Annotated in this window: 53 protein-coding genes and 1 pseudogene (1 of these 54 running past the window's edge); 20 read left to right on the top strand and 34 right to left on the bottom strand. The window is 66.9% G+C overall.

The window, feature by feature from the left end; genetic code table 11:
* Positions 1–317 carry the start of an EamA family transporter gene (locus ACZY0Y_RS03420; protein ID WP_463886010.1) on the bottom strand. 703 nt of this gene lie to the left of the window's left edge, so 317 of the gene's 1020 nt are visible here — the first part of the coding sequence; the start codon lies at positions 315–317; its stop codon lies beyond the left edge, outside the window.
* Positions 318–440: 123 nt separating this feature from the next.
* Between ACZY0Y_RS03420 and ACZY0Y_RS03415 the strand changes: the two genes are divergently transcribed.
* Complete coding sequence (locus ACZY0Y_RS03415) at positions 441–983, top strand: CGNR zinc finger domain-containing protein (RefSeq protein ID WP_463886008.1); 543 nt, start codon at positions 441–443, stop codon at positions 981–983.
* 148 nt (positions 984–1131) lie between these two features.
* On the opposite strand, the gene ACZY0Y_RS03410 is transcribed toward ACZY0Y_RS03415, so the two are convergent.
* Complete coding sequence (locus ACZY0Y_RS03410; RefSeq protein WP_463886006.1) at positions 1132–1332, bottom strand: hypothetical protein; 201 nt, start codon at positions 1330–1332, stop codon at positions 1132–1134.
* Positions 1333–1377: 45 nt separating this feature from the next.
* Between ACZY0Y_RS03410 and ACZY0Y_RS03405 the strand changes: the two genes are divergently transcribed.
* Positions 1378–1689, top strand: a complete 312-nt coding sequence (locus ACZY0Y_RS03405; RefSeq protein ID WP_463956816.1) for a hypothetical protein — start codon at positions 1378–1380, stop codon at positions 1687–1689.
* A 58-nt stretch (positions 1690–1747) separates the two neighbouring features.
* Here the strand turns inward: ACZY0Y_RS03405 and ACZY0Y_RS03400 are convergent, their stop codons facing one another.
* The 3 genes from ACZY0Y_RS03400 to ACZY0Y_RS03390 all read right to left on the bottom strand — a co-directional run bounded on the left by ACZY0Y_RS03400 (position 1748) and on the right by ACZY0Y_RS03390 (position 4217).
* Positions 1748–2092 carry a hypothetical protein gene (locus ACZY0Y_RS03400; RefSeq protein WP_160668689.1) on the bottom strand — a complete coding sequence of 115 codons (345 nt, stop codon included), beginning with the start codon at positions 2090–2092 and terminating at the stop codon, positions 1748–1750.
* A gap of 83 nt (positions 2093–2175) precedes the next feature.
* Positions 2176–2769 carry a hypothetical protein gene (locus tag ACZY0Y_RS03395; protein ID WP_463886002.1) on the bottom strand — a complete coding sequence of 198 codons (594 nt, stop codon included), beginning with the start codon at positions 2767–2769 and terminating at the stop codon, positions 2176–2178.
* Positions 2770–2861: 92 nt separating this feature from the next.
* Positions 2862–4217 (bottom strand): MATE family efflux transporter, encoded by a 1356-nt coding sequence (locus ACZY0Y_RS03390; RefSeq protein ID WP_463886000.1) that lies wholly within the window; start codon positions 4215–4217, stop codon positions 2862–2864.
* Positions 4218–4364: 147 nt separating this feature from the next.
* Here ACZY0Y_RS03390 and ACZY0Y_RS03385 point away from each other — a divergent pair, with 147 nt between their 5' ends.
* Together ACZY0Y_RS03385 and ACZY0Y_RS03380 are read left to right on the top strand one after the other, a co-directional pair.
* Positions 4365–4799 carry a DoxX family protein gene (locus ACZY0Y_RS03385; RefSeq protein ID WP_463956815.1) on the top strand — a complete coding sequence of 145 codons (435 nt, stop codon included), beginning with the start codon at positions 4365–4367 and terminating at the stop codon, positions 4797–4799.
* Positions 4800–4938: 139 nt separating this feature from the next.
* Positions 4939–5913, top strand: a complete 975-nt coding sequence (locus ACZY0Y_RS03380; RefSeq protein ID WP_463885996.1) for an acyl-CoA thioesterase — start codon at positions 4939–4941, stop codon at positions 5911–5913.
* A 3-nt stretch (positions 5914–5916) separates the two neighbouring features.
* On the opposite strand, the gene dnaB is transcribed toward ACZY0Y_RS03380, so the two are convergent.
* Positions 5917–7299, bottom strand: a complete 1383-nt coding sequence (gene dnaB / locus ACZY0Y_RS03375; RefSeq protein WP_024367946.1) for a replicative DNA helicase — start codon at positions 7297–7299, stop codon at positions 5917–5919.
* A gap of 629 nt (positions 7300–7928) precedes the next feature.
* Here dnaB and ACZY0Y_RS03370 point away from each other — a divergent pair.
* Positions 7929–8396 carry a hypothetical protein gene (locus ACZY0Y_RS03370; RefSeq protein ID WP_463956814.1) on the top strand — a complete coding sequence of 156 codons (468 nt, stop codon included), beginning with the start codon at positions 7929–7931 and terminating at the stop codon, positions 8394–8396.
* Between the two features lie 4 nt (positions 8397–8400).
* Positions 8401–8973, top strand: coding sequence for a hypothetical protein (locus ACZY0Y_RS03365; protein WP_463956813.1), 573 nt, complete (start codon positions 8401–8403; stop codon positions 8971–8973).
* A gap of 26 nt (positions 8974–8999) precedes the next feature.
* Here the strand turns inward: ACZY0Y_RS03365 and ACZY0Y_RS03360 are convergent.
* The 3 genes and pseudogenes from ACZY0Y_RS03360 to ACZY0Y_RS03350 all read right to left on the bottom strand — a co-directional run bounded on the left by ACZY0Y_RS03360 (position 9000) and on the right by ACZY0Y_RS03350 (position 11127).
* A pseudogene (locus ACZY0Y_RS03360) lies at positions 9000–9366 on the bottom strand (TFIIB-type zinc ribbon-containing protein).
* A 71-nt stretch (positions 9367–9437) separates the two neighbouring features.
* On the bottom strand, positions 9438–10064 hold the full coding sequence (locus tag ACZY0Y_RS03355) for an FMN reductase (RefSeq protein ID WP_463956812.1): 627 nt from the start codon (positions 10062–10064) through the stop codon (positions 9438–9440).
* A 202-nt stretch (positions 10065–10266) separates the two neighbouring features.
* Positions 10267–11127, bottom strand: coding sequence for a PhzF family phenazine biosynthesis protein (locus ACZY0Y_RS03350; protein ID WP_463885990.1), 861 nt, complete (start codon positions 11125–11127; stop codon positions 10267–10269).
* 65 nt (positions 11128–11192) lie between these two features.
* Here ACZY0Y_RS03350 and ACZY0Y_RS03345 point away from each other — a divergent pair, with 65 nt between their 5' ends.
* Complete coding sequence (locus ACZY0Y_RS03345) at positions 11193–11627, top strand: DUF1801 domain-containing protein (RefSeq protein ID WP_463956811.1); 435 nt, start codon at positions 11193–11195, stop codon at positions 11625–11627.
* Between the two features lie 92 nt (positions 11628–11719).
* Here the strand turns inward: ACZY0Y_RS03345 and rplI are convergent, their stop codons facing one another.
* From rplI to rpsF, 4 genes are all read right to left on the bottom strand, one after another.
* Positions 11720–12172 carry a 50S ribosomal protein L9 gene (rplI, locus tag ACZY0Y_RS03340; RefSeq protein ID WP_160668675.1) on the bottom strand — a complete coding sequence of 151 codons (453 nt, stop codon included), beginning with the start codon at positions 12170–12172 and terminating at the stop codon, positions 11720–11722.
* 17 nt (positions 12173–12189) lie between these two features.
* Positions 12190–12429, bottom strand: a complete 240-nt coding sequence (rpsR, locus tag ACZY0Y_RS03335; RefSeq protein WP_003800144.1) for a 30S ribosomal protein S18 — start codon at positions 12427–12429, stop codon at positions 12190–12192.
* A 125-nt stretch (positions 12430–12554) separates the two neighbouring features.
* Complete coding sequence (locus tag ACZY0Y_RS03330) at positions 12555–13148, bottom strand: single-stranded DNA-binding protein (RefSeq protein WP_024366240.1); 594 nt, start codon at positions 13146–13148, stop codon at positions 12555–12557.
* A gap of 55 nt (positions 13149–13203) precedes the next feature.
* Positions 13204–13509, bottom strand: a complete 306-nt coding sequence (rpsF, locus tag ACZY0Y_RS03325; RefSeq protein WP_024366241.1) for a 30S ribosomal protein S6 — start codon at positions 13507–13509, stop codon at positions 13204–13206.
* A gap of 240 nt (positions 13510–13749) precedes the next feature.
* Between rpsF and ACZY0Y_RS03320 the strand changes: the two genes are divergently transcribed.
* The 5 genes from ACZY0Y_RS03320 to ACZY0Y_RS03300 all read left to right on the top strand — a co-directional run bounded on the left by ACZY0Y_RS03320 (position 13750) and on the right by ACZY0Y_RS03300 (position 19610).
* Positions 13750–14433, top strand: a complete 684-nt coding sequence (locus tag ACZY0Y_RS03320; RefSeq protein ID WP_463956810.1) for a DUF1345 domain-containing protein — start codon at positions 13750–13752, stop codon at positions 14431–14433.
* A gap of 377 nt (positions 14434–14810) precedes the next feature.
* Positions 14811–16271 carry an oligosaccharide flippase family protein gene (locus tag ACZY0Y_RS03315; RefSeq protein WP_463885391.1) on the top strand — a complete coding sequence of 487 codons (1461 nt, stop codon included), beginning with the start codon at positions 14811–14813 and terminating at the stop codon, positions 16269–16271.
* Positions 16268–17548: a glycosyltransferase gene (locus ACZY0Y_RS03310; protein ID WP_463956809.1), complete on the top strand. Its 1281-nt coding sequence runs from the start codon at positions 16268–16270 to the stop codon at positions 17546–17548. The genes ACZY0Y_RS03315 and ACZY0Y_RS03310 overlap by 4 nt, the downstream gene beginning before the upstream one ends.
* Positions 17549–17610: 62 nt before the next feature.
* Entirely contained in the window at positions 17611–18693 is a 1083-nt protein-coding gene (locus ACZY0Y_RS03305; protein WP_463956808.1) for a glycosyltransferase, read from the top strand.
* Positions 18690–19610, top strand: a complete 921-nt coding sequence (locus ACZY0Y_RS03300; RefSeq protein ID WP_463956807.1) for a glycosyltransferase — start codon at positions 18690–18692, stop codon at positions 19608–19610. The genes ACZY0Y_RS03305 and ACZY0Y_RS03300 overlap by 4 nt, the downstream gene beginning before the upstream one ends.
* A gap of 28 nt (positions 19611–19638) precedes the next feature.
* On the opposite strand, the gene ACZY0Y_RS03295 is transcribed toward ACZY0Y_RS03300, so the two are convergent.
* The 8 genes from ACZY0Y_RS03295 to ACZY0Y_RS03260 form a co-directional block, all read right to left on the bottom strand.
* Positions 19639–20949 carry a M18 family aminopeptidase gene (locus ACZY0Y_RS03295; protein WP_463956806.1) on the bottom strand — a complete coding sequence of 437 codons (1311 nt, stop codon included), beginning with the start codon at positions 20947–20949 and terminating at the stop codon, positions 19639–19641.
* Between the two features lie 39 nt (positions 20950–20988).
* Positions 20989–21885, bottom strand: a complete 897-nt coding sequence (locus ACZY0Y_RS03290) for an intradiol ring-cleavage dioxygenase (protein WP_463956805.1) — start codon at positions 21883–21885, stop codon at positions 20989–20991.
* Between the two features lie 277 nt (positions 21886–22162).
* A complete protein-coding gene (locus ACZY0Y_RS03285) occupies positions 22163–23575 on the bottom strand; it encodes an amino acid permease (protein ID WP_463956879.1) in 1413 nt (470 codons plus the stop codon).
* A 310-nt stretch (positions 23576–23885) separates the two neighbouring features.
* A complete protein-coding gene (locus ACZY0Y_RS03280) occupies positions 23886–24626 on the bottom strand; it encodes a response regulator (protein WP_463885409.1) in 741 nt (246 codons plus the stop codon).
* Positions 24627–24650: 24 nt separating this feature from the next.
* On the bottom strand, positions 24651–25964 hold the full coding sequence (locus ACZY0Y_RS03275) for a sensor histidine kinase (RefSeq protein WP_463956804.1): 1314 nt from the start codon (positions 25962–25964) through the stop codon (positions 24651–24653).
* A 22-nt stretch (positions 25965–25986) separates the two neighbouring features.
* A complete protein-coding gene (locus ACZY0Y_RS03270; protein WP_463956803.1) occupies positions 25987–26877 on the bottom strand; it encodes an ABC transporter permease in 891 nt (296 codons plus the stop codon).
* A gap of 3 nt (positions 26878–26880) precedes the next feature.
* The gene (locus ACZY0Y_RS03265) at positions 26881–27825 is read right to left on the bottom strand and encodes an ABC transporter ATP-binding protein (protein ID WP_463885418.1); all 945 of its coding nucleotides are present in this window, start codon (positions 27823–27825) and stop codon (positions 26881–26883) included.
* Positions 27826–27955: 130 nt separating this feature from the next.
* Complete coding sequence (locus ACZY0Y_RS03260; protein WP_463956802.1) at positions 27956–29452, bottom strand: bifunctional phosphatase PAP2/diacylglycerol kinase family protein; 1497 nt, start codon at positions 29450–29452, stop codon at positions 27956–27958.
* 130 nt (positions 29453–29582) lie between these two features.
* Between ACZY0Y_RS03260 and ACZY0Y_RS03255 the strand changes: the two genes are divergently transcribed.
* Entirely contained in the window at positions 29583–30296 is a 714-nt protein-coding gene (locus ACZY0Y_RS03255; RefSeq protein ID WP_463956801.1) for a phosphatase PAP2 family protein, read from the top strand.
* On the opposite strand, the gene ACZY0Y_RS03250 is transcribed toward ACZY0Y_RS03255, so the two are convergent.
* Positions 30232–31419 (bottom strand): MFS transporter, encoded by a 1188-nt coding sequence (locus tag ACZY0Y_RS03250; protein ID WP_463956800.1) that lies wholly within the window; start codon positions 31417–31419, stop codon positions 30232–30234. The genes ACZY0Y_RS03255 and ACZY0Y_RS03250 overlap by 65 nt on opposite strands.
* Positions 31416–32189 (bottom strand): DeoR/GlpR family DNA-binding transcription regulator, encoded by a 774-nt coding sequence (locus ACZY0Y_RS03245; protein ID WP_463956799.1) that lies wholly within the window; start codon positions 32187–32189, stop codon positions 31416–31418. Before ACZY0Y_RS03245 ends, ACZY0Y_RS03250 begins: the two co-directional genes overlap by 4 nt.
* 61 nt (positions 32190–32250) lie before the next feature.
* Between ACZY0Y_RS03245 and ACZY0Y_RS03240 the strand changes: the two genes are divergently transcribed.
* Positions 32251–32595, top strand: coding sequence for a toxin-antitoxin system YwqK family antitoxin (locus ACZY0Y_RS03240; RefSeq protein WP_463885433.1), 345 nt, complete (start codon positions 32251–32253; stop codon positions 32593–32595).
* 100 nt (positions 32596–32695) lie between these two features.
* Here the strand turns inward: ACZY0Y_RS03240 and ACZY0Y_RS03235 are convergent, their stop codons facing one another.
* Together ACZY0Y_RS03235 and ACZY0Y_RS03230 are read right to left on the bottom strand one after the other, a co-directional pair.
* Positions 32696–35521, bottom strand: coding sequence for an FAD-binding and (Fe-S)-binding domain-containing protein (locus tag ACZY0Y_RS03235; protein WP_463956798.1), 2826 nt, complete (start codon positions 35519–35521; stop codon positions 32696–32698).
* The gene (locus ACZY0Y_RS03230; RefSeq protein ID WP_463956797.1) at positions 35521–37227 is read right to left on the bottom strand and encodes an L-lactate permease; all 1707 of its coding nucleotides are present in this window, start codon (positions 37225–37227) and stop codon (positions 35521–35523) included. Before ACZY0Y_RS03230 ends, ACZY0Y_RS03235 begins: the two co-directional genes overlap by 1 nt.
* A gap of 145 nt (positions 37228–37372) precedes the next feature.
* Here ACZY0Y_RS03230 and ACZY0Y_RS03225 point away from each other — a divergent pair, with 145 nt between their 5' ends.
* Positions 37373–38065 carry a GntR family transcriptional regulator gene (locus tag ACZY0Y_RS03225; protein ID WP_463885441.1) on the top strand — a complete coding sequence of 231 codons (693 nt, stop codon included), beginning with the start codon at positions 37373–37375 and terminating at the stop codon, positions 38063–38065.
* An 18-nt stretch (positions 38066–38083) separates the two neighbouring features.
* On the opposite strand, the gene ACZY0Y_RS03220 is transcribed toward ACZY0Y_RS03225, so the two are convergent.
* The 9 genes from ACZY0Y_RS03220 to ACZY0Y_RS03180 all read right to left on the bottom strand — a co-directional run bounded on the left by ACZY0Y_RS03220 (position 38084) and on the right by ACZY0Y_RS03180 (position 49968).
* A complete protein-coding gene (locus ACZY0Y_RS03220; protein ID WP_463956796.1) occupies positions 38084–39766 on the bottom strand; it encodes an ABC-F family ATP-binding cassette domain-containing protein in 1683 nt (560 codons plus the stop codon).
* Positions 39767–39814: 48 nt separating this feature from the next.
* Complete coding sequence (locus ACZY0Y_RS03215; protein WP_463956795.1) at positions 39815–41824, bottom strand: penicillin-binding transpeptidase domain-containing protein; 2010 nt, start codon at positions 41822–41824, stop codon at positions 39815–39817.
* An 84-nt stretch (positions 41825–41908) separates the two neighbouring features.
* Positions 41909–42565: a response regulator gene (locus ACZY0Y_RS03210; RefSeq protein WP_463956794.1), complete on the bottom strand. Its 657-nt coding sequence runs from the start codon at positions 42563–42565 to the stop codon at positions 41909–41911.
* A complete protein-coding gene (locus ACZY0Y_RS03205) occupies positions 42562–43932 on the bottom strand; it encodes a sensor histidine kinase (RefSeq protein WP_463956793.1) in 1371 nt (456 codons plus the stop codon). The genes ACZY0Y_RS03210 and ACZY0Y_RS03205 overlap by 4 nt, the downstream gene beginning before the upstream one ends.
* Positions 43933–44036: 104 nt before the next feature.
* Positions 44037–45476 carry a phytoene desaturase family protein gene (locus ACZY0Y_RS03200; RefSeq protein ID WP_463883314.1) on the bottom strand — a complete coding sequence of 480 codons (1440 nt, stop codon included), beginning with the start codon at positions 45474–45476 and terminating at the stop codon, positions 44037–44039.
* Positions 45469–46938, bottom strand: a complete 1470-nt coding sequence (locus ACZY0Y_RS03195) for a glycosyltransferase family 87 protein (RefSeq protein WP_463956792.1) — start codon at positions 46936–46938, stop codon at positions 45469–45471. The genes ACZY0Y_RS03200 and ACZY0Y_RS03195 overlap by 8 nt, the downstream gene beginning before the upstream one ends.
* A gap of 183 nt (positions 46939–47121) precedes the next feature.
* Positions 47122–47262, bottom strand: coding sequence for a hypothetical protein (locus ACZY0Y_RS03190; RefSeq protein WP_192815752.1), 141 nt, complete (start codon positions 47260–47262; stop codon positions 47122–47124).
* Between the two features lie 654 nt (positions 47263–47916).
* A complete protein-coding gene (locus ACZY0Y_RS03185) occupies positions 47917–48501 on the bottom strand; it encodes a histidine phosphatase family protein (RefSeq protein ID WP_463883319.1) in 585 nt (194 codons plus the stop codon).
* Positions 48502–49968 carry a CCA tRNA nucleotidyltransferase gene (locus ACZY0Y_RS03180; RefSeq protein ID WP_463883321.1) on the bottom strand — a complete coding sequence of 489 codons (1467 nt, stop codon included), beginning with the start codon at positions 49966–49968 and terminating at the stop codon, positions 48502–48504. It lies immediately after the preceding gene.
* Positions 49969–50186: 218 nt separating this feature from the next.
* On the opposite strand from ACZY0Y_RS03180, the gene ACZY0Y_RS03175 reads away from it, so the two are divergent.
* The 5 genes from ACZY0Y_RS03175 (at position 50187) to trxA (ending at position 56060) form a co-directional block, all read left to right on the top strand.
* Positions 50187–50687 (top strand): NUDIX hydrolase, encoded by a 501-nt coding sequence (locus ACZY0Y_RS03175; RefSeq protein WP_024366405.1) that lies wholly within the window; start codon positions 50187–50189, stop codon positions 50685–50687.
* Between the two features lie 69 nt (positions 50688–50756).
* Complete coding sequence (gene murJ, locus ACZY0Y_RS03170; RefSeq protein ID WP_463956791.1) at positions 50757–52802, top strand: murein biosynthesis integral membrane protein MurJ; 2046 nt, start codon at positions 50757–50759, stop codon at positions 52800–52802.
* 171 nt (positions 52803–52973) lie between these two features.
* Positions 52974–54560: an ABC transporter substrate-binding protein gene (locus ACZY0Y_RS03165; RefSeq protein WP_463956789.1), complete on the top strand. Its 1587-nt coding sequence runs from the start codon at positions 52974–52976 to the stop codon at positions 54558–54560.
* Between the two features lie 176 nt (positions 54561–54736).
* Positions 54737–55693 carry a thioredoxin-disulfide reductase gene (gene trxB, locus ACZY0Y_RS03160; RefSeq protein ID WP_463956787.1) on the top strand — a complete coding sequence of 319 codons (957 nt, stop codon included), beginning with the start codon at positions 54737–54739 and terminating at the stop codon, positions 55691–55693.
* 40 nt (positions 55694–55733) lie between these two features.
* Positions 55734–56060: a thioredoxin gene (gene trxA, locus ACZY0Y_RS03155; RefSeq protein WP_024366983.1), complete on the top strand. Its 327-nt coding sequence runs from the start codon at positions 55734–55736 to the stop codon at positions 56058–56060.
* Positions 56061–56279: the final 219 nt, after the last annotated feature.

The raw sequence follows: 56279 nt of genomic DNA, 5'->3' as shown, positions 1-56279 counted from the left end.
ACCGCGTTGAAATAGAACAGTTGGCAGGCCGCGACCCCGATGAGGCCGAAAAGCAGCACCGTGAGCCAGTTGTCCTTGAGCTGGTGCCAGCGTCCGCGCAGCGCGGGAGCCGCGAAAACCGCCAGGATCAGGGCGGCTCCGGTGAGGCGTGCGGTGACGGCCGCGCCCGGGCTCCAGCCGGTCTCCAGCAGGGCTTTGGCAAAGGAGCCGGAGAGTCCGAACACGGCCGAGGAAAACAACGCAACGCCCAGGCCCGAGGCCATGAACCCGGAAGCCGTGCGGGGTGCGCCGGCACCGCCCGTTCCGGGGGCTCGCATTCCGGAATCGTTCGTGGCCGGTGCAACGGCTGAGCGGCGTGCGGCAGACACGGGCTGCCTCCTGTCAGGAGTAAAGTAGGGTTATGCTCATGACAGTACGCCACGCAGACGTAAGGAGTCAAGATGCTTTTTGCCCCTGACACAGAGGTGGCCCTGCGGTCGGTGGTCAACCTGATCAACACCGCGGCCAACGGCGAGGAACAACTCGCCACCGTCCAGGACCTGGATCACTTTTTGAAGACGGAGGGGTTCAGCGGATCGCGGGCCAGGGACGCGGCCGAACTGGCCAGCGTGCGCCGTCTCCGCAGCGAACTCGCCACCCTCTGGCTCGCCAACGAATCCGCCGCCGTGGACACCGTGAACAGGCTGCTGCGGGAGGCTCGGGCACTCCCCCAGCTCGTCAAGCACGACCACTGGGACTGGCATCTGCACGCCGCCACCCCGGAGGCGCCGCTGGCGGACCGGATGAGCACGGAGGCCGCGATGGCGTTGGTTGATGTCATCCGCAGCAAGGAAATGGACCGGATGCTGGTGTGCGCCGCCGAGGACTGCGACGCCGTGGTACTGGACCTTAGCCGGAACCGCTCCAAGCGCTACTGCGACACAGGCAACTGCGCAAACCGGGCGCACGTGGCCGCCTATCGCGCACGAAAGGCGGCCTCCTGAGCGCGTCACAATGAACATTGCCGGGACCAGCCGGGCCAAAGCCGCCGCCCCGGACGGATTTCCCCATAGAATGGATTAATTGGCCCAGCCATCAGGCCAGCGAAACCAATCGAGGGACATCACGTCATATGGCACAGCGCCCACCGCTTCAAAAAATCACGGCAACACTGGGGATCACCGGAATTTTGGCAGTCGGGCTGGTCGGTTGTGGCGGGGGTGCCCCGGCGCCGGCCGCCAGCAATCCGCCCGAGGCATCCAGTTCTGCCGCCAGCAGCCCCAGCGCCAGCAACTCGACGCCCAGCGCAGCAGCATCAGCCGCACCCGCGGCAGCAGCGGCAGGCTCGCTCACCGCGCCGGGAACCAAGCTTAAGGCCGGCGAAACCGCCGTCACCGGATGGACAGCCTCAGCAAGGCATCCCTCGGCATCAGCGAGCCCAAGGTAACCGCCCAGCTCAAGGACGGCTCCGAAGCGCAGTCACTCATCGTCTTCGGTGCCTTCGACCAATGCGAGAGCACGCGCTTCGGCACCACCGGCACCGGCGATGCCCTGACCCTGGCGGTAGGCAGCACCATGGTGTCCTGCCAGGTGTTCCTGGCGCCGGCGCGCGATGAAATCAAGACCGTCGAGTACACCGATTCCAGGTACACGTACGCCAAGTACGGCGACAATCCCTACCTGAAGAATCCGATTTCCTGGACCAAGTAGGAGCATCCGCCGTGGCGCCGGAATCGGGCGCCGGGCGGGAAGGACGGCGTTCGCGGACTTAGCGGACGTCGTCGCCCGGGGCTTCGGCTTCCGGCCGGGGCTGCTCCGGCTGACCGCCGTGGCCGGACTTGCTGGAGCTCAGGTTCACGCCGGATCCCTTGCCAAGGTATTCGGCGTTGGGCTTGTGGCCCATGGACAGCATGGCGAGCACCACCAGAATCACAATGAAGGCGATGCCGGCGGCTGTGAAGGCCAGGTCAAAGCGGGGCGTCTTCGCGCTCCCACCGGAGGCAAAAATGAGGGTGGCAATGAAGGCCAGCACAGCCCAGAACGCGGAGAACATGAGCGGTCCTTTGACCGAGGTGCGCAGCGTGCGCGGTTCTCCAGATTTCTGCTGTGCCAAGGTGCTTCCTCCTGCAGCCAACGCCGCCAGGCGTGGCAGTTGTGATGCCGCAATCGTTCTACGCAAGGTAGAACCTGTCCCTACTAGTTTACGGCCTTTACCGAATCGGCCCGTGCATCGTGCCGCAGGGTCAGTCCGGCCAGCACCCACAACACTCCGCTGATGATCGCACCGCCGCCGGCGACGCCCAGCAGCGCGTGCGGACCGAGGTCAATGAAGAACGGCAGCAAAGCGGCCGTGCCCAGTCCGACAACTCCGGAGGCGACCCAGTCGCGGGCAAGAAGGGACCGTCCACGGTTGGTGATGCCAAGGTAGAGTTCCGCGGCGCCGGCGAGGCCCAGGCCCACCGCTGCGAGTACACCGAAGACCAGGCTGCCGGAGATGAACCCGACGGCGGCGCCGGTTCCGGTCAGCACGGCGCCGGCGGCGGAAAGGATCTTGCTGGACGCGGACCCGGGCCGGAGTCCGGCCTTATTCACACCCCAGAGCAGCACCACCCCCGTGGCCAGCAGGTACAGGCCGCCGGCCCAGCCCATGCCCGTAGGGGACGGCGAAGCCCAGAATACGGTCACGGCACCAAATCCCAGCGCGACGGCCGCCCGGACCAGCACGGGCTTCCAGAGATCCGCCGCAGCGGGCAGGGCGGCGGAGGCGTCTGGGGCTGCGGGGAGAGTCACCAGATTAGTTTAGTGCGAAGCCGCGGCCGAGCGCGCCAGGACCCCTGCGGAACCGGCAACACCGGCGGGGCGGCCCCGGGCAGGGCTCCGGCTCAGGGCGAGCCGAGCACCATCCACCGGTCCGTCCGCGCGCGGAGGCCAAGGGTCACGGCCCGGGCCGCCATATAGCCCAGCGAGAACGCCGCCCAGAGCCAGAGCAGCCCCGTGCCGCCGCCGGCCCCGGATTGCCGGACCGCCAGAAGCAGCGGGAGATACACAGCGAGATTCACGACGCCGGCAATCGCCAGGTACTTCGCATCCCCCGCACCGATCAGCACGCCGTCGAGGACGAAAACAAGGCCGGCGATCGGTTGTCCGGCGGCGAGTACCCACAGCGCCAGCGTGAGCGCTGCCTGAACCTCGGCGTCGGGCGTGAAGAGCAGTCCCGCCCACGGCGCCGCGACGGCCAGCAGGAGCCCGGCCAGCACGCCAAAGCCGAGACCCCAGCGGACCATGGTTCCGGTGAGCTCCCTCGCCGCCGCCGGGCGGGAGGCGCCGAGTTCCTTGCCGATCAGCGCCTGCGCGGCAATTGCCAGGGCGTCCAGGGCGAACGCGAGGAGCGTGAAGACCGTCATCGCGAGCTGGTGGGCTGCCAGGTTGGCCGGCCCCTGGGCAGTGGCCACCACAACCGTGGCAAGGATCGCGATGCGCAGGCTGAGCGTCCGCAGCATCAGCCAGGAGCCCACCCTGGTCAGGGCCCGGATGCCATGCCAATCGGGGAGCAGGGAAACACCGTGGTTGCGGGCGTTCCGCTGGACCATCACAACGTAGACCAGTGCCATGGCCCACTGGGCGATGCTGGTGCCGATCGCCGAGCCGGTGACGGAGAGCTGCAGCCCGTACACCAGGAAGAGGTTGAGCGCGATGTTCAGGGTGAAGCCGGCGGCCGCGACAAACAGCGGGGTGCGGGTGTCCTGCAGGCCCCGCAGCACGCCGGTGCCGGCGAAGATGAGCAGCATCGCGACGAGTCCGGGCATCGACCAGCGCAGGTAGTCCACGGCAAAGATCCGCACCGCACCGCGGGCGCCCATCAGGTCCAGGAGAGGCTCGGCGGCCAGGAAGCCGGCGACGGCCAGGGCGGCACCAAGCAGGAGCGCCAGCCAGACGCCATCCCGGCCGGCAGCGAGGGCCCTGGGCAGCTGCCCGTTGCCGATCGCCCGCGCCACGGCCGGAGTGGTGGAGTAGGCGAGGAACACCATGAGGCCCACCACTGTGTGCAGCACCGCGGACGCGAGTCCGACTCCGGCGAGCTGGGCTACGCCGAGGTGGCCGACGATTGCCGCGTCCGCGAGGAGGAACAGAGGTTCGGCGATCAGCGCACCAAAGGCCGGGACCGCGAGGCGCAGGATCTCCCGCCGGCGCCCCGCCGGGGACGGACGTGTTGCGGGAGGCTGGGCGGGGGCTGGCACGGAACCACCCTAACGGCTCTGTTGCGTCGCGCAGCTTCGCATTACTTGACTTTTCAACTAAGCCCCGGAAGAGTATAGGTTGAATCTTCAACCAAATCCCCGGGCGGCCTGCATCCGCCGCGGCCCCAACGTCAGGACGGCATCCCCATGAACCAGCCCACACTCACCACCTCGGCCCGGACGATCCTGCGCATCGTCACCGGATTCCTCTTCGCCGCGCACGGCTGGCAGAAATTCAACGAATTCACGATTGCAGGCACCCAGGCCGCCTTTACGCAGATGGGTGTTCCGGCCGCCAACCTTGTTGCCCCGGTCGTCGCCACGCTGGAACTTGTCGGCGGCGCCGCACTGATCCTGGGCGTGCTCACCCGCGTGTTCGCCGCCCTGCTCGCGGTGGACATGCTGGGCGCCCTGTTCCTGGTCCATGCCCCGGCGGGAATCTTTGCAGCAACGGGCGGCTACGAACTGGTGCTGATCCTGGCGGCCGCGGCGCTGGCCGTTGCCCTGGTCGGCGCCGGCAAGGTCTCCGTGGACAAGGCGCTCTTCGGCCGCTCCGGCTCCAAGCTCAGCGCCCTGGCCTGAGGAATACGCCGCACGCGGCGCGCGACGGCGGGCGGTCACCTTCTTCGGTGGCCGCCCGCCGTCGTGCCGTGTGGCGTCCCCGGCGGTATTTGTGTCGGGGGCCTGCGGCGCTTCCGCCGCCCGTTAGTAAACTCTCTTCATGAGTGAGACTGCCGCCAATGCCGTGACCTTGCGCTTCCTTGCGGCGCCCACCGACGTTGGCCACAGCGGTTCGGTCGACGCCGGCACCGTGCTCGAGTGGGTGGACAAGGCGGCGTACGCCGCCGCGGTCGGCTGGGCCAAGTCCTATTGCGTGACGGCATACGTTGGCAATATCCACTTCGCGGACCCGGTCAACAGCGGCGACATGGTCGAGGTCACGGCCACGATTGTCTACACAGGCCGGTCCTCCATGCACATCCGCACGGTCGTGTCCTCGGGCGATCCGAAGGGCGGCGCGGCCACGATGCGCAGCCAGTGCATCGTGATTTTCGTGGCAGTGGGCGACGATGGCAAGCCCATCCCCGTGCCGCAGTTTGAGCCGACGACACCGGAAGAAATCGAACAACGCGACCATGCGCTGGCGAGGATCAAGGTCCGCGAGGACATCGTCCAGGCAATGAGCGCACAGGAATATACCGACGCCGGAACCGCAGAGAAGGTTGTCCTTCGCTTTATGGCCGCCCCCACGGACGTGAATTGGGGCGGCAAGGTGCACGGCGGCATCGTCATGAAATGGATCGACGAGGCGGCCTACGTCTGCGCCTCACGCTACTGCGGGATGGACACGGTAGCCGTTTTCTCCGGCGGAGTGCGGTTTTACCGTCCGCTGCTCATTGGCCATGTGGTGGAGGTGGAGGCCCGGCTGGTCTACACCGGAACCAAGGGCATGCACATCGCGGTCCATGTCCGGTCCGGAGATCCCAAGGGACGCGAGCTGGAGCTGACGACCTACTGCCTGACCGTGATGGTGGCCCGCGACGAGCACGGCACGTCCGTCCCGGTCCCGCAGTGGGTTCCGGTGTCTGAGGAGGACAAGCGGCTGCACGCCCATGCCCGCGAACTGCTGGAGATCCGGGGCCGGGCACCCGGGAACCGGCTGCCCAACCACCTGCTCCCTGCCGAGGGCCGGTAGCCGCTAGAAGCCGCCGCCCCCGGCATCGGCCGCCATGTTGGCGAACCGGGAGTAGTGGCCCTGGAAGGCGACCACAATGTCCTTGGTCGGGCCGTTACGGTGCTTGGCGATAAGAATATCCGCCTCGCCGGCACGCGGCGATTCCTTGTCGTAGACGTCTTCGCGGTGCAGCAGGATGACCATGTCAGCATCCTGCTCAATGGAACCGGATTCACGCAGGTCCGAGACCATCGGCCGCTTGTCCTGGCGCTGCTCGGAACCACGGTTCAGCTGCGAGAGGGCAATGACCGGAACCTGCAGTTCCTTTGCCAGCAGCTTCAGCGCACGGGAGAACTCGGAGACTTCCTGCTGGCGGGACTCCACTTTCTTGCCGGAGCTCATCAGCTGGAGGTAGTCGAGGATAACAAGCTTGAGATCGTGCTGCTGCTTCAGGCGGCGGCACTTGGCCCTGATTTCCATCAGCGACATGTTGGGGCTGTCGTCGATGAACAGCGGGGCATCATTCATCCGGCCCATGGTGGTGGCGATCTTGGACCACTGCTCGTCCTTGATGGTGCCCTTGCGCAGGTCCTGAAGGCCGATCGTGGCCTCCGCGGACAGCAAACGCATGGCGATCTCGTTCCGGCCCATTTCCAGGGAGAACATCACGGTGGCGAGGTTGTTCTTGATGGCCGCGGAACGGGCGAAGTCCAACGCGAAAGTGGACTTACCGACGGCGGGGCGGGCCGCGATGACGATCATCTGGCCGGGGTGCAGTCCGTGGGTGAGCTCGTCAAGCTCGTAGAAGCCGGTGGGAACGCCGGTCATTCCCTCCTCGCGGTGGCCGGACGCTTCGATCTCGTCCACGGTGGACTCCATCACGTCCTTGAGGACCACATAGTCCTCTGCCGTACGGCGCTCCGCCACGGCGTAGATCTCGGCCTGGGCCTGGTTCACCAGGTCCTCGACCTCGCCGTCCTGGCCGTAGCCGAGCTGGACAATCTTGGTTCCGGCATTGACCAGGCGCCGCAAGACCGCGCGCTCACCCACGATTTCGGCGTAGTAGCCGGCGTTGGCAGCGGTGGGCACCGTCTGGATGAGTTCGTGGAGGTAGGCAGGGCCGCCGATCCGGTTGATCTCACCCCGCTTTGTCAGTTCATCCGAAACAGTGACGGCATCGGCAGGCTCGCCGCGGCCGTAGAGGTCGATGATGGCTTCGTAGATCGTCTCGTGCGCAGGACGGTAGAAGTCCACGCCCCGGAGGATTTCGACGACGTCGGCGATGGCGTCCTTGGACAGCATCATGCCGCCCAATACTGACTGCTCGGCGGGAATGTCCTGCGGCGGCTTGCGGCTGCCTTCGGCTCCCCGGGTCCCCTCGACTGAGTCCAGATGCGTAACTGACAAAACTGCCGTCCTCCATTGTGTGCCGCGGCGGACGTCCGTTCGCCGGCGACGCGTATGCCATTGGTCCTCGGTGCTCGGTGGCGCCGACCCCGGCGTATGCGCGACGGGTTAAGTCCTATCAGCCGGCTCCGACACTTTGGCCGCCTCCCGGCGCCGCCGGTTTTCCACAGCCCGGGCCCGGCACCGCGGCGCCGGAGATCGAAAGGAAGGCAGCATCGGATTTCGGTGTCCAAGGCTCGATATCCAGCAACGTTATCCCCCGTCCGGGCAGGCACCAACCCGGACGTCCCCAACCCCTGTGGATAAGCTGTGCACTACTGCCTCCTGCTTGTGCACAGCCTGTGGGAACAGCTGTGGATAGAAAATTTGTTGGGCCGGCAATCAGCTGCTGACCTGCGGAAACACTGACTTCGCCATGTGGACACAAAAGAATTTCGGCCGACGTTCATCCACAGAGCGCGGACCGCGGCTGGGGATAGCGGCTGGCAGATGAGGCCACACACCCACGGAAATATGCACATTTAGTGATAGTCATCACGGAAAACCCGGGAAAGACGCCTCCGGCGACGCAGGGTATGCCAATTCCCGAATATGCTGTGGATAACTGCGATCTGGCATAAGCTCATTGCATGGGCGATGTATTGCTGGTCATACTGCCTGCCCTCATCCTGGCAGCAGTCCTTTGGGCGTTTGCCACGGCCCTCAGGCCACGCGATTTTGGCATGTCCGACGCGGAGCGCTACCAGCACGAACTGGCGGTCCGTTCACAGGCCCACTATGCGGCCCAGGTTCAGGCCGCCACCGCCGCCCGTGCGCGGGTAGACGCAGTCACCCGTCCCAGCCAGAACGAACAGCAGCAGTCACAGCAGGCAGATCACGCCCGCATGGCGTTGCGCGCCCAGGCAGGCTCCGCACCTGCCGTCGGGCAGCCCGGCTACCAGGGGCCCATCCTGCCCGGCGGCCAACTGAACCCCCAGTTTGCCCTGCAGCTGCAGTCCCTGGCCCGGAACGGCAAGAAGCTCCAGGCCATCAAGCTGCTGCGCCAGGCAACCCATTCAGATCTCTTGACCGCCAAGAATTACGTAGATCGGCTGTAGTTTCATGGAATCCCTGCTCATCCCCCTGCTGATTCTGGCGCTCGTTGGCGCCGGCGTTCTGCTGGGCGCACGCGCCTTGGCCCGCCGCGGCGGCCGGACCCGGCCGGAGGCTGCACCCCAGCCCGGCCGCGACCCGATGCAACTGGCACGCGCCTCGGCGGCCAAACTCAGCCAGGAGCAGCACCGCCGCCTCTACGCGCTGATTGCCCAGGGCCAGGCCATGGGCGCCATCAAGTTGTACCTCGAGTCCACCGGAGAGGGCCTGAGGGCCTCCCGGGACGCCGTGGGGGCGCTTGCCGCCCACCCGCAGCCCTTCCGGCCCGAGACCCCCAAACAGGCGCCCAGCGAGGACGACGACAACGCACCGCAGCGCTTCGCCTACCGCTACCGCGCCATCGCCAGCAAGGGCGATCTCACCCGCGAGGTCAGCAGCAACATGCTCAACGATGAGATCTACGGCCGGATCCGCACCCTGGCCAGAAGCGGCGACACCGAAGCCGCTGCGGAGGCCCTCACCCGCCACTCGGACATCTCCATCAAACAGGCCCGCGAGTTCATCGCCCTCCTGGAGGACTGACCGCCGCACCCCTCAGTTTCATATGTCTAGAAGTCGAACAGCTCGCCGAGCCAGCCTTCCTTCTTCTTCGGGCGGCGGCGGTCGTCATAGCGCGGCTGTTCATAGCGGGGCCGGTCCCTGCGGTCGTCATTGCGGCGCTCATCTGACCGGCTGTCATCGCGGCGCGGGTCAGAATTATGGAGCGGTGGCGGAATGTGGCCGGGCGTCGCCGGCGGCAACGGTGCCGCCGCGGGTGCTGATGCGGCAGTTCCCATGAACCCCGCGGCGCGGTCAAGAATCTTGTCCAGTTCCCCCCCGGTCCAGCCACACGCCGCGGCACTTGGGGCAATAATCCATCTCGACGCCGCTACGTTCGCTCATAATCAGGTCAATTGAATCCACAGGACATTTCATGTCCCGCACAACGACCCGGGGCCAAATCAACTTGCTATTCCCATGAATCGTTCGCTGGAGCCCCGGCGGGGTCAGTGCCGGCCGGAAATGCCGGCGAGCAACTGCTCGAACGGAAGCGATTCCAGGACGGACTGCTTCTGCCGCGGCTGCGCGCCCTGCAGCAGGCCGATGAACTCGCCGGCCGCCCGGTCGATCCGCGTGGAGAGGGGCGAGCCGCCGTCGTCGTTGTTGCCCCAGTCCTGGGGGCCGGCGAAGACAGCAGTGCTGGCGATCCGGGTGCGGAGGTAGGCGAACAGGGGCCGCATGGCGAAATCCAGGACCATCTGGTGCCGGTCCGTTCCGGCCGTGGCGCCGAGCAGGACGGCCTTGCCCTCGAGCGACTTGGGGTCGAGGACGTCGATGAAGGACTTGAAGAGACCGCTGTAGGAGGCGCTGAAGACCGGGCTGACGGCAATGATCCCGTCCGAGGCCTCGACCCGGGCGATCACCTCGGCGAGCTTCGGAGCCGCATAGCCGGTCACAAAATTGTTCGCGATGTCCACGGCGAGGTCCCGCAGTTCCACCACCGCGATATCCACGGCGTAGCCTGCTGCGGCGAGCTGGCGCTCGGCGGAGGCGGCCAACTGGTCCGCGAGCAGCCGGCTGGATGACGGGACGCCGAGTCCGGCGGAGAGAACGGTGATGCGGCGGGATTCCACGGGGATGCTCCTCAAGTTGTTGCACGGCCACAAACGCCGATACATGCGTTTGCATCTACCTGTAGAAGCCGGGTCCTGGAGCTTTTATTCCCGCCCTTCGTTGCCCTGTCACTCCCGGTCCTCCAGCCCGCCGAATGGCGACCACAACTGGCAGCGCAACGGGGGCGGAACGCGCGGGCCGGCCGACGACCCGTTCAACCGTTCAGAGCAGGACGAAGCCCTCAATGCAGCTCACCGAGCTCCCTCCGACCCAGATGTCCTCCCCCACAGCGTCGATGTGGACCCGGCCGGACCGGCCCAGCACCGTACCCTGCGCCGCCAGGTAGGACTCGGGGGCGCGGCCACTGCCGATCAGCCACTGGGCCGCGCCGGCGTTGAAGCTGCCGGTGACGGGGTCTTCCGCCGCGGCGTCGCCCGGGATAAAGGTGCGCACCTCGAAGCCGGCCTCGGATCCGGCCGGATGGGGACCGATCACACCGACCTTGAGTCCCGCCATGGCCGCGTAATCAGGCCTGACAGCCAGCACCAGCTCCGCTGACTCGAGCAGCACACCGATCCAGTCCGGACCGTTGACCAGCCAGGACGCGTCCAGCAGCGCCTCCCGCGGCATCCCCAGGCCAGCGGCGACACGGGTGAGGTCCCTCTCGGCCACCGGCCCCGAGCGGGTCAGCGGCGGCGCCGCGAAAGCCAGCCTGCCGCCGTCGCGCTTCACCCTGACCAGTCCGGCCCCGCACTCCTGGACCACTGTCCCGTCCTGCCGGGGGATGCCGCCGGCTTCAAGCCAGGCATGCGCCGAGCCGAGCGTCGGGTGGCCGGCAAAAGGGAACTCCTCGCTGCCCGTGAAGATCCTGACCCGGTAGTCGGCGCCGGGGTCGGTGGGCGGCAGCAGGAACGTGGTCTCGGAGAGGTTGGTCCAGTTGGCGAACTGTTGCATCACGCCGGTGGAGAGGCCGGCGGCGTCGACGACGACGGCCAGCGGGTTGCCCCGGTAGGGCACGTCGGTAAAGACGTCCACCTGGGCGAAAGGGCGAAGGCGGGGCACCGGTGCCGTAGTCGAAGTCACTGCCGCAGGCTATCACCGGCACCACTCCGGCTGACAAGGCTGCCGCCGTCTGCAAGACTGCCCGCATGGCCGTGAACAAGACCCACAACAAGACCAGAGCAACGGGCGCGTCCGTTGAGGAGTTCCTGTCCGCCATCGAGCATCCCGTCCGACGCCGGGACGGGTACCGGCTGCTCGAACTGATGTCCGGGATCACGGGGCAGCCTGCCGAGATGTGGGGCCCCACCATTGTGGGCTTCGGCCGGTACCACTACAAATACGCAACCGGGCGCGAAGGCGACGCGCCCGCCGTCGGCTTCTCACCGCGGAAAGCCAGCCTGTCGCTCTACGGGCTGAGCTATGGGCCGGAGTCCGCCGGGCTGCTGGCACGGCTGGGAAAACACAAGACCGGCGCCGGGTGTCTCTACATCAACAAGCTCGACGACGTTGACGAGGCAGTGCTCACCGAACTGATCCGGAACGGCTACCGGTACGTCACGATGGAATTGCACCACGAATGAGAGTCAACGCAGAAGGCCCCCGCATCCGGTTCCCAAGAGGAATCCGAAGGCGGGGGCCTTCCAGCAGTTCAGGACTGCGGAGCCGGTGAGGGCTACTTGCCTGCGACTACGTCGAGTTCGATCACAGCGGCAACGTCGGCGTGGAGGCGGACGTGTGCCTGGTAGGAACCAACCGACTTGATGTGCGTCGGCAGTTCAACCTTGCGCTTGTCGATGCGGCCAAGGCCAGCGGCCTCAACAGCGTCGGCCACGTCGCCCTGCTTGACGGTGCCGAACAGGCGTCCGGTCTCGCCAGCCTTGACAACGAGCTTGACCGGCTTGGCGGAGAGTGCAGCGGCCTGCTTCTGAGCATCTTCCAGGGAAGCGTGCTCGCGGGCGGCGCGGGCAGTCTTGATGGACTCAACCTGCTTCTCGCCACCCTTGGACCAAGTCAGGGCAAAGTTGCGGGGCAGCAGGTAGTTACGTGCGTAACCGTCCTTGACCTCGACAACATCGCCTGCAGCACCGAGACCGGTTACTTCGTGGGTCAGAATGAGCTTTGCCATGTTAGTTAATCCCTTCCTTAGCCGCGGCCAGCGCCGGAGTAAGGCAGCAGAGCAACTTCGCGGGCGTTCTTGATTGCCTGTGCGATCTTGCGCTGTTCCTGCACCGTGACGCCGGTGACGCGACGGGCGCGGATCTTTCCGCGGTCGGAGATGAACTTGCGCAGCAATGCTACGTCCTTGTAGTCGATGACAGTGATGTCAGCGGCCTTCAAGGGGTTGGACTTTGGTTTGGGCTTACGGAGTTCAGCCTTAGCCATCGTGGAGCTCCTATTCGATGGAGCCCGTGGATATTGATCCACGGGATGGTGGTGATCCGACGCCGGTCAGCGCACGTCCGCCTTGCGGCGTCCGGCGGGTTCCGTCGTCGAACCTTAGATGTTGTTTAGAAGGGAGGTTCGGAATCCGGGCCGTTGCCCCAGCCGCCGCCTGCATTGCTGACACCGGGCGTGGCCCAGGGGTCATCCTGCTGCTGTGCGGGCTGGTTGCCGCCCCAGGTTCCACCCGAGTTGCCGCCGCCCTGGTTTCCACCAGAGCCGCCACCGAAGCCGCCACCACTGTTGCCGCCGCCGAAGCCACCCTGGGCACCGTTGCCGGCACCCCCACCGCCGGAGCGCTGGGTGCGGTTGACCTTGGCGTTGGCGTAGCGCAGGCTGGGGCCGATTTCATCGACCTCAAGCTCGATAACGGTGCGCTTCTCGCCTTCCTTCGTTTCGTAGGAACGGCTCTTCAGCCGGCCGGAAACGATCACGCGCATGCCCTTGGTCAGGGATTCGGCGACGTTCTCGGCTGCTTCACGCCATACCGACGCGCGGAGGAACAGGGTTTCCCCGTCCTTCCACTCATTGGACTGGCGGTCGAAGGTGCGGGGAGTAGACGCGATGGTGAAATTCGCTACTGCCGAACCTGACGGTGTGAACCTCAGTTCGGGGTCATTGGTGAGATTACCGATGACCGTAATAGTGGTTTCGCCTGCCATCTACTGCCTCCTTGTTCGTTCCTGCGGGGTGAAGAGTGAAAATCGGGAGCTGAAATTACTCAGCAACAACCTTCTGTACTTCGGGGCGGGTGATCTTGGTGCGCATGATGGTCTCATTGAGGCTCAACTGGCGATCAAGTTCCTTGGCGGTAGCCGGCTCAGCGGTGAAATTCACCACGGCGTAGATACCTTCAGACTTCTTCTGGATTTCGTAGGCCAGGCGACGGCGGCCCCAGATGTCAACCTTTTCGATGGTTCCACCATCGGTCGTGATGACGTTCAGGAACTTCTGAAGCGTTGGCTCAACGGTACGCTCTTCGACCTCGGGGTCGATGATTACCATCAATTCGTAAGGACGCATATGTGAACCCACCTCCTTTGGGCTAAGCGGTTACGGCATTTCCGTAACAGGAGGTTCATTTGCGGTGCCATGTGCCCGCAGCACCCCCAGGAACGGGGGCAGGGCGCAGCACAGACTTCAATAGCTTAGTGCATCGGGACCGGATCCGGCGATTCCATGCCTGCCCAGCGTAGGCGCGGCCGGCTGGTGCCGGAAGCCGCGCTGGCCTCCATGTGGAAAACCCTGTGCCATGATCGGGGAATGAACACGGGTTCCTCTTTCCGCCGCAACGCCCGGCCGATCCGGCGCAGCCGGCTGCGCCTGGCGGCAATGCTCCTCGCCGGGCTGCTCGCGGCCACGGCGTCCGGCCTGGCCGGGCACTGGGTGGAGGCTCCGGCTGTCGGCTGGGGCACGGCCTCGTTGACCTATGTTGTGTGGGTCTGGACGGCGATCGGTCGTTTCGACCCCGCCGAAACCCGGGCGCATGCCACCGTGGAGGACCCGTCCCGGAGTATCACCGACCTGCTGATTCTGGCGGCCAACGTCGCCAGCCTCGGCGCGGTGGCCGCCGTCGTCGTTGATTCCCATGCCAGCGACGGCGGGTCCCGTTTCGGCGGCGGGCTGCTGGCCCTGGCGTCGGTGGCCCTGTCCTGGCTGCTGGTGCAGACGCTGTTCACGCTGCGCTACGCCGAGCTCTACTACAGCACGGGCGGGAAGGCCGGGGCGGGAGTGGGCGGCATCGACTTCAACCAGGAACGCCGCCCGCAGTACACCGACTTCGCCTACCTCGCCACGAGCCTCGGCATGACCTACCAGGTTTCGGACACTGCCCTGCAGAACCATGGCATCCGGGCCGAAGCGCTCAAGCACAGCCTGCTGTCCTACCTGTTTGGCACCGTCATCCTGGCCACGACCATCAGCCTTGTGATCAGCCTGGCCTTCTAAGGGGACGACGGCCGACAGCGCTCCCGGCCACCGCTGCTGGAGGCTTTCCGGAACGGAATACAAGTACTGAACACGAAAACTACTCGACTTCAGTCGATGCCCTACTCGACTATCCGTGCGGCCTAGTCCCCCGACAGACGCCCGGCCTATATTTGCAAAAGCACAGCCATTTTGGTCAGGGTTCCGCTCCAACCCCGAGCGTGACCCGGGCCTTCGTTTTGCAATTGGTGTTGGCGTGCGGAGGTGAATACGTCAGTTCGGGATCCGATTCTCTCATCGCGAAGAAGCGGGAATCCCGGCTGAATGGTCTCTTGGGGATGAATAGGGGCGCCCGTGGTTTGGTTCGATCGACGTTTAGCGGCTGCACTGGGACGGTCATGAAGGCGGCCATTGGTACCCGGAGGGCCGGCGCCTCGAATGCTTTTGGCTGGGGTCTGCTCAATACTGTTGTCTCTCGGCTGGGCACGCTCGGCATAGGAATAGTCCTGGCTCGCGTGCTGGGCCCCGAATCCTTTGGCACTTTTGCCGTCGCCATGGTCGCCCTCATGGCCGTACTTAGCTTCAACGAACTTGGTGTCTCCCTGGCAATTGTTCGTTGGCCCGAAGATCCAGCCAGGATCGTGCCCACGGTCAACACAATTTCCGTCGCCGGCAGCACGTTGTTCTGCACTGCCGCGATGGTCGCCGCCCCGGTCTTCACCACGGCAATGGGAGATCCAGGCGCCACCGATGTCGTGCGGATCCTGATTCTGAGTGTCTTCGTCAACGGGATTGTTGCCTCGCCGTCGGCCCTGCTGCAGCGCGACTTCAAGGAGAAGGAACGGCTGTGGATCGACCAAGCCAATGTCTGGATCGGCGCTGTCCTCTCCGTGGTGCTTGCCCTCACGGGGATGGGAGCCATGGCGCTGGCCGCAGGCAGGCTCGCGGGCAGTCTGGTCTCCGGAGTGATGTTTCTGGCGGCTTCACCCTTGCCCTACCGGTTCGGACTGGACCGCTCGCTGCTTGGGCCCCTCTTGCGCTTCGGGCTGCCGCTGGCCGGCACAAGCGTCATCTTCTTCGCTATCGGCTATGCGGACCAACTCACGGCCGGGGCAGTTCTGGGGTCGACGGTCCTGGCGTTCTACGTGTTGGCTTTCAACCTCTCCAACTGGCCGGTGAGTATCTTCGCCCAACCGCTCCGCAGGGTGGCGCCCTCGGCCTTCTCCGCATTGCAGCACAACCGGCCACGCATGGATTCAGCCTTGGAGGCCATGGTGGTGGTGTTGGCAGCCGCCACGCTCCCGGTCATTCTCTTCGTGGCCGGAATCGCCGTGCCCTTAGTGGAATTCGTCTACGGCGCGGCGTGGGTGGCGGCAGCGACCGCAATTTCCTGGCTCGTCGTCGCCGCGTCCTGCAAAGTTTTCTGCGATCTCGTCTACGACTACCTCGTGGTCCTGGGCAAGTCCGGGACGGTCTTCACCGTGCAGGCCGGAAGCCTGCTGGTGTTGGTTCCAGCCCTCGTGGCCGGGGCCTCCTGGGGAGGGCTGGGTGGACTCGCTGCGGCGCAGGCGGCCGTGACAGGTTGCGTGGTTCTACCCCTGTACCTGTGGAAGCTACGGGCGAACGGGCTGGCCCTCAGGGGAATTTTGGCAAAGATCCGTTTACCCTTCGCAGCAGGTCTGGTTACGGGCGCAGCAGCGCGCATCCTGGCGATGACGGTCACCGATCACCTCGCAGCGCTTGTCACCGCCGGGACAATCGCGGCACTGGTGACAGCCGGGTTGCTGTACCTGCAACGGGACCGCATTAAAGAGCTCCGATCCATCGGAAAGGCCGCCACAGTGGAGGCGACAGTATGAAAATTCTCGTATACCCGCACGATCTGGGGATCGGCGGCAGCCAATTGAACGCCATCGAACTCGCGGCTGCTGTGCAGCGGCTGGGTCACGAGGTCATCGTCTTCGGACGTCCGGGGCCGCTGAACCGGCGCATCGAGGAGTTGGGGCTGGAGTTTGTTCCGTCTCCGGAACCCCACCACAGGCCGACCCCCTCGGTGGTGAAGGCACTGGTCCGCCTTGCCCGGGAACGAACGATCGATGTCATCCACGGCTACGAATGGCCACCGGCGCTGGAAGGCCTCATTGCCTCCCGGCGGTCGCCAGGCACTGCGGCCGTGGCAACGGTGATGTCAATGGCCGTGGCACCGTTCATTCCCAAGTCGATGCCGATTCTGGTGGGCACCCGGGAGATCCTGACGGCGGAGCAGGAGTTTGGCCGGACCTTTGCCGCGCTTCTGGAACCGCCGGTGGACCTTGATGCCAACAATCCGTCGCTGGACGTCGCCGAACAGGAGTTCCGCGGAAGGTGGGGCCTGGATCCGGCCGCCTACACGGTGGTTCTCGTGACGCGACTGGCAAAAGAGCTCAAACTCGAGGGCATCCTGGCTGCGATCGACTGCACGGGAATGCTCTCACAAGAACTCCCCATTCAACTTGTCATCGCCGGCGATGGTCCGGCACGGCGGCTCGTCGAAAACCACGCCCAGGCGGTCAACGCCGCAAGGGGTCGGCCGGTCATCGTGCTCACCGGAGAGCTCGGGGATCCCCGGGCGGCCTATGCCGTGGCTGATGTAGCCCTCGGGATGGGAGGGTCGGCGCTGCGGGCAATGGCCTTTGCAAAACCACTGGTCGTTCAGGGCGAGAAAGGCTTCTGGGAACTCCTGACTCCGGACAGCCTTCCGCTCTTCCTTGAGCAGGGCTGGTACGGAGTCGGCCCCGGCACCGAGGACGGGGCCGAGCGGCTGGCACACCTGCTGCGCGGCCTGCTTCCGGACGAGTCCTGCCGCAGGACGCTGGGCGGCTTCGGTCTATCAACGGTTCAGGAACGGTTCTCGTTGACGCGCGGCGCCCTCGTACTGGAAAACTTCTACGGGCAGGCCATCGAAGCAGCCGGGGAAGTGCGCATCGTGCAGGAGGTGGGAGCTCTCGCCAGGTTTATCGAATACGAACTGGCCAGAAGGCTGCGCGGGGTCCTGGGGTCACCTCCAGCTGACGATTTCAATTCCCGCCCGGTGGCGGGGCGCAGCCAGGCGGGTCCTGCAGTTGCGGCCCGCACCGCGGGGCAGGCAACACCATGAAGCAGCGGCGGACAGCGGCGCAGGAAACGCTCCTCTACGTCCCGGGGAGCCGCTGGGATGACGTGCGCGGAACCGACTACCGGCTCGCCATGGCGTTGGCAGTCCACGTCCCGGTCCTGTGGATCGATCCGCCACTTCCCATTCATCTGGCCAATCGGCGGGGGGCGGGTCTGGAGCGACGGACTGTCGAAATCACGGACGTCGCACCGGGTGTCACTCGGGTGCGTTCCCTGTCGGTCCCCGGATTTGCCCGTTGGGGGTCATCCTCCGTTGCAAAGGTACTTCTCGGTCGCGCCATCAGGACAGCACTCCGGCGGCGTCAGTTGCGCCCCATCGCGACTATTCTTTCCTCGCCGATCAGCAGTTTTCCCGCGGGGGTCGAGGGCCCGAAGGTCCTGTATGTCACCGACGATTGGGTTGCGGGAGCCGGACTCATGAACTTGTCCCGTCGTTTTGTGCAAGACAAGCTGCGGGACAACCTGCGAACAGCCGACGTGTGCGCGACGGTTTCTCCGCACCTTGCTTCGGTCTTGGAGGGGACATCCGGCGCGGCGGCTCCGGTCGTGGTGATCCCGAATGGATGCGATCTTCCGGATCGGCAGGACCATGGCACGCCGCGCCGCCGGAATGCCGGTCTCATCGGACAGCTGAATGAGCGATTGGACATGCAGCTGCTCGAAGCCGTTCAGGACGCTGGAATCCCAATGCTCGTGATCGGCCCCCGCACCGAGCGCGACGCGGAAACTGGACGACGGCTCGATGCCTTCCTTGCCGCGCCCAACGTGACGTGGCTCGGCGAACTCCCCGCGCAGGAACTGGCGCCGCACCTGGCAGAGATCGGCGTGGGATTGACCCCCTATGCGGACACGGCCTTCAACCGCTCCAGCTTTCCGCTCAAGACCTTGGAATATCTCGCCTCCGGAATGCCCGTCGTGGCGAGCGACCTGCCGGCAGTCCGCTGGCTCAACACCGAACTTGTCGCCATCGGATCCGGTCCTGTTGAATTCGCCAACCAGGTCCGGAGGATCCTGGACAGCCCCGAGGAGGCCGGCCTGGGACATCTGCGACGCGACGTCGCCTCCCTGCACACCTGGCACGTCAGGGCGGCCCAGTTTCTCGGGATAATTCAAGGAGTCACGCCATGAGCCCAGCCCGGCCCTTCCGGCCGCCGGAAGGAATTAAGAGCAGCGCAGATGTAGATCACGTGCTGCTGACCAGATTCAACCTCCCATCGGTTGGGGCGGAGAGCGTTGTGCGGGCGAAGGATGGCTGGCTGCGTACGCGGCTGGAGCTGTTCCGCCGGTATTGCTTTCCATCAGTGCTGCAGCAGTCGGACCAGAACTTCAACTGGATCATCTACCTCGATCCCCAAAGCCCCGAATGGCTTGTCAGGTCGCTGGACGACCTCAATTTCCACGGCACATTCACGCCCATCTACAGGGCCGCAGTCGGCCGCGGCGAACTTCTCGAGGATTTGCGGGCAGTGTCAGGAGCCCGACGCCGGGAGCTCATGACCACCAATCTGGACAACGACGACGGCCTCGCTTCGGACTTCGTTGAGCGCCTTCAGACCGCCGGAAGCGACGGAACCCGCACGGCGATTTACCTGGCCCACGGTCTTATCCGCAATGGCAGCGCCCTTTACCTCCGCCGGGATCGGTCAAATGCTTTCTGCTCCGTCCGGGAAGACTGGGACGCCGCCCGGACCTGCTGGTCCGATTGGCACAATTTGCTGGGACAGTCGATGAACGTCAGGGAGCTCGCCGGCGCCCCGGCCTGGCTTCAGGTCATTCACGGTTCAAATGTCAGCAACCGGACCCGCGGGAAACGTGTTTCTGCCGCGCCTTATCTCGGCACGTTCGGACGCCTGCTGGACGGCGTCGATGACGTCGGCCGCCTTGACCTCATGAGGGACGCGGCGCTGGAGCGGCCACGCCGAATCGCGCTGGATTCCGGACGCTCCCTGCTAAAGCATGCTGCCATGACTGTGGTCGGCAAGGAGGGCCTCGACCGGCTCAAGGCGCAGTGGGCACTCCGCACGGCGCCGCAACGGGACGCTTAGCCGTGCGCGCTGCCACCTGCGCATCTGCCTACGCCGCAGTCCGGAAGAACCGTTCGGTCACCCTCGCGAGCCGGTAAGGATCCTCGACGCCGCAGAGTTCACGGGCCGAGTGCATCGAAAGCAGGGGCACGCCGACGTCGACCGTCCGGATGCCGAGCCGGGTGGCGGTCAGCGGACCGATGGTGGAGCCGCAGGGCATCACGTTGTTGGAGACGAACTCCTGGTACGGGATGCCGGCGTCCGCGCACAGCCGCGCCCACAGGGCCGCGCCTGTGGCATCCGTGGCGTAGCGCTGGTTGGCGTTGATCTTCAGCAGCGGGCCGCCATTGAGGGCCGGGCGGTTGGCCGGATCGTGCCGTTCGGCGTAGTTCGGGTGGACGGCGTGCCCGGCGTCGGCGGACACACAGAACGACGCCGCGAAGGCCTGCCGCCGCTGGCTCGCCGAGGCGCCCAGACCGTCGGAAATGCGCACCAGCACGTCTTCGAGGATGGGCCCGCTCGCGCCGGATCTGGAGGCGGATCCGATTTCCTCATGATCGAACGCGGCCAGCACGGCAATCGGTGAACCGGCCGGCAGCGGCCCGGCCGCGTGGGCGATCAGCGCGGTGAGCCCGGCATGGGTTGCCGACAGGTTGTCCAGCCGCCCGGAGGCGAAGAACTCGCCCTTCGCACCGAAGACGGCCGGGGCCTGGGTGTCCGCGATGACGACGTCGTAGCCGCCGATCTGCGCAGCGTCCACGTCCGCCCCGGCAACCCGGTCCGCCAGCAGGCCCAGGACGTCCTCGCCCGCCGGATCCCCCAGGCCGTAGACCGGGTTCATGTGCTGCTGCTTGTCCAGGGCCAGGCCCTCATTCACGGCCCGGTCCAGGTGGATGGCCAGCTGGGGGAAACGCAGCAGCGGCCCGGTGGCGGTGAGGTGCTGGGTGCCGTCCCGCAGCACCAGGCGCCCGGCGAGCTGCAGTTCGCGGTCCAGCCAGGAGTTGAGCAACGGGCCGCCATAGACCTCGACGCCGGCCTGCAGCCAGCCGAACCTGCCCGTGGTGGGTTTGGGCTTGAGCTTGAACGACGGCGAATCGGTGTGGGCGCCCAGGATGTTGAACCCAGTGGTGGGGCCGGCCGTCTCCGGGGTCACCCAGGCGATGATCGCGCCGTCGCGGATCACGTAGAACCTCCCGGCCCCGGCGGCTTCGTCCCAGGGCTGCAGCTCGTCGAGGGCAGTGAACCCTGCCCCGGTCAGCCGGCGGGCTGCTTCGTGGACGGCGTGGAAGCTCGACGGCGACGCGGTGACGTACGCGCCGAGATCCTGGATGTGGGCTGCGGCGTTGGGCTGTGAAGGCATGGCTCCGAGTCTAGCGCCGTGCCCCCTGGCCGGACGGCTCTACACGGTCACGTTGAGGCCGGCCGAGTAGCCGCCGGACACTGACCCGGCCATGGTGGCCAACTGGTAGATGACGCCGTCGTCGCCGAAGACATTGTCCGATTTCAGCGTGGTCCGGGGGAAGTTCCGGGCGCTGGATTCGTAGCCGGCGGAGGCGTAGACCTCCTTGCACGCGGCGTCCGTCAGGGCGATCTGCGACACGGCGAGGACCTGCCCGGCGGCCGTCGCGTTGTCCATGGACTCGAAGACTTCGAAGTGGATGTGCGGCCAGCGGCCGCTGTACGCGCCGGGGAAGATGGTCTGGAAGGTGACCTGGCCGTTGGCGTCCGCCTCCTGGACGCCGCGGAGGTAGTTCTCGTTCTTGAGTCCGGCGTCGTACATCGAGTATTTGCCGTCCTTGTCGCAGTGCCAGGCATAGACCGCGGCCCCGGCCAGGGGAACGCACCCGCTGGCGTTCTCGAGCAGGGTCAGCGTGACGGTGAGCGGTACGCCGTCGACCTTGGTACTGGAGGTGCCGAAGCTCGACGTGATGTCCTGCCGGACCACACCCGAAACCGCCAGTACATTCGGGCCGTTGGAGCCATTGCCGGGATACGGTCCGGCCGTTTCCGCCGGGATTTCGACGCCGCACTCGGCGATCGCACGGGTCAGCGTGGGCGAGGCGGACGCTGACGGCGTGCCGGTCGCGGCGGTTCCGGATGCCGGTGCCGAACCTGCCGCCGTGGAGGACAAGGTGGCCGTGGAGCCGCCCGGGGTGCAGGCTGCCAGGGCGGCGGCCGTGCCGGCACCGAGGAACATGCCCAGCGAGCGGCGGCTCATGAGGGTGGAGAGGTCGAATTCCAGGCCGCGGTCGTGGTTGGGGTGCGGCTCGTGCGGTGGCTGCGGGGAAGAGGTCATGCGTCCATGGAACCCCGGGGCACTATGCCCCGACTAGGCCCCTCCTGTGAAGGAGCTGTGGCCTGGACCGGTGCGGGCCGGAGGCTGGCTGGGCGCGGGACATGCCCCCCCGCGGGCCCCCGGGACTGGACATGTCCCGCCCGGCCACTGGACATGCGCTCCCCTGGTGGCGGCGAATGGACATAGTGGCAACATGTCCAACCCTGCGCGCCTGGACTGGGCATGTCCCGTGGTGCGGGGGACCCCAAGGGCCACGCCGCCTGGAGGCCCTTGTGCGCTACGACGCCAGGCTGGCGCCCACGGTGACGGCTTCGGCTGGTGCCTCTGCCGCGGGCACGCCAGCCCCGGCGTCACCGGCAGCCGGGGACTTCCCGCCGTTCTTGCGGTAGCGCCACAGTCCGATACCCACCACGACGGCGGCAAGGGCCAGCGAGAACAGCAGCGATTCGCGGGTGGATTCCAGGACCACCATGCCGATCAGCAGTGCGACGATGCTGATGATGGCCATCCAGGTCAGGTAGGGAAAGAGCCACATTTTGAGCTGGAGGTCCTTGGCCGCCGCGCCCATCCGGCGGCGCAGGATCAGCTGCGAGCCTGCGATCACGAGCCAGACGAACAAGGCGATGGCCCCCGAGGTGTTGACCAGGAACAGGAATACGGTGTCCGGGGCAACATAGTTCAGGCCGACGGTGATGAAGCCGACCACGGTGGAGGCCAGGACAGCGGCGGCCGGAACGCCGCGCGTGGAGATCCGCATCCAGGACCGCGGCGCGTCGCCGCGGCGGGAGAGCGAGAACAGCATCCGGCTGGCGGTGTACAGGCCGGAGTTGAGGCATGACAGGACGGAGGTCAGCACCACGATGTCCATGATGGTCCCCGCGCCGGGGATGCCGAACAGTTCGATCACGGCGACGTAGGGGCTCTTCGCCACGGAGGCGGAGTGCCAGGGCAGAAGGGTAACCACGACCGCGATGGAGCCGATGTAGAAGACAAGGATGCGCCAGACGGTGGACTTCACGGCCTTCTTGACCGCATCGACCGGGTTTTCGGATTCACCGGCGGCAATGGTGGCGATTTCAGCGCCGAAGAAGGAGAAGACAACCACCAGGATGCCGGCCAGCACAGCGCCCGGCCCGTTGGGCATAAAGCCGCCGTTCTCCAGCAGGTTGCTCACTCCGGGGGCCGGAACGCCCGGGACGAGGCCCAGAATCGCCGCGACGCCGAAGAGCAGGAACAGCACAATTGCCGCGACTTTGATGGAGGCGAACCAGAACTCGAACTCACCAAAGGACTTCACCGAGCCCAGGTTGGTCAGGGTCAAAAGCACCGTCAGCAGCAGCGCCCAGACCCACTGATCGATCCCGGGCACCCAGCGGTGCATGATCGCGGCGCCGGCCGTGGCCTCGATGCCCAGGACAATGATCCAGAACCAGGCGTAGAGCCAGCCGATGCTGAACCCGGCCCAGCGGCCCAGGGCCTTGTCCGCATAGGTCGAGAAGGAACCTGTTTCCGGGTTTGCCGCCGCCATCTCGCCGAGCATCCGCATGACCAGGATGACAACGAGGCCTGCCGCCGAGTAAGCAACCAGGATCCCGGGGCCTGCCTGCTGGATTGCCGCGCCGGAGCCGACGAATAGGCCGGCTCCGATAACGCCGGCGATGGCGATCATGGACAAGTGCCTGGGTTTCAGGGACGTGGAGAGCTGCTGGTCAGCTGCATAAGGCGCCGTCCTTCGGGGATTGTGCGGGTCCGCGGGTGGGTCGTGAAACTTGTGTGGCGGACCACATTGACGTTTCACCCTAGACCGGGCCCGGGACCGCCTGTCCTGTGCAATCCCACAGACAGCGGACGCAAGGTCCGGGCACACTTCCAACAACACGGCCCTCAGAGCAACGAAGGTTGCATCACAGGCAAGTTTGAAATGTGCCTGAACCCACTGTTTCAGGCAAACAGCGGGCCCATCGGCCCGCTGCACCCAGCCGCCCGGCAGCCGTACCGGCTCAATAGTCCGGGTTGCTAGGCACCACCAGACCGGTCTCGTAGGCATACACCACGGCCTGGACCCGGTCGCGCAGGTGCAGCTTGGTGAGGATCCGTCGCACATGTGTCTTGACAGTGGCTTCGGAAAGGAAGTACCGGTGCGCAATCTCGGCGTTGGAGAGCCCCTCGGCCATCGCCCCGAGCATCTCGCTTTCGCGCGGGGTGAGGTCCTCCAGCAGCGGATCCTTGACGGGCCGGGCCGTGGTGGCGGATTCCGGGCCAGGGGCGCCGCCGGGGTCAGACTGCCCACCCGCCGTGGCCCCGCTGCCCCGGACATACGTTTCCAGCAGCCGCCGGGTGATGCGTGGTGCCACCACCGCGTCACCGCTCGCCACGACCCGGACGGCACTAATCAGGTCGGCGGGCGCCACGTCTTTGAGGAGGAAGGCCGAGGCGCCGGCCTGGAGCCCGGCGAACGCGTATTCATCAAGGTCGAAAGTGGTGAGGATGATGATCCTGGTGTGGGCCCCGGACGCGGTGATGGCCCGCGTGGCCTCGATCCCGTCCAGCACCGGCATCCGTACGTCCATCAGGACGACGTCGGGCCCGAGGTCGCGGACCTGACGGATGGCTTCGGCGCCGTCGGACGCTTCACCCACAATCCTCAGATCGTCCTCGCCCTCCAGGATCAGGCGGAAGCCCATCCTCAGGAGCGGCTGGTCATCCACCAGCAGGATACGGATCGGTCCGGTCTCGCTCATCGGTTCCCCTTGACTCATGTGCCGTTACTTTCCGTTCTCGCCGTTCCAGTGCAGGACGGCGTGCACGCGCCAGCCGTGATCGCCGCTGCGTCCGGCCTCGATGGTGCCCGCGTAGATCCAGGCCCGCTCCAGCATTCCAGCGAGGCCCTGGCCCGTACCCACGGATCCGAGGGGTCCCCGGGACCCCGACGTGCCGCCGGCGTCGACGGTGCCCTTTCCGTCATCGACGACGTCGATGGTGACCGTGGAGCCGTCCCGGACAATCGCCACGTCCACCCGGCCCAGCGAACGGCCGTAGCGCAGCACGTTCGTCAGCGACTCCTGCACGATCCGGTAGACCGTCAGCTGGAACGCGGCGTCGTCCGGCAGCGAGGGGCCGGTGTGCGTGTAGTGCAGCGGCAGCCCCGCCGTGCGGAAGCCCTCCAGCAGTTTGCCCAGGTTGTCCCCCGCCACGAGCGGTTCGCGCGGAGCGTTCCCGTCGGCCGAGTCGTCGCGCAGCACACCGAGGACGCGCCGCATGTCCGCCAGGGCGGTGCGGCCAGTGCGGGAGAGTTCCCCGAGTACCTCGGCCGCCCGCGCCGGGTCCTTCTTGACCACGACGGCGGCGCCGTCCGAAAGGCTGATCATCACCGTGAGGGAATGCGCCACGACGTCGTGCATTTCGCGGGCGATGCGGTTGCGTTCGGTGACCGACCCGAGCCGCGTGGCCCTCGCGGCCCAGGCGGCAATCTCGTTCTCGTGCTCGCGCCGCTGCCGGACCGAGACGCCGAGCCCGGTGGCAATGACGTTGGAAAGGGCGATGCTGATGCCGGCGGCGATGCTGCTGATCAGCTGGAAGTTCTCCGGAGTGTTCACCCCCATGTCCGGAAGCCTGCCATCCAGCGGACCAACGGCCAGCAGGAGGTACAGGAAGACCAGCGGCGCGGTGGCCGCCGTCAGGCACACCAGCGCGAACCGCCGGCTGCGCGCCACTGCCACGGAGTAAAGCGCAAACCACAGCCCGACGGAGACGTTGGAACCCCACGGATGCAGCACGGTCACGCCCACTTCGAGCACCGCCACCACGGCCACCACCGGTACCGGATGGCTCCGCCGGAACAACAGCGCCGCCGCGGCGGCCGCGAGGAGCACGGCGACCTGCCAGCCGCCGTCGCGCACAGATTCCGCGGCTGTCGGGACCACCAGCAGCAGATAGCAGGCCACAACAACGGCATCCATGGCCCGCGGATGCTGGAACAGGTAGCGGCGGATCCGGCCCCGGCGCCGGGCGGTGATTTCAGCGAAGGACGCGTCAGCCTGGCCGGCGGGCGCGCCCTTCACTGAACCTGCATCGATCATGCTCTGAGCCTAGACGAGGGGCCTAGACGTCCCGCCGCTTCAGCAGCACGGCGGCCAGGACCACCGGGACGACGACCCAGGCGCCCAGCACCAGGGCGGCCTGCCAGGCTTCCAGGGTGTCCGGGACATGCTGCACGGCGGTCATTGGTTCGACCGTGTTGCCGGGGAGGTACTTGCGGGCCTCGACAAAGAAGTCGCCCGGGATCAGCTGGAAGGCGATCGGTGCCACGAAGAACAGCCCGACCAGGCTCATGATGCCGCCGGCGGAGTTGCGGATCAGCGAGCCCAGGGCCATGCCGATGGCGGCGACGGCGGCGACGTAGAGGCTGTTGACGAGCAGCATCTTCACTGATTGCGAGCTGGCAAGGTCCAGCTTGAGGTTGTAGTTGTCCAGGATCGGCAGCGACACGAGGCCGGCCAGGTACACGGAGGCCGCGGTGAGGACGAATGCCGTCACCATCACCACGAGCAGCTTCGCGGCGTACGCCGGGAGCCGTTTGGGCACGGCCGCGAAAGTGGAACGCGCCATGCCCGTGGTGAACTCGGAACTCATCAGCAGCACGCCGAGCGAACCGAGGATCAACTGGGCGAACGCGATGCCGGACGTCGGGACGCCGACGGCGAGGTCCCCGCCCTGGGCGGCGAAGGCGGCTGCCGCTTGCGGGTCCGTGGCCGCGGCCTCAGAGAACTGTCCCGTTCCCCACGCGGAGAGGGCACCGAAGCCGACCACCACCAGGACGGTGCAGCCAAGCAGGATCACGGTGGACAGGAGGGTGCGGAACTTGATGAATTCGGAGTTCAGCACCCGGAGGAAACTGGGGCCAGGCCCGGTGCTGGTACCGGACATTCCGCCGGCAGGGGCTGCGCCGGCGTGCGCGCCGCGACGGGAGGGGTCAAGGGTGGTGGAGCTCATGGCTTAGTTGCCTCCGGACTGGACGGGGGCGGCTGCGCCCGTGGTGATCAGCGAGTGGTATTCGACCTCATCCTTGGTCAGTTCCATGTATGCCTCCTCGAGGCTGGCCTGAAGCGGGGTGAGTTCGTAAATCATGACGTGGCTGTCGAGGGCTGCGCGGGCGATCCCGCGCGGATCAAGGCCCGTGACCTCAAGCAGCTCGTTGTCCTGCAGCTCCACGGACACGCCGGTGCCGGCGAGCAGGCGCATCAGCTGGTCCGGCTGGTCGGTGCGGACGCGGGTGCGGATCTGGCCGTTTCCGGTGATGATGTCCTGGATCGGCGCGTCGGCAATGATCCGGCCGCGGCCGATCACGATCAGGTGGTCCGCGGTGACGGCCATTTCACTCATCAGATGGCTGGAGAGGAACACCGTGCGCCCCTCGGAGGCAAGATACTTGACCAGATTGCGGACCCAGACGACGCCCTCCGGGTCCAGGCCGTTGACGGGCTCGTCCAGGATGACGGTCTGCGGGTCGCCGAGCAGCGCAGCGGCGATCCCGAGCCGCTGCCCCATACCGAGCGAGAAGCCGCCCACCTTCTTCCTGGCCACGTCGGCCAGCCCTGTCATCTCGATGACGTCGTGGACGCGTTTCTTGGGGATGCTGTGCGTGGCGGCCATCGCGAGCAGGTGGTTGTAGGCGGAGCGGCTGGTGTGGACGGCCTTGGCGTCGAGCAGGGCTCCCACGTCGCGCAGCGGCGCGGCATGCCGGGCGAACGGGGTGCCGTTGACGGTGACGGTGCCCGACGTCGGCCGGTCCAGCCCCATGATCATGCGCATGGTGGTGGACTTGCCGGCTCCGTTCGGGCCCAGGAAGCCGGTGACCCGGCCGGCTTCGACGGTGAAGTTGACTCCGGCGACAGCGGTTTTATCGCCATAAACCTTGGTCAGGCCTCGTGCTTCGATCATGGAAGCGTTCCTTTGCGTAGCAGTGGGTTGGTGTACCCACCACGCTACCGAGGCGAAGAGCCGGATTCGCCGGTCTCAGGGATGATTCAGGGTCGAATCAGGGTAGTCCGGGAGGATGACAGGGCGAGCTTCAGGGGGCCGGCGAGTAGTACGTCAGGGCGCCGGGCAGCACCGAGAATTCGACGCCGCGCACCCCCGGCATGACCTCCCCGTCCACCGCGAGCACCATGGTGGTGTCCCCGGGTTCCACGCGGACGCTGGTGGATTCGCTGAGATGGGTGATCCGGGACGTCGCGACCGTTCCGGTCAGCACGGACCACAGCAGCCGGAGCCGGGCAAAGGATTCGTCTGCGGTGATCATCCTGAGGTCGAAGACGCCGTCGTCCAGGACGGGGCGGACCAGCGGGGCATGGTCGCGGGGGTAATACCGTCCGCGGCCGATGTACAGGATCCAGAGTTTGTGCCGCACCCCGTCCACGATCAGGGTGGTGGGTGTCCCGGCAGCGAAGGTCCGGAACATCGCGACGACACCGGCCAGGGGCTTGCCAAGCGCCGGCTGGAGCAGCTCCCGGCGGCGGACCAGGTTCGGGTACAGGCCGATGCTCGCGGTGTTGAGCATGGTCAGGTGCACCAGTTCGGGGCTGCCAGGGCGCCCGCGTTCGACGGCCACCAGGCCAAGGTCCGCCCGCGCCGCCTCCCCCTTGGTCGCGGCCTCGACGGCGGCCGTGAGTGATGGCGTTCCGGCATCCCGGGCGAAGTGGTTCAGGGTTCCGCCCGGCAGGACCAGAAGCGGGAGGGAACGCTCGACGGCGACTGCAGCCGCCGTCCCGACGGTGCCGTCCCCGCCCCAGACGCCCAAGGCGGCGACCCCGGGCCGGCTGGCGACCCGGGCGAGCTCCTCCGCGAGGTCCTCGTCCTGGGTAACTTCCTTTATATGCGCCTTGGGGAATACCTTCTGGAGTGCCCCTGCGGTCTCCGCCGAGTAGGAGCCGCCCAGCGTGTTGACCGCGATGCCCAGGCCTGCCCCCTCGGCGAGTTCGGCGGCTTTCACGGGGGTCCGCCGGACCTCGGGGAAGGGCGGTCGGACGGGCCACCATTTTCGCGTGACCATGGCAGCCCCTGCGCCGATCGCCGATCCGAAGAACACATCCGAGGGCCAGTGGGCTCCGGTGTGGACACGCGAGTAGGCGACGCCGGCGGCAAGGGGTCCCAGCGCCGCGCCGAGGGTCGGTCGCACCAGTCCGACACCGAGGGCGAACGCCACGGCCGAGGCCGAGTGGCCCGAGGGCATGGAGGAGCTGGTGGGTTGGGGGTGGACAAACCTGAAGGCCGGAAGGTGCTCCGGCAGCGGACGGGCCCGCGGCAGCAGGGTCTTGAATCCGAGATTCGTGACGGCGGAGGCCACGGCCTGCGCCAGCACCCCGTGGAGGGCAGCACGCCGCGTGCGCCCGGGGAACAGGGCCATAACGGCGGCGATGCCGATCCAGAGTTTGCCCTTGTTCGCCGCCGAGGAAAGACGCCGGAAGATTTCGTCGTGGTTGCCCCCGGGGAGATTGGACACGGCGCGGACGATTTTCCGGTCCAGTGCCTTAAGCCGTCGCGGCGCCTTCCCCAGCATGCTTCGCATCCAACCACCTTACTGCCGGCGCGGGCCGCTGGGCCGTCAGCCGCGGGCGGAACCGCCGTACGTCCCGTGGCAGCAGGGTCCGGCGGCAGCGTGCCAGCACGCCGGCGGATCGGTTGGCTAGGATGAGGCGATGACCCGAGTGCTGGACCCTCAGCGATTGTCAGCAGGCCGCGTGCTCGCGGCCAGTACCGCCTTGCTCACGCTGGGCGCGGTGCTCGGGGGGCTGCTCCTGGCGGACGTAAGACAGCCCCCGTTCCAGGGCCTGGACGAAGGCTGGTCCGGCTGGATCACGTCCCTGCGCAGTCCGTTCTGGGACGGCATCAATGGCTTCCTCAACCTGGCTGGTTACCGGGGCGTCCTGGTGCTGCATGGGCTGCTCGTCGTGGCCCTGCTGCTGCGCAGACGCCCGCAGACGGCCCTCTTCGCTGCTGCTGCCGGCGCCGCCGTCCTGGTTTTCACCCAGGTCCTCAAAGCGGGCATCCTCCGGGACCGGCCCGCCAACACAATCGTCCTGACCGACACGGGCTCGTTCCCCTCGGGCCATGTGGCGAGTACCGCGGCGTTCCTGGTGGTGGCAGCCCTCCTTGTCGGCCGCGCCTGGGGCGCGGTGCTCGCGGGAGTTGGGGTGCTGGCCATGATGGTCAGCCGCACCTACCTGTCCGCCCATTGGCTCGCGGACACCGTCGGCAGCGTGTGCCTGGCGGTCCCGGCGGTGCTCCTGCTCTGGCTGTCGTTCCAGAACATATGCATCCAGGAGAATGGAGACACCCGCCGGCTGCTTAGCTGGCGCGCAAGGACTTCGCGGCGCCGGCGAGCAGCAGCGCACCCAGAATCGGAATCATGATGGCCAGCAGCGCCAGCCGGATGCCGACCAGGTCCCCAAGGTAGCCCAGCAGCGGCGGGCCGGCCAGGAACGCGACGTACCCGATCGTCGAAACCACCGACACACGGGCGGCGGCGTGCCTGGGATCGTCGGCAGCTGCCGACATTCCCATCGGGAACGCGAGGGCGGCCCCCGCGCCCCAGAGCACGGCACCTGCAGTGGCCAGCCAGAAGTCGCCGGCCAGGACGAAGAGCCCCAGGCCCGCGGCGGCGGCGGCCATACTGGCACGGAGCACGGCCACCCGGCCGTAGGCATCAATCGCCCGGCCGCCGAAAAACCGCACCGCGGTCATGGCCAGGACGAAGGCAGCGAACAGCAGCGCCCCGGTGGACTCCGTGGCGTCCAGGCCGTCCACGGCGGCTTTGGCGATCCAGTCATTTCCGGCACCCTCGGTGAGTGTCGCGCCCAGCACCACGACGCCGATCAGCAGCGTCCGTCCGTCGCGCCAGGCCGAGCGCCCCTTGGCTTCCCGGGTTTCCCCGGACGCCGGCGCGGGGGCTGGCGCGTGCGGCAGGAAGTAGCGCGGGGCGAGCATGGTCAGTGCGGCGACGATGACGACGATGACCAGCAGGTGCGCGGGAAGCCCGACGCCCAGACCCGACAGGCCTGCCCCGATCAGTGCGCCCAGGAAGGCGCCGCCGCTGAAGGCTGCATGGAACTGCGGCATGATGGTGCGCCCGAGCTGGTGTTCGACGTCGGCGCCTTCAATGTTCTGGGACACGTCCCAGAACCCGATGCCCATGCCGAAGAAGAACAGTGCGATGGCGGTCCCGGGAACGGACCCGGCCAGCAGCGCCAGCGCCACCCCGACGCCCGCCATGGCGGCGACAAGGCCGGCGCCGCGCACGGCATTGGCTGTCCCGATCCGGCCCACAACGTGCCCGGCGGTGGGCAGGGCGATCAGGGAGCCCGCCGCCACGCAGAGCAGGAGGGTTCCCATCTGTCCGGAGGAGATGTTCAGGATGTCCGTCACCGCGGGGATGCGGGCGGCCCAACTGGCGAACACCAGCCCGTTGATTCCGAAGATCAGGAAGGTTGCCGCGGCGGCGGCCTTGAGCTGCGGGCGGGTTGCCGTTCCGGTCATACGATCACTACTTCCACCGAGTGCTGGGTGAGCTGGTCAAGTTCTTCGGGGCTGAACTGGCGGTCCGTGACGAGGACATCCACGTCGTCCAGGGACGCGACGAGCGCCACGGCGCTGGCGTTCCACTTGGTGCCGGAGCAGGCGGCGATCACCCGGCCGGCGGATTCCAGTCCGGCGCGCTTCACGGCCGCGTCGTCGAGGTCGTGGGCCAACAGTCCGTCCCGGAGGTTCAGCGCGCAGGGCGTGACCACGGCCGAGTCAAAGCGCAGGGAACGGATGTTGGCTTCCGTCATGGGGCCGCGGAAGGACTGTTCACCGGCGGTCAGGCTCCCGCCGGGCAGCAGCAGTTCGGGATGCCGGCCGGCGGCCGGGCCTCCCTGGGTCAGCGCGTTGACGGCCCGCAACGACATCGGCATCAGGGTCATTTGGCGCTGCCGCAACTGCCGGGCCACCTCGGTGGCCGTGGTGCCGCTGTCCAGCCAGACGTGCCCGCGGTCGGGCAGCAGGGCGGCGACGCCTGCCGCAATCCGCACCTTGACGGCATGGTCCTCGATTTCGCGTTGGCCGTATTCGGGGTTTTCGCCGCCCAGCACGAGGCTCCGGGCACCGCCGTGGACCCGGCGGAGAACGCCGTGGACGGCCAGGACGTCCAGGTCGCGGCGGATCGTCGCCCCGGAGGCGCCGCAGGCGGTCACGAGCTCATCGACGCTCACGTGCTCCCGATGGCGCAGCAGTTCAGCGATGCGGCGGTGGCGCTCCTCAGTAATCATGTTCAAATGCTAATCGAGCATGATCATTTAATCATTTGTTGCGTAAATGTAGTCTGGCGGGATGGCTGAAGAATTCTTCAAGGATGGCAAGGTCTCCGGCACGGGGGAGTATCTGGACGGCGAACGCCACGGCCGCTGGGTCTTCTACTTCCGGAGCGGCCAGGTGAAGGCCGAGGCCGGGTACCGTCACGGACAGCTTGACGGCGACTGCGTCTGGTATCGCGAAGGCGGAGGGCTGCTGCAGAAGGGCGCCTTCCGGGACGGACGGCAGGACGGCTTCTGGCAGCGGTGGCACGGCACCGGCGAACTGCTGGACGAGGGGGCGTTCGACGTCGGACGGAAGACCGGCGAATGGATCACCTACGCCCCGGACGGCACCGAGACGCGGCGCAAGACCTTCAACTAGCCCAACGCTCCCCCACGTTTCGCACGAAAAACACCAACCCTCTCTCATCGAGTGAGAGAGGGTTGGTGTAAAACGTGCCGGACGTGAGGGAGCGTTCTGCCTACCGCGTGACTTCCTCCAGCAGCTCGAGCACGTGGCGGTACTGGGCGCCTGTGGCCCGGGTCATGCCCAGTTCGCAGGTCCGGTTGCACGAGGCGTGGGCGGCGGCGCCCATGTGGGCCACCTCGGCGGCCTGTTTCGCGGTTGCCGAGGCCGTCAGTTCGGGGTGCAGCATGCCCCGGTCGCCGGCGAACGCGCAGCATCCCCAGTTTTCGGGGATCTCGACCCGCTCGGCCACGGCGCCGGCGACTGTCCCGAGGGCGTCGTTGAGGCCCATCCGGGTGGAGGAGCAGGTGGGGTGGAGGGCGAGGGACTCCAGTTTCCCGTGTTCGGGCAACCGGGGCAGGATGTTGCCCGCGGCGAAGTCCACGGCGTCCACCATGCGCAGGGGACGCTGCCCGGCGGAGGGTGTGTCCGATTCCACGGCCTGGCGCAGTCCCTCGGTGCAGGATGAGGCGTCGCAGACGATGGGAAGCTCGCCGTCCCGGGTTGCCTCCCGGAGGGCGGCCAGGGTCTTCTCCCGCATCGTTTCCTGGCCGGCGGCCATGCCCTTGGACGACCAGGGGGTGCCGCAGCACAGGCCGTCGATGCCGACGGGCACGAGGAGCGTGAGCCCGGCCCGGGCACAGAGCTGCTCAAAGCTGTACTGGACGCCGCGCCCTTCGGCGTCCGGCCCCGCTCCTGCGGGTCCGAACATGGTGCCCACGCAGGCCGGGAAGTAGACGGCGTCAACCGGGCCAGACGGCGTCGGACGCTTCCGCAACGAACCGCCGCCGGGCAGTTCGGCGGAATACAGCGGGACGGTGTCTGCGCCCAACACTGCCCGCGCTGCCTTGTTGGGCGGGGCGATGGCGGCGGCCGGGAGCTTGTCGACCACCGTCAGCGCCAGGGAGGCGCCGCGCGTAACGCCTTCCCAGTGCTTCGCGGCCGCGTTCCAGGCGCTGTTGGCGAGCGGACCGGCGTCCGCCGTCCGGAGGCGTTTCACGAGCGATCCGGTGTTGATGTCCACCGGGCAGGCCGTCTGGCACATCCCGTCCACGGCGCAGGTATCCACGGACTCGTATTCATAGTCCTTTTCCAGCTCCCGGACCAGCGCGGTGTCCCCGGCCAGCCGCGCGGATTCGATGGCACGCAATGTGACGATCCGCTGCCGCGGCGTGAGGGTGATGTCCTTGCTGGGGCACACCGGCTCGCAGTAGCCGCAGGAGACGCAGCGGTCCACTTCCTCCGCCACAGGCGGCGTGGTCTTGATGTGCCGCAGGTGCGCCCGCGGGTCCTCATCCATCAGCACGCCCGGGTTGAGCATGGCGGCAGGGTCGAAGAGCCGCTTGATGGTACGCATGACGTCGTAGAGCTCATCGCCGTACTGCCGGCGGACGAACGGGGCCATGACGCGCCCGGTCCCGTGCTCGGCCTTCAGCGATCCGCCCTCGGCCAGGACCAGCTCCACCATGTCCTCGGTAAAGGCGCTGTAGCGGTCCAGTTCGGCGGCGGTGGCGAAGCCGTCCGTGAGCATGAAGTGGACGTTCCCGTCCTTGGCATGGCCGAAGATCACACTGTTGCTGTAGCTGTATTTATCGAAGAGCCGGATCAGTTCCCGGCACGTGCGCCCCAGCACGGGGACCGGGACCACAATGTCCTCCAGCAGCGCGGTGGTGCCCTGGGGCCGCGCTCCGGCGACCGAGGCGTAAAGGCCCTTGCGGAGCTGCCAGAGCTGGGCGCGTTCCCGCGCGTCGCCGCTGAACCGGGCCGGGGCGGAGAGCCCGAGCCCGTGGAGGATGCCCTCGCCCTGGCCCTGGAGTTCCGCCAGCTGCCCGGCGGTGCCCGCGGAGTACTCCACAAGCAGGGCGGCATGGTCCCGGACCGCCAGGTCCTGCACGACGGCGGGCGTTCCCTTGAGCGTCTGGCCCACCTTGAGCGACAACGCGTCCATCAGCTCAACGGTGGCGGCCCCCGTCGCGACGAGGGCGGGCAGGGCAGAGTTGGCGGCCTCGAGGTCCGGGAACACCAGCAGGCCCGCAGCGGCATGCGGGAGCCGCGGGATCGTGCGGAAGACCGCTTCGGCCACGAAACCCAGGGTGCCTTCGCTCCCGACGATCAGGTGGGCCATGATGTCCACCGGGGTCTGGAAGTCCAGCAGGGAGTTCAGGCCGTAGCCCATGGTGTTCTTCATGGAGAACTGCTGCCGGATCCTCTGCACGGAGTCCGGATTGTTCCTGACCCGCGCGGCCAGCCGGGCGAGGCCGTCATGGAGCTCCGGCTCGAGGGCACGGAGTTTCTGGTTGGCGTCGGCCGCCGCGGTGTCGATCACGGTGCCGGAGGGCAGCACCACGGTCAGCGACTCCAGGGTGCGGTAGGTGTTGTCCACGGTGCCGCAGTTCATCCCGGATGAGTTGTTGGCGACCACCCCGCCGATGGTGCACGCTGCCTCGCTGGCCGGATCGGGCCCGAATTTCCGGCCGTAACGGGCGAGTCTCGCATTGAGCGCCCGCACGGTGACACCGGGCTGGACGCGGACCCGGGCGCCGCCGTCGAGCACTTCGATGTCCCTGAAGTTGCGTCGGACGTCCACGAGCACGCCGTCGGTGACTGCCTGCCCGCTCAGGCTGGTGCCGCCGGAGCGGAAAGTCAGCGGCACTCCTTGGGCCGCGCTGGCGCGCAGCAGCCCGCCGACGTCGGCGGCGCTCCCTGCCGTGACGACGGCCTGCGGGATCAGCAGGAAGTGCGAGGCGTCATGGGCATTCGCGTGCAGGTCGATCGCCCGGGTCTTCACCTGGGCGGGGTCCTGCACTGCCGAGCGGAGGCCGGCCAGGTCCAGGGGAGCCATCAGGGCACCATCCAGCCGAGCACGGGGGTGGACTGCAGGAAGATCAGCACGGTGATGAGCGCCAGGAGGCCCAGGCTCCAGCCGATGAGTTTGCGGAAGAGGGTCCCCTCGGCGCCGTCAAGCCCCACGGCCGCGGCGGCAACGGCCAGGTTTTGCAGCGACAGCATCTTGCCCATCACGCCGGCGGAGGAGTTGGCGGCGGCCATCAGCACCGGTGACAGGCCGGTCTGCACCGCTGCGGTGGCCTGCATCTGGCCGAACAGGGAGTTGGAGGACGTGTCGGAGCCGGTCAGGGCGACGCCGATCCATCCGATCAGCGGCGAGAGGATGGCGAAGAAGCCGCCCGCGGAGGCCAGCGCGAAGCCCAGGGTGGTGGTCTGGCCGGAAAGGTTCATCACGAACGACAGGCCCAGGACGGCGGTGACGGTGACGATCGTCCAGCGCAGCTGGACCAAAGTGTCCCGGTAGATGCGCAGCCCCTGGGATGCCGTGATCTTGTACAGCGCCATGGTGATCAGCCCGGAGAGCAGCAGCAGGGTGCCGGTCGCCTTGAGGTGGTCGAGCTTGAACTTGGTGGCCGCAACCGGTTTGCCGGCCGAATCGGTGATGTCCAGGCCGGGCCAGGCGAAGGTCACGCTGCCGACCTGGCCCAACCAGGTCTTGACGAACGGAAGCTGGGCCACGGAGAACACCGCGATGATGATCAGGTAGGGAGCGATCGCCATCCAGATCTGCCGGGGTTCGGGCCGGGAGTTATCGGTCGGGACCCCGGTGCCGGGGGCGGCGACGGCGGCAGACCCGCCGTCCCGGGAAGTGCTTCCGGTCGTTGCGGCAGCAGCGGCGTGCACAGCTTCCGGGGCGCTCTCGGCGGAACCGTCCATCCCGACGGTCTCCGTCGGCTGCCAGAACTTCAGCATCAGCAGCACGGCCGCCACGGTCACGACGGCGGCGACAACGTCAGTCAGTTCCACGGCGAAGAAGTTGGACGTGACAAACTGCGCCGCGCCGAAGGCGGCGCCCGCCACGAGGGCCACGGGCCAGGTCTGCTTGACGCCGCGGCGGCCGTCGACGATGAACACCAGCAGCAGCGGCACGACCAGTGCGATGAACGGCGTCTGGCGGCCGGCCATGGAGGACAGATCATGCAGCGGCAGGCCCGTGACGCCGTTCAGGGCGATGATGGGCGCGGCCATCGCGCCGAAGGCCACGGGAGCGGTGTTGGCCAGCAGCGAGACCACTGCGGATTTCAGCGGTTTCATGCCGGCTGCCATCAGCATGGCGGCGGAGATCGCCACGGGCGCGCCGAATCCGGCCAGGGATTCCAGCAGGGCGCCGAAGCAGAAGGCGATGAGGATTGACAGGATCCTCAGGTCGTTCGAGATGGAACGGATGGTGCGTCCCAGCACTTCGAACCACGGGGTGGCCACCGTGAGCCGGTAAATCCAGAGGGCGTTGACCAGGATCCACAGAATCGGGAACAAGCCGTAGAAGATGCCGGCCGCGGTGGCGCTCAGGGCCTGGTTCACCGGCATCTGCCAGCCGACGATGGCCAGCAGGAGGGACAGGGCCAGGCTGGCAAGGGCCGCCATGGGGGCTTTCACCTTGAAGACGCCCAGTAGAACGAAGAGCAGGACGAGCGGAAGTGCCGCGCAAAGGGCTGAAATCACCAGGGACCCGGCAATGGGATCGAGGATCTGCTGAAACATGTGTCTCCAGATTGTGTTAGGCGTCACAACTCCGTGGCGCCCTACGATTGTCTTACAAGTGCACATGCTGGTCAAGCCTGACCAGTTGTCTTGTCTGGCAAGATTGGGAGTGAATCAAGAAACTCTTGGCGGAATGGGAGCTCCGGTGGCCGGCCGAATTGCAGCAGTCTCGATCGTGGACGCGGTCGCCTCGGATCTGCGGAACCGGATCTTCGCCGGCGAGCTTGGGTCCGGCGACGCCCTGACGGAGTCGGAGGTCGCCTCCTCCTACGACGTGGCGCGGCCGACGGCGAAGGCCTCGATCGAGAAGCTGGTCGGCGAAGGGCTGCTGGACCGGGGAGCCCATAAGACCGCCCGGGTGGTCGAACTCGGCCCGGACTCCGTGCGGGACATCTATCTCGCCCGCGCGTATCTGGAAAGCGAAGTGCTGCGCCGGCTCGCAACCGCGCGGGAAGTGCCGGAAGCGGCGGTGCAGGCCAACCGCGACATCGCGGCGGTTCAGACCGGCGCCCCGATCGACGTCGTCGAACCGGACATGCGGTTCCACACCAGCCTGATCGACGCCGTGGGCAATGAACGCATCAGCCGGATGTACCGCTCGCTCGTGGGTGAGGTGCGGCTGTGCATGGTCCGGATCCAGTCCCTGCACCTCCTGGACACCGCGCTGATCCAGGCCGAACACCAGAGGATCCTCGAACTGATCGGGGCCGGACAGGGCGAGGCTGCCGCCGTGCTCCTCGACGAACACCTGGGGCGCGCCCGTGAGCGGCTGGTCGCTGCCATGGGAGGAACCGCCGGCCCGGAGGCCGCACAGCCGTCCGGCCTGTTGCCGGAGTAGTGTGCGCAAACACGGGCTCTAGCGGGCGCGCTCGACGCGTTTTTCGTCCCAGACCGGCTCGGCCGACTCATAGACCTTGCCGTCGGAGCCAAAGACCAGGAAGCGGTCAAAGGTCCGGGCGAACCAGCGGTCGTGCGTGACGGCGAGGACCGTACCCTCAAAGTGGTCGATGGCCCGTTCCAGCGCCTCGGCCGAGTGCAGGTCCAGGTTGTCCGTGGGCTCGTCGAGCAGCAGCAGGGTGGCACCCGAGAGCTGCAGCAACAGGATCTGGAACCGGGCCTGCTGCCCGCCGGAAAGGGACTCGTATTTCTGCTCCGACTGTGAGGCCAGCCCGTACCCGTCCAGCGCGCCGGCCGCTGCTTCGCGTCCCAGTCCCGAGCGGTGTTCATCGCCGCGGTGCAGGATTTCGAGCAGGGTCTTGCCCAGGAGGTCGGGCCGGACGTGGGTCTGGGCAAAGAAGCCGGGCCGGATCCGGGCGCCGAGTTTCACAGTGCCCTCGTGCGGGACTTCGGCGATATCGACGTCGGACACCGGCAGGTGCTCCCGTTCCGGGTCGGTGCCCCCGGTGGCGAGAAGGCGCAGGAAGTGGCTCTTGCCGGAGCCGTTGGAACCCAAAACGCCGACGCGGTCGCCGAACCAGACCTCCGTGGAGAAGGGCTTCATCAGCCCGGTGAGCTCCAGCTTCTCGGCGACGACGGCGCGCTTGGCCGTACGGCCGCCCTTGAGCCGCATCTGCACGTTCTGCTCGATCGGCAATGCCTCGGGCGGCCCGGCCTCCAGGAACTTCGCCAGCCGCGTCTGGGCAGCGTGGTAGCGGTTGGCCATGTCGGAGCGGAACGCGGCCTTGTTCTTGTACATGTTGACGAGTTCCTTAAGCTTCACGTGCTCCTCGTCCCAGCGCTTCCGGAGCTCCTCGAAGCGCGCATTCCGGTCCGCACGGGCCTCCACATAGGAGCCGAAGCCGCCGCCGTGGATCCAGGCCCCGGCGCCGTTGATGCCCGGTTCGAGGGTCACGATGCGGCCCGCGGCGTTGTTCAGCAACTCGCGGTCGTGGCTGATGAAGAACACGGTCTTCTTCGACTCGTTCAGCTTGGCCTCAAGCCAGCGCTTGCCCGGGACGTCGAGGTAGTTGTCCGGCTCGTCGAGGAGCAGCAGCTCGTCGGGGCCGGCGAACAGCGCCTCGAGCACCAGCCGCTTCTGCTCGCCGCCGGAGAGGCTCGACGCCGGCCGGTGCTGCGCCCGGTCGAAGGGAAGTCCGAGCGCAGCCATGCAGACCTCATCCCAGACCGTTTCGACGTCGTAGCCGCCGGCGTCTCCCCAGTCCACGATCGCCTGCGCGTACTTCATCTGGGTGGGCTCGTCGTCGTGTTCCATCATCGCCAGCTCCGCTTCGTCCACCGCGCGGGCGGCAGCCGCCAGCGCGGGGGGAGCGGCAGACACGAGGAGGTCGCGGACGGTGGATTCGTCCCGGACCTGTCCGACGAACTGGCGCATGATACCCATGTTCCCGGAACGGCCGATCACACCTTCGTCCGCGACAAGGTCGCCGGAAATGATCCGGAAAAGCGTTGTCTTGCCGGTTCCGTTGGGTCCGATCAGCGCCGTCTTGGTGCCGTCCGGGACCTTGAAGGTCACGCCGTTGAGCAGCTGGGTGCCGTCGGAGAGGAAGTAATCGATGTTGGAAACGTCAATATGAGCCACACTTCCATCCTCCCACGGGCGTACTCACGGCCCCGTCGTCTCCGGGCCTCAGCCCGCGGCGGTGAGGAACTCCTTCAGCAGCGGACCAGAGACGGTGGCGCCGAGCCCGCCCTCCTCGACGAACACGGCGACGGCGAGATCCCCGTGTACGGCCACGATCCATGCATGAGTCTTGGGCGGGTTGTCTGAACCGAACTCGGCGGTTCCGGTCTTCGCCCCCACGGGGGCACCCGGGACGGAGGCCAGGAACCCGGTGTGGCCGGACGTGACCACGGCACGCATCATGTCCGCCAGGGCGGCGGCCTCCGCCGTGGTGACCGGGGTACCGGAGGCCTTCGCCGGTGCCGCTGCGGACGGTGTGGCGGAAGCTGACGGCGTCGTTCCCGTTGACGCCGAGGCTCCGGATGCCGGGGACGCAACGGCGCCGGCGCCTGCCTCGTCAGCTCCGGGATTGAGCACCAGCTGCGGCGCGACGGGCGCACCCTTGGCGACCGATCCCGCCATGATGGCGGCGGCCAGCGGGGACATCAGCACCTTCCCCTGGCCGATCATCGACGCGGCGTGCTCCGTCCCCGAAGCCTCACCCGGAACCGAGCCCAGGAACGCTGCTGCACCCAGTGCCGGGGCTTCCACTGCGACGCCGAGGGACGTGGCGGCGGCCTCGAGCTGGGCCTGGCTGACCTTGTCGCGGGCGTTGATGAACGCCGTGTTACAGGAGTGCGCGAAAGCATCACGCAAGGTCACCGAGCCCAGCGAGGAGGCGGGGTAGCCTTCGGCGTTTTTGAAGGTCCGGCCGTCGACGGAGAGCGTTGCGGGGCACTCCACCGTGGCATCCGGGGTCATGCCGTTGCGGATCATGGCCAGGGAATCCACGATCTTGAAGATGGAACCGGGGGCGTACTGGCCCAGCAGCGCGGTGTCGTAACCCTTGCTGCCCGGTCCCGAGGCCGCGGCGAGGACGGCGCCGCTGGAGGGCCGGAGCGCCACGATGGCCGACGCCGGGCCCACCTTCCCCAGGATGTCCTCGGCCACCTGCTGGAGGTTCGGATCGAGAGTGGTTTTCAGGGGGGTTCCGACCTTCATATCAACCTGGAACAGGGCCCGGCGGCCGCCGTTGAGCAAGGTCTGGCGTTCCTCGGCTGTGAGGCCCGCCTTTTCGGCGAAGACCTGCGTGCCGTCGCTGCCGCGAAGCTGCGCGTCGTACTGCTGCTGCAGGCCGCCGGTTCCCGTGGTGTCCCCCGCTTTGAGCGCCCCGCCGGATTTCTCGATTTGTTCGGCATTCGCCTCGGCTGCGGTGCCCAGCAGGGCGCGGGCGAAGGTGCGGGTCGGTGCCAGGGGGAGGAAGTCGCGGATCGCACGGGCGCCGGGAATTTCGCCGATCTGATCGTCCGTAATCGTCCGGCCGTCCTCGCGCAGGGTGATGGCCGCGACGAAGGCCTCCGGGCCCGCCGCCTGGACCTGCTGGGCGTAAGCTGCGGGATCCACTCCCACCAGCTGGGCGAGCCGGGTGGCGGACGCCGCCGGATCGGCGGAAGCCAGGAGGGGCTTGTCGATGCCGACGTTGACGACCGGCCGGTAGGTCACCAGCTTGGCGTCCCCAGCGCCCAGGATCTCGGCCCGCTGCGGGGACTGGGACAAGGTGCCAAGGACTTCCCCTTCTGCCAGAGACGGCACCAGGAGTTCCGGGCTCCAGACGGTGAGCCACTTGTCGCCTGACTTCTTCAGCTGGGCGGATACCGTGTATTTCCAGTTGCCGGAGCCGATCTTCCAGCTGTAGTCCAGCGGGACCGTGGCGGTGTCCTTGTCGAGCGTCAGCTCTCCGGTCACGACCGCGGGCTTGACCGGGTCCAGTGCCTTGAACACCTTGTGGAGCTGGTCATTGGCGGCCCCGGAGTCCTTGCCGTCAAACGGCACCGCGCCGACGTCGAGCGCCGCGACAGCGGAAGCAAGCTGCTTCGCCGCATCCTGCGCGCCGGCGCGGCCGTCGGAGCAGCCCACCAACGAGCCGCCAAGAATGAGCCCAACCAGGGCAAGTGAAAGTTTTGATGAGTTCCCCATCGCGCCATTATGCACCGGACGCCGGACAATTTCCTTGTCACATGGTCCCCGCCGGCGGTCTGTGCGCGGCAGCGGCGGGCCGGCTCAGAAGCGCCGGATGATCCTGCGCTGCGTGGCCACGGCAATCGCCGCCGTGCGGTTGTCCACCCCGAGCTTGCCGTAGATATGCACGAGGTGGGTCTTGACCGTTGCCTCGGAGATGAACAGTTTTTTGGCGATGGCCCGGTTGCCCAGTCCCGTGGCGAGCAGCTCCAGCAGCTGGATCTCGCGGGCGGACAGGACGGGTTCGGGGTTGCGGATCCGGCCCATCAGCCGGGCGGCCACTTCGGGGGCCAGCGCAGTCTGGCCCGCCGCGGCGGAGAGCACCGCCTGGCGGATCTGCTCCGGCGGCGCGTCCTTGAGCATGTAGCCGCTGGCTCCGGCTTCCACCGCGGCGAGGATGTCAGCGTCGGTGTCGTACGTGGTGAGGATGAGCACGGGCGGGGCGGGCTGGCCGGCCGCGCCCGCCTTGATCCTACCGGTCGCGGTAACGCCGTCCATGCCGGTACCCATCTGCAGATCCATGAGTACGACGTCGACCGGCTCGCCGAGGGTATGGAGCCGGGAAAGCTCGGCCAGGGCAGCGCAGCCATCGGCCGCCTCGGCCGCGACGGCGATGCCCTCAAAATCGCCCAGCATGGCCCGCAGACCGGCCCGGACCACCGGGTGGTCGTCGACCAGCAGCACACGGATATCGTTCACAGTTGGTTCCTTGCCGCAGCATCCACGAGGGGAAGCCGGATGGCCACCACCGTTCCTTCACCGGCCGCGGACTCGATGTCCAGACTGCCGGCCAGCGCCGAGACCCGCTCCTGCAGCGACTTGAGTCCGTAGCCCGAGCCGTCGGGGCGACCGGCGGGGTCCGCGGCTGCCGGGGCATCGAAGCCGGTGCCGTCGTCGAAAATGTCCATCGCCACTTCGCTGCCCAGGAAAGACAGTGTCACGACGGCGGTGTCCGCCTTGGCGTGCACCCACACATTAGCGAGGCTCGCCTGCGCGGCCCGAAGCAGCGTGGTGCGGTACGGGTTGGGCAGTTCCACCGGGGTTCCTTCAAGGTCGAAGCGGCAGCGCAGCCGGGTGCCCCGGGCGGCTGCCTCGGTTTCAGTCTTTTCGCAGAGCCGGCGCAGGCTGTTCACCAGGGGATCCTCCGGCGAGTTTTCTGCTGAGTCCGCCGCTGAGCTATCTGCTGTTTCATCCGCTGTGTTTTCTGCCAAGGCAGGCGGCTGCAGGGCGCGGACAAAGTTACGGGCCTCGGCGAGGTTGGCCGAGGCGGTCTCCTGGACCGTCCGGAGCCGGTCCCGGGCCGTGGCGGTGTCCCCGTCGTCCAGTGACTTTTCTGCCGAGCGGCCCATCAGCACGATGCTGGAGAAGCCCTGGGCCAGCGTGTCATGGATTTCGCGGGCCAGTCTGGCCCGCTCGGCAAGCGTGCCGGCGTCGTGCTGGCTGCGGGCAAGTTCGGCCCGGGTACGGCGCAGCTCCTCGGCGGCGAGCCGCTGGTTTTCGGCTTCCAGGTAGAGCGCCCGGTATGCCAGCCCGGTGACGACGGCAAAGGCTGCCCCGAATGCCGGGCCCAGCACCATCGGCAGCTGCAGGGCACCGCCGTCGGCTCCTGCGTTGTGGATCCACAGAGCCACAATCACCAGCACGGTGCTCAGGGCGATCGCCGGCAAAGCCAGCTGCAGCGGCAGCACATGCAGCTGCAGGAAGAACAACGGGAAGGCCAGCCAGACAAAGTCGGAGCTGGCCCAGATCAGCAGCAGCCAGAACAGGCAGACGGCGCCCAGCCACCAGGCCGAGTACGGGCGGGGATCGAACCGGGACGTATCAACGGAATGCCGCTTCTCCAGGACGGTTCCCAAGAGGTAGACCGCGGCCAGAACCAGTGCGAGGGACAGGGCGAGCCAGTTCGTGCCCTGGGGGCCCGAGCCCAGCAGCCGCGCCAGTGCGACGAGCAGCAGGACGGCGAAGCCGCAGTGCAGGCACACCCGCAGGACGCGCAGAATCACGGCGGCATCGGTCGTTCCTGCCGTGGCGGTGCCTGCCGGCGCTGGGCGATCGTTGCCATCCATGCCTTCAGCGTAGTGCGGGGGCGGCACGTTACCGGCCGATAACCCTTCCGTCCGGGCATTATCAACCTTTTGGTTGACCCGGGGTCCGGTAGTCGTTGGGGCCGCTAGACGCCGAGGGGCGGGACCGCCAGGTCAAATATGTCTTTCAGGGCATATTTAGCGGCGTGGTATCCCGGCATCCCGGTCACACCGGGTCCCGGAGGAGTGGAGGAGGAACACAGGTACACGCCGGGAAGCGGCGTCCGCCAGGGCACGGGGCCCAGGACGGGCCGCCGGATGATCCCGCGGAGGTCCATCAGTCCGGCGCTGAAGTCGCCGCCGACGTAGTTCTCGTTGTACACACCCAGCCCGGCCGCGGTCGTGACGTGGTGGCTGAGGACGAGGTCGCGGAACCCGGGGGCGAAACGCTCCAGCTGGGTGATCACGGCCTCCGCCATGTCAACGGTGGAACCGGCCGGCACATGGCAGTAGCTCCACAGGACATGCCGCCCCGCGGGCGCCCGTCCGGCGTCGAAGCGCGAGGGTTGGGAGACCAGGACATAGGGCCGTTCCGGATGCCGGCCCGCGGCGACGAGGTTTTCCGCCTCGGCCATCTCCGCGCGGGTGCCACCCACGTGGACCGTGCCGGCGTCGGCCAATCCGGGCGCCGTCCAGGGGACCGGTCCGGAAAGGATGAAGTCGACCTTGCAGGCCGCGTTTCCGAACCGGAACGACTCAAGGGCGCGGCGGTACCGGTCCGGGAGCCTGCCCTCCGCCAGTCTCAACAGCCCCGTCGGTGCCACGTCCAGGAGGGTGGCCCGGACCGGGGGCAGCTCCGCCAGGGACCCGATCCGGGCGCCTGTTTCCACCGCCCCGCCGTGCGCTTCAAGGTCCGCGATCATGGCCCGGGCGATCGCCGCGGAACCGCCGAGGGGGACGGGCCAGCCCACGGTGTGGGCCAGTGTGCCCAGCATGAGGCCGGCTCCGGCCGCGGCGGGGGCCGGCAGCTGCGAGACTGCGTGCGCCGCGACGCCGGTCAGCAGCGCGGGCGCGAGATCCTCCCGGAACCTCAGCCCCCAGAGCGGTGAGCCCTGCTCCAGGACCCGGACGCCGAACAGGGCGGCCGCCGCAGGGTCCCTCGGCAGGCGCAGGAGCTGGTTCAACGTCAGGTCCGTGATGCCGTCCGCGCGGTGTACGAGCGGGCCCATGAGCCGTGTGAACGCGGCGCCGTCGCGCCCCAGACCGGCTGCCGTTCGCTCAAGGGAGCGGTAGGCAAGGGCCGCCCGGCCGCCGTCGAGCGGTGTGCCGTACGAGACCTCGGGAACCTCGAGCCGGATCCGCCGGGACAGCTCGAACTGCCGGAAGAACGGCGAGGCCAGGGCCATCGGGTGGACCGCCGAGCAGACATCATGAAAGTGGCCGGGCAACATGAGTTCCGCTGTGCGCAGCCCGCCGCCGGGAGTCGGCGCCGCCTCGTAGACGTGCACCTTCAGTCCGGCGCGTGCCAGCGTCACCGCCGCGGCGAGCCCGTTCGGTCCTGATCCGACGACGGCGACATCAGGCATCCGCGGACACCTTGCGCCAGGGCAGCACGGATGCTGAGGGGTGCAGCAGATCCACCCGCAAGCGGTCCGGAACGCCTTCGAACGGCCCGCCCTGCGGATCGTCCATCCCCTGCCGGCGGACCACGTCATAGCGGGGGTCCCAGATGTCCCAGGCCACCCGCGCCATCAGGTAGCCGGTGGCGATCATATGGAAGACCACGGCGAGGACGTAGTAGGGCATATCAATATTGTGCTGGGAGACGCCGCCGCTGGTCACCTGTCCGAGGTACAGCCAGACTGCCGCCCAGTGCAGCCCTTCGAAGGTCTGCCAGATCAGGAAGTCCCGCCAGCGCGGCCGGGCCAGGGCAAGCAGCGGGATGAGCCAAATCACGAACTGGGGCGAGTAGACCTTGTTGGTCAGGATAAACGCGGCAACGATCAGGAAGGCGAGCTGCGCCAGCCGGGGCCGCCGCGGAGCGGCAAGGGCCAGGACTCCGACCAGCACACAGGCCAGCACGAACAGGTTCAGGGCCAGGGTGTTGATCGACTCCGCCTGCAGGGGGAGCCAGCCCAGGCGGCCGGCGACAAGGTTGTAGGCAAACCAGGGCGAGCTGTAGCCGGCGGGCCGGTCCTCGGTGAACTGGTAGAAGTATCGCCAGCCCTCCGGGTTGACGGCGGCGACGGGGATATTGACGGCCAGCCACGCGGCGGCGGCGGCGCCGGCGGTAACCAGGATTGCCCGGACCCTCCCGGTCCGCAGGGCAAGGAGCAGGACCGCGCCGAGGATCAGGACCGGGTAAAGCTTGGTGGCAGTGCCCAGTCCGATGAAGATCCCGGCCAGCACGAGCTTGTTCCGGGAGAAGCAATACATGCCGAGGGCGAGGAGGCCGACGGCCCACATGTCCCAGTTGATGGTGCCGGCCAGGATAATGCCGGGGGCCACCGCCACCATGGCTGCGTCCCATGCCCGGCGGCGGGCCATGCGTGCGGTGGCGAGCACCGTGACGATCCAGACGGCGACGATCAGGGCGGCGTTGATGTCGAAGTAGGCAAGAATCCGGCCCGCGGAGACGCCCTCGCCGGGCACCAACAGGGCCGTGGCGCCGGCGATGAATCCCATCAGGACGGGGTATTCGAAGAACGTCCCCTGGGTGATGAAGGGAAAGGCTCCGGCCCCGAGGCCGCGGTTCTTGAACAGCTCCGGGAAATCCGAATAGCAGGTTGCATAGAACTGGCCCGGGGTTTCCCAGCCGCTGGTGCGGCAGTAGGACTTGAGGAGGATGCCGGCCGCGGCTGCCAGGACGGTGAGCAGGATCAGGACGCGTTCGACGGTGAAGAATCCGGGGGAGACGATGCCGGGGGCCGAGCGGCGGCCCATGGGTCCGCCGACCAGCTCCGTGAAGTTCCTCAGCAGGGGGTCGCTGCGGCTCGGGATGACCAGTCGGACACGTCTGCGGTGCTCCGGCGGCTTTGTCTCCTGCATGTCCCCGAGCTTACCGGGGCGGCTGCGGGTGGCCGTGCTGCGCCGGGCGGTGACACAAGGTGTGGCTCAATGGCCGGCCAGGCGGGTGCTTAAAAGGGGGAGCCCACGCGTCGCCGCGTGGGCTCCTTGCGGATCAATTCCGATGTCAGTCATCAGTTCCTCCTTCGATGGCCTGGACCGGCCTCAGCGGATGAGGCCCATCTGGTGCATCACGACATAGACGTCTTCGCGCTTCTGGTCGAGGAGTTGTCCGTTGAACAGCGTCGTGTGCCTTGGGGCCGGCTTGAGGCTCAGGCGCAGGATTCTTTGGAGTTTCTGCTTCATGGTGGTCACCTCCCTCCGGTGGCTCGCGCTGCGTGGTCGGGCTGTGGTGCTGGCAATAGTCACGATGGACCTTTCTTTGGTGGCGCCGGAAATTTGGGGAGTAATTGGGCATGACAATTAAGGCCTCTGTGAATTAAGGAAGAAAAGGCCGCAATTGGGCACGTAAATACCCGGCAATAATTCAAGGATTTCGCAAGAGCGAAAGAATGGCCCCTGGCCGCGCGAAGCCGCACCCCCAACAGGAAGCTGGGTTCCGAACTTTGGGGATGCTGCGCAACCGTGTGGGTCCGCCCGGGTCAGTCCGCTGCTACGTCTCTTCCGGGAAGGAAGGCGACAGTTTCGCCCTGGCTCGGGGTCCTAAGGCTATGGGAATAGCCCGCGAGCGGAGGGGTCAGGAGGCAGTCGGGCCGAAATGTGGGCGCGTGTCAGCGTCAGAGGCCGGGGTGGCGGTGACGAGGTACATCCGTCCGCTAGTCAAAGTAATCATTTCTCCCAACCTCCTTTTCTGTTATGCCGTGGCTCCGGCTGACTGGCCGGGCGACGTGCGCCTCGACCCCGGCAGGGCGCTCTGGGGTCAGAAATAAAAATACACCATAAATGCGGTCCGTGACTACCGCATTCATAAACTTTCTTGAAATTACTTTCTCAACGCATTTACAGGCCCCAGCGGACCACTGCCGGCGTCTTCTTATCCCAGCCGAGGGTGCAGACTTTTGCGGTCCCCAGGATGAAATGCCGCCCGTCGTGGGGATCAAGCCCCAGCCACCGTGCGGTGAGGATTCGGGAGAAATGTCCATGGGCCACGATCAGGACGTTGTCCAGGCCCGATTCGAGTACCCTGGCCACGATCTTGTCCGCGCGCGCGGCGACGTCGTCAAGGGCCTCGCCGTTCGGCACACCATGGGTCCAGATCAGGTACTCCGGGTTGTCCTTGCGGATGAGGTCCGAGCTGATGCCCTCGTAGTCGCCGTAGTCCCACTCGACCGCGAGCGGCTCCAGCTGCGCGTCGGGGAAGCCGGCCAGTTCCGCCGTCCGCCGCGCCCGGCGCAGCGGGGACGTCAGCACCAGGTCAAAATCGACGGGGTCGAGCACCTTGCGTGCCTCCACGGACTGTTGCTCGCCCTCGACGGTAAGCGGGAGGTCGGTGAGGCCTGTGTACTGTCCGCTCTTGGACCACTCGGTTTCGCCGTGCCGGAGGATCCACAGCTGCGGGCGGGGGCCGTTGGACGGTGCAATCACTTAGGACTCCTCAGTTGACAGTGCGACGGCGGACTCGGGTTGCGCTGCCCACCATTCGTGCAGTTTGGCCTCGGCCACGTCGGCATCCAGCGGGCCGTGCTCCATCCGTTCCTCCAGCAGGAACTTGTAGGCGCGACCGACAACGGGGCCAGGTTTGAGTCCCAGGAGTTCCATGATCCGGCCGCCGTCGAGGTCCGGGCGGACGGCCTCAAGGGATTCCTGCTCCCGCAGGGTGGCGATCCGGGCCTCGAGATCGTCGTAGGCGAAGGCGAGCCGCTCGGCCTTGCGCTGGTTGCGGGTGGTGACATCCGAGCGGGTCAGCCGGTGCAGCCGTTCCAGGAGCGGACCGGCGTCGGTGACATAGCGGCGGACGGCGGAATCGCTCCAGCCGGCATCGCCGTAGCCGTAGAAGCGCATGTGCAGCTCCACCAGTTTGGCCACCGCCTTGATGGTGTCGTTGTCGAAGCGCAGCGCCTTCATCCTTTTGGATGTCAGCTTGGACCCGACCATGTCGTGGTGCCGGAAGCTCACCGCGCCGCCCGGTTCGAACCGGCGCGTGGCCGGCTTCCCGACGTCGTGCATCAGAGCCGCGAACCGCAGCACGAAGTCCGGACCCGGCACGGCGCCGTCGGCAGCCGTTTCGAGGGCGGCGGCCTGCTCCAGGACCTGGAGCGAGTGCTGGTAGACGTCCTTGTGCCGGTGGTGTTCATCGGACTCGAGGCGCAGGGCGGAGACCTCGGGCAGCACAAAGTCGGCCAGCCCCGTGTCGACGAGCAGGTCCACGCCGGCCCGGGGATGGGCCGCGCAGATGAGTTTGACCAGTTCCTCGCGGACGCGTTCGGCGGAGATCATGGTGATCCGTTCCGCCATCCGGGACATCGCGGAACGGACGTCCTCGTGGACCGTCACGCCCAGCTGGGCGGCGAAGCGGGCGGCGCGCATCATGCGCAGCGGATCATCGGAAAAGGAGGATTCGGGGGCGCCCGGGGTGGCGAGGATCGAAGCGTGGAGGTCGCGGACCCCGCCGAAAGGATCCACGAGTTCCAGGGCAGGGAGGCGGAGGGCCATGGCGTTGATCGTGAAGTCGCGGCGCAGCAGGTCATCCGTCAGCGACTTCCCAAACGCCACGACGGGTTTGCGGGAGTCGGGATCGTACGCTTCCGCGCGGTAAGTGGTGATTTCGATCTGGAAGCCGGCCTTACGCATCCCGATGGTGCCAAAGGCGCGCCCGATCTCCCAGTAGTTGTCAGCCCACCTCTTGATCAGGGCAACCGTCTGGTCCGGCGTGGCGTCGGTGGTGAAGTCCAGGTCGGGGGACACCCGGCCAAGGAAGAGATCGCGAACGGGGCCGCCCACCAGGGAGAGCTCGTGGCCGGCATCAACAAACCGTCGCCCAAGCTCCAGGACCACAGGGTCCACCTGGAAATCAACGGTGTGCGAGTCAGTCTCGTGATGTGGGTGCGCCATAGTTTCTTAAGCTTGTCAGAAATCCCGGCCAGCACCACACCGAATCGTCCCTGAGTCCGGCTGTTGGCGCTGAGCGCGGGGACGGAAGGGGCGATCCACTTTCCCGGCCGTCCACTTTCCTGCCATGTTTAGGTCATCAAGTGCGTACAAGAGTCGTTAGAGTGGACTTCATGGCCCATCCCGTACCGAGCGCTCCCGGCAGGAGGACAAACGCACCGTTGCCATCGGCAATTGGTGCCAATGTCGCGCCGGTGCAGCACTCCGGACAGGCCTCCCTTCCCACTGTGGAGGAAATCTCCGCGGGCGGCGTTGTGGTGGACACCTCCGACGGCGAACTCCGCGTGGCGATCATTGCCCGCCTTAATCGCGGCGGACGGCTGGAATGGTGCCTGCCGAAGGGCCACCCGGAGGGCAAGGAAAGCAACGAGGAAGCCGCCGTGCGTGAGATCGCGGAGGAGACCGGCATCGAGGGCAAGATCCTCGCGCCGCTGGGCAGCATCGATTACTGGTTCACGGTCAGCGGACACCGCGTGCACAAGACCGTCCACCATTACCTGCTGCAGGCCACGGGCGGGGAACTGACGATCGAGAATGATCCGGACAAGGAAGCCGTAGACGTCGCCTGGGTTCCCATCCATGAACTTGCACGGAAGCTCTCCTTCCCGAACGAGCGCCGCATCGCCGACCTCGCCAAGGAAGTACTGCCGGAGCACCGCTAGGGCCACACAATCCCCTCCAGGGGACGCGGATAGCGCCTTAAGCTGTGTCCGGGTGAGACGATGAAGACAATGTCATCTGCCAAACCCACCCCCGTGCCCTCCGGCCCCGCCGATTCCAAAGCTGTCCAATCCGGAGAAGTCCGTTCCAGCGCCATCATGGCCGCGGGAACGCTGGTTTCGCGTTTCCTGGGCTTCGCCAAGACCTGGATGCTGGCGGCGGCCCTCGGCCTGGGGTCCACCGTCAACGACACCTTCATCAACGCGAACAACCTGCCGAACCTGATCTTCCTGTTGGTGGCCGGCGGCGTGTTCAACGCCGTCCTGGTGCCCCAGATCATCAAGGCGAGCAAGGCTCCGGACAGGGGGGCGGACTACATCAGCCGGCTGCTGACACTGGCCGTCCTCGTGCTGCTGGCCCTCACGCTGCTGGTCACGCTGCTGGCACCGTGGGTCATTCAACTGACCACACAGGGTTATTCGCCGCAGCAAAAGGCCCTCGCGGTGTCCTTCGCATTCTGGTGCCTCCCGCAGATCTTCTTCTACGGCCTGTACGCCCTGCTGACCCAGGTGCTCAACGCCCACGGCGCGTTCGGGCCCGCGATGTGGGCGCCGATCCTGAACAATATTGTCGCGATCACCGGACTGGGTATGTTCATCGGCATTATGGGCACCAACGCGGCCAACCCCCACACGCTGGACACGTGGAGCTCCACCCAGACCTTGCTGGTGGCCGGGTTCTCCACCATCGGTGTGATTGCCCAGACCGCCATCCTGCTGGTCCCGGTGTTCAGGCTCCGGCTCGGGCTGCGGCCGCGCTTCGGCTGGCGCGGGGTGGGGCTGGGCCAGGCCGCCAGGCTGAGCGTCTGGACTCTTGCGACGGCCGCCGTCGGGCAGTTGGCGTTCCTCTATGTCATGCGCATCGCCACGATCCCCGGCGCGGAACGGTTGCGGCTGGAACAGGCAGGGGACCCGGCCGCCCACTCCTTGCCGGGCAACGCCGTGCTGGAGGTGGCGAGCCAGCTCTACCTGCTCCCGCACTCCATCATTGCCCTGTCCCTGGCTACGGTGCTGTTCAACCGGATGACGCGGGCCTCGCAGGACGGGGACCGGGCTGCGCTGCGGAACGCGCTCTCGCACGGGCTGCGGACCATGGCCGTGGCGACGGTATTCGGGGCCCTGGCCCTGTTCGCCCTGGCCGGACCGCTGGGCATGTTCTTCTCCGGCGGGGTGCCCCAGGACGGCGTCATGCTGGCCCAGACGCTGACCATCCTTGCCCTCAGCACGCCGTTCATGAGTGCCAACTTCATGATGTCCCGCGTGTTCTACGCCAACGAGGACGCCCGGACACCGTTCTTCATCCAGCTGGTGCTGGCCCTCGTGAACGTGGTTGCCGCCTTCAGCATCCAGTTCCTGCCGTTCGACCAGATCATCTTCGCCATCGCCATCCTTTATACAGGCGGCAATATCCTGTCCGTGATCGTCAGCGCGGTCTTCCTGCGGCGGCTTCTCGGGCACCTGGACGGCCCGCGGATCGCGAACTCCTACATCCGGATGGGCTATGCCGCGCTGGGTTCCGCACTGGCCGGTGCCGTGGCTTTGTGGCTGCTGGGCAGCTACAGCCGGGACGGCTTCGCCTGGAGCACCCCCATGGCCGCGCTGGTAACGATCGTCGTCGTCGGTCCCGTCATGCTGGCGGCCTACCTGCTCCTGCTGAAACTCTTCCGGGTGACCGAGCTGAGCGACCTCCTGCAGCCGCTGCTGGGCCGCCTGCGCCGCCGCCCGGGGCAGGAGGCCGCTGCCGGGAATGTTCCTGACCATGCCGCTGCGGCGCGTACCCGGCCGGAACGCGCCACTGTCTCGGTGGACACCGGACTCATTCCGAGGATTTCCGGGGAATTCGACGCCACATCCTTCCGTGCCGGACCCGACCTGGGCGAACAGGACGAACGGGGCGGGCGCGCCGGACCGGAAGGCGGCTACCTGCCCGCCGAGGATCTGCCCAGCAGCGCGGAGGGCGGCCTGGGCGGCGATGTCCCCCTGCCCGGGCGCAGGACCTATCAGGGCCCGGCCGGTCACAACCCGCATTTTCCGTTCGGCGGAAAGAAGAAAAAATAGTAACCAGTAGGCTTCGCAACGCCGTGCTTCCGAGGCCGGGACACTGCATCGGCTAGGATCGAAGACTAACAAGGGGAGTTGCAGACCACGGGTCCACCGGCTTACCGGGCGACCTGCAGTCGCTGATGAAGTGGTCAGTTCAGCAGTTCCCGGACAGTCTAGGAGGAACCCGTGTCCCACCCGATCGATGTCGGATCAGTACTAGGTGGCCGTTACAAGGTCACTGCCACTGTACTGACCTCACATGACCAGGATCTGGTGCTGGACGGTGTGGACCAGGTGCTCAACCGTTCCGTGAGCATCCTTGTGGCCGGGCCCGGCAACGCGGATCAAGTGGCACAAAGTGCCCGGGAAGTGGCCACCGGCGAGCGTCCCGGCAGTGTGCAGATCCTCGACCTCGGGGTCAGCGACGACACGACATACCTCATCACCAACCACACCTCGGCTGCTGACCTGCTGGACCTCGTGGTCTCTTCCAACCCGCCGTACGTCGAACCGTTCTTTACCGACACGCTGGGCAGCGAAATCTTCGGCCAGCCGCGGTCCAACGAGCCCGAAACCTACGACGGCCTCTACGACGAAGAAGAAGTAGACGCCGGGTATATCAACTACGGGCAGAACCAGCAGCAGGCCGCACCGGCATCGAACGCCAAGCCGGTTGTGCCCCCTGCCTCCGTTGCCCGCGCGCCGTCGCGTCCGGCGTCGTCGCCCGCTGCCGGCGCCGCGGGACTCGGTGGTGCCGCGGCCGGCGGTGCTGCCGCCGCAGCGGCGTCCGCCCAGGCGAAGTCCCCCGACACTGCGCCCCAGGAGGCCACCCCGCAGGTAACGGCTCCCCAACCGGTGCAGGGAGGTGCCCCCGCCTCAGCTGCACGCAATTCGACGCCGCCTGCACCCGCCGAAACACCCAAGGTTTCGCTGTGGTCCGACGACGACTACGATCACCCCGCTCCCGACGACCGGCAGGCTTCCCACCAGGATCGCGTACCGGCGTCTGCCGCCGCGGCCGGAAGCGCGCCTGTGGACCGGGACCCCGGGTTCTTCCCGGGCTCGGCCCGGAGCAACGGCTCGGCCGCGGATGACGAGTACTACGGCAAGGATGAGGAACCCCAGCGCGGGCCTCGTTCCATGCGCTGGCTGGTCGGCGGACTCCTTGCCGCGGTCCTCGTGGTCGGACTGGTTCTTGCCGTGACCAATCTCGGCAGCCTTTTCAAGAGCACTCCGCAGCCCGTAGCGAGCGGCAATGGGTCCACCAGTGCCCCCGGTTCGACCACGGCAGGGCCTTCGGGTAGCGGCAGTCCTGCTCCGGCCGCCGGTCCGCCCACCGTCGAAGGCGTTACACGGCTGGGCAACTTCGACTTCGCCGGAACCTACGATGGCGACCTCGTCAAGACCGTCGACGGCAACGCCGCCAGCTACTGGTCGGACATGGAATTCGCCACTGACAACTGGGGCGGCCTGGCCAGTGAAGTCCCTCTCGTCGTCAAGCTCAAGAGCCCCGCCAAGGTCTCCTCGGTAACCCTCAGCCAGTTGGGAGCATCGGGCGGCAGCATCAGCGTCTTTACCAATGACCGTGCGTCCCTCGAGGGCGCCAAGCTGGTAGGCAGCAACAGCTTTACTTCACCGGACCTGACGATGCCCCTGCCTGAACCCACCACCGCGCAGTATGTCATCGTTTCGATCAAGGCGCTTCCCAAGCTCGCGGCCCCGAAGACCCGCTACGGATTTGGCCTTCGCCTGGCCGAAATCAAGGTCCAGTAGCTCGTCCGTAACCCAGGCAATGACCCCGCGGTCCCCGGTGCCCAGACGGTACCCTGAGTGATGGCGTCCTCCCGCGGCGCCCCGTCCGACTGGAATATTCAGCACCAAGTAGTAGTTGTGCCATGTGGCCGGCCACCCAGGCGGGCGCATCGACAAAGGAAGAGGTTCACCGTTCAGTGAGCAACGCAGAAAACACCGCGTCCGAAGTACGTGATGTCATCATCGTCGGCTCCGGCCCCGCGGGCTACACCGCCGCGGTGTACACGGCGCGCGCCAACCTGAAGCCGCTGCTCCTGGCAGGGTCCGTTACCGCCGGCGGCGAGCTGATGAACACCACGGACGTCGAGAACTACCCGGGTTTCCCGGATGGCATCATGGGCCCGGACCTGATGGAGAACTTCGAGAAGCAGGCCGCCCGGTTCGGCACCGAAATCCAGTTTGAGGACGTCACCGAACTGGATCTCGACGGCGAGATCAAGACGGTCACCATCGGCTCGGGGGAGACCTTCCAGGCGCGCTCCATCATTCTGTCGACGGGTTCGGCCTACCGTGAGCTCGGCCTGCCCAACGAGAAGCGCCTCTCCGGCCATGGTGTCAGCTGGTGTGCAACCTGCGACGGTTTCTTCTTCAAAGACCAGGACATCGCCGTGATCGGCGGCGGCGACTCCGCGATGGAAGAGGCACTGTTCCTGACCAAGTTCGCGAAGTCCGTCACCGTCGTCCACCGCCGCGACACCCTGCGCGCCTCCAAGATCATGGCCGACCGCGCCCTCGCACACGAGAAGATCAGCTTCGTCTGGAACAGCGGCGTCGAGGATGTCCTGGGCGAAGACAAGGTCACCGGTCTTCGGTTGAAGAATCTCGTGGACGGCACCGAGACAGAACTCGCCGTCACAGGCGTCTTCGTGGCGATCGGCAACGATCCCCGCACCGACCTCGTCAAGGGCAAGCTGCATCTGACCCCCGAGGGAACCATCGCCGTCGAGGGCCGCACTTCGAAGACCAGCCTCAAGGGTGTCTTCGCGGCCGGCGACGTCATCGACCCGACGTACCGCCAGGCGATCACGGCCTCAGGGTCCGGCTGTGTAGCCGCCCTTGACGTCGAGCACTACCTCGCAGACTTCCACGCCTAAACGGCGCGCGCAGCACCCAACCTAAGAGAAAGACAGGGCTATGAGCAACGCAAAAGACGTAACAGACGCTAGTTTCAGCACCGATGTACTGGCTTCTGACAAGCCGGTCATCGTGGACTTCTGGGCAGAATGGTGCGGACCGTGCCGCAAGCTTGGACCGATCCTCGACGAGATCTCCGTTGAATACAGCGAGAAGGTGGACGTCGTCAAGGTCAACGTTGATGACAACCCCGCGATCGCGGCCCAGTACGGCATTACGTCCATCCCCGCCGTCTACCTGTTCCAGGGTGGAGAAGTAAAGGGCACTGTCATCGGGGCACGTCCCAAGCAGTTCTTCGAAAAGGAATTTGCGGACGTTCTGTCCTAGTCTCTGTTTGGTCAGGGCTTAGCGCAGACCAGACCCCAAGGTGGCCTCACTTCCGTCCCAGGAAGAGGGGCCATCTTTTTCTTCGTAGGTGACTTTCGCTGCCTTGGCTGCCAGATAGCGTGAGTTGGTACCGGTAGTCCGAGTTGTTGGTACTGCGTTTCCGTGAAGTTGGTACTGCCGTGGCCTGTGGGTGCTGTGCTGTGGGTGAGGCGGTGCATT

The organism is Pseudarthrobacter kochi, from assembly GCF_055412805.1.
This window is presented reverse-complemented; position numbering and strand designations above follow the sequence as displayed.

Coding starts and splice junctions, on each gene's coding strand:
- ACZY0Y_RS03235 (WP_463956798.1), bottom strand. CDS start 35,521: ATGGCTCCCCTGGACCTGGCCGGCCTCCGCTCGGCAGTGCAGGACCCC.
- ACZY0Y_RS03265 (WP_463885418.1), bottom strand. CDS start 27,825: ATGATCGAAGCACGAGGCCTGACCAAGGTTTATGGCGATAAAACCGCT.
- trxA (WP_024366983.1), top strand. CDS start 55,734: ATGAGCAACGCAAAAGACGTAACAGACGCTAGTTTCAGCACCGATGTA.
- ACZY0Y_RS03250 (WP_463956800.1), bottom strand. CDS start 31,419: ATGACCGGAACGGCAACCCGCCCGCAGCTCAAGGCCGCCGCCGCGGCA.
- ACZY0Y_RS03365 (WP_463956813.1), top strand. CDS start 8,401: ATGGAATCCCTGCTCATCCCCCTGCTGATTCTGGCGCTCGTTGGCGCC.
- ACZY0Y_RS03245 (WP_463956799.1), bottom strand. CDS start 32,189: ATGATTACTGAGGAGCGCCACCGCCGCATCGCTGAACTGCTGCGCCAT.
- ACZY0Y_RS03280 (WP_463885409.1), bottom strand. CDS start 24,626: ATGAGCGAGACCGGACCGATCCGTATCCTGCTGGTGGATGACCAGCCG.
- ACZY0Y_RS03315 (WP_463885391.1), top strand. CDS start 14,811: ATGAAGGCGGCCATTGGTACCCGGAGGGCCGGCGCCTCGAATGCTTTT.
- ACZY0Y_RS03215 (WP_463956795.1), bottom strand. CDS start 41,824: ATGGGGAACTCATCAAAACTTTCACTTGCCCTGGTTGGGCTCATTCTT.
- ACZY0Y_RS03255 (WP_463956801.1), top strand. CDS start 29,583: ATGACCCGAGTGCTGGACCCTCAGCGATTGTCAGCAGGCCGCGTGCTC.
- ACZY0Y_RS03310 (WP_463956809.1), top strand. CDS start 16,268: ATGAAAATTCTCGTATACCCGCACGATCTGGGGATCGGCGGCAGCCAA.
- murJ (WP_463956791.1), top strand. CDS start 50,757: ATGTCATCTGCCAAACCCACCCCCGTGCCCTCCGGCCCCGCCGATTCC.
- ACZY0Y_RS03345 (WP_463956811.1), top strand. CDS start 11,193: ATGGCCGTGAACAAGACCCACAACAAGACCAGAGCAACGGGCGCGTCC.
- ACZY0Y_RS03180 (WP_463883321.1), bottom strand. CDS start 49,968: ATGGCGCACCCACATCACGAGACTGACTCGCACACCGTTGATTTCCAG.
- ACZY0Y_RS03415 (WP_463886008.1), top strand. CDS start 441: ATGCTTTTTGCCCCTGACACAGAGGTGGCCCTGCGGTCGGTGGTCAAC.
- ACZY0Y_RS03320 (WP_463956810.1), top strand. CDS start 13,750: ATGAACACGGGTTCCTCTTTCCGCCGCAACGCCCGGCCGATCCGGCGC.
- ACZY0Y_RS03300 (WP_463956807.1), top strand. CDS start 18,690: ATGAGCCCAGCCCGGCCCTTCCGGCCGCCGGAAGGAATTAAGAGCAGC.
- rpsR (WP_003800144.1), bottom strand. CDS start 12,429: ATGGCTAAGGCTGAACTCCGTAAGCCCAAACCAAAGTCCAACCCCTTG.
- ACZY0Y_RS03205 (WP_463956793.1), bottom strand. CDS start 43,932: ATGGATGGCAACGATCGCCCAGCGCCGGCAGGCACCGCCACGGCAGGA.
- ACZY0Y_RS03190 (WP_192815752.1), bottom strand. CDS start 47,262: ATGAAGCAGAAACTCCAAAGAATCCTGCGCCTGAGCCTCAAGCCGGCC.
- ACZY0Y_RS03380 (WP_463885996.1), top strand. CDS start 4,939: ATGAGTGAGACTGCCGCCAATGCCGTGACCTTGCGCTTCCTTGCGGCG.
- ACZY0Y_RS03230 (WP_463956797.1), bottom strand. CDS start 37,227: ATGTTTCAGCAGATCCTCGATCCCATTGCCGGGTCCCTGGTGATTTCA.
- ACZY0Y_RS03200 (WP_463883314.1), bottom strand. CDS start 45,476: ATGCCTGATGTCGCCGTCGTCGGATCAGGACCGAACGGGCTCGCCGCG.
- ACZY0Y_RS03275 (WP_463956804.1), bottom strand. CDS start 25,964: ATGATCGATGCAGGTTCAGTGAAGGGCGCGCCCGCCGGCCAGGCTGAC.
- ACZY0Y_RS03290 (WP_463956805.1), bottom strand. CDS start 21,885: ATGACCTCTTCCCCGCAGCCACCGCACGAGCCGCACCCCAACCACGAC.
- ACZY0Y_RS03405 (WP_463956816.1), top strand. CDS start 1,378: ATGGACAGCCTCAGCAAGGCATCCCTCGGCATCAGCGAGCCCAAGGTA.
- ACZY0Y_RS03195 (WP_463956792.1), bottom strand. CDS start 46,938: ATGCAGGAGACAAAGCCGCCGGAGCACCGCAGACGTGTCCGACTGGTC.
- ACZY0Y_RS03385 (WP_463956815.1), top strand. CDS start 4,365: ATGAACCAGCCCACACTCACCACCTCGGCCCGGACGATCCTGCGCATC.
- ACZY0Y_RS03240 (WP_463885433.1), top strand. CDS start 32,251: ATGGCTGAAGAATTCTTCAAGGATGGCAAGGTCTCCGGCACGGGGGAG.
- ACZY0Y_RS03330 (WP_024366240.1), bottom strand. CDS start 13,148: ATGGCAGGCGAAACCACTATTACGGTCATCGGTAATCTCACCAATGAC.
- ACZY0Y_RS03260 (WP_463956802.1), bottom strand. CDS start 29,452: ATGCGAAGCATGCTGGGGAAGGCGCCGCGACGGCTTAAGGCACTGGAC.
- rplI (WP_160668675.1), bottom strand. CDS start 12,172: ATGGCAAAGCTCATTCTGACCCACGAAGTAACCGGTCTCGGTGCTGCA.
- ACZY0Y_RS03295 (WP_463956806.1), bottom strand. CDS start 20,949: ATGCCTTCACAGCCCAACGCCGCAGCCCACATCCAGGATCTCGGCGCG.
- rpsF (WP_024366241.1), bottom strand. CDS start 13,509: ATGCGTCCTTACGAATTGATGGTAATCATCGACCCCGAGGTCGAAGAG.
- ACZY0Y_RS03370 (WP_463956814.1), top strand. CDS start 7,929: ATGGGCGATGTATTGCTGGTCATACTGCCTGCCCTCATCCTGGCAGCA.
- ACZY0Y_RS03270 (WP_463956803.1), bottom strand. CDS start 26,877: ATGAGCTCCACCACCCTTGACCCCTCCCGTCGCGGCGCGCACGCCGGC.